We start from the raw sequence: 53056 nt of genomic DNA on the forward strand, positions 1-53056 counted from the left end.
TGGCTTTCCCCTGGGCACGGATCCATTAGGCCGGGACGTGCTCGCGCGGGTGATTATCGGCGGTGAAATCTCGCTAAAAGTTGGGGTTTACTCCGCCCTTGGGGCGGTGGTGATCGGCATCATTATGGGGTTGGTATCCGGCTACTACGGCGGGTTCCTGGATATGATCGTGATGCGCTTTGCCGACGTGCAGCTCGCGCTGCCCTTTATTCTGCTGGCGATTACCTTTATCGCCGTGATTGGTGGCGGGCTAACCAATATGATTATTCTGCTGATTATCTCCCAGTGGGTGCAGTACGCGCGCTTGGTGCGCGGCTCGGTGCTATCGCTGCGCGACCGCGAATTTATTCTGGCGGCCAAAGCGATTGGGGTGAAAGATATTCGTATTCTGTTCCAGCATCTGTTGCCGAATCTGATTGGCCCCGTCATCGTGCTGATGACCCTCAATGTGGCCAATAATATTCTGCTTGAGAGCAGCCTGACCTTTTTAGGCTTGGGCGTGGATCCAGTGATTCCCAGTTGGGGCGGCATGCTGGCGGAAGGGCGTACCTATCTGCAAACGGCGTGGTGGGTTAGTGTGTTCCCTGGCTTGGCTATTCTGTTAACCGTGCTAGGGCTGAACCTGCTGGGTGACTGGCTCCGGGATGCCTTGGATCCCACCGGACGCACCTCCTTATGACCAACGATCCCCGTATCGAGATCTTGTTAGAGCGCTCGTTTCCACGCACCACGCGATCTTTGCTTGATGAGTACGCCACGCCTGCCTATCAAGGCTATCAGTTGGAGGCGTGGGTCTTCGACGATGAAAGCGAACGCCAAGCCACAGAAACGGCCTTCAAGGCTGCTGGTATTAGTGCGCGCCTGCGCAGTGCCTATAAGCCCCTGGTGCACTTCTTTTTAGAGGAGTTCTCGTGGGCGTCGCTGCGGTCGCTGGTAATTGAGTACCCGGTGTTAGCACATGCGCCGCGCCGCTTTCTGCTGGAAGCCTACCCGCTGGCGGCGCTACTTCCGCAAGGTGTAGCGCTATGCTGGGAAGAAGTTGATGCTACGCCTGCCACTATTTCAACCACTATTTCTACACCTCTTCATTATCGCGTTCGTGTGGAGCGTAGCACTGGGGAGCGGGAAACGTATTGGGTTGATGCACCTAACCGTCAACATTTAGATCATGTAGATGAAGCACAGTGCTCACCCTGTGGCTGGCTGCGGCTCACCTCTCCCAATGGCGAGGTAAGCGAGTCAATTGTTGAGACGGACTATGAAGCGCTGTTTCAAGCGGCGATGGCGACGTTATCCTCAACCCAGTGGCAGACAGCATCGCCCTACTTTGAAGAGCTCAACTTTACGGTGCAGTTGCCCTGTAGTGACCGCCGTTTAGCGTTGGACGATGAGCATATCAGCCTTGCCGAGGCGCTCCATGAAGAGCTCTATTTCTCAGCGCTGGAGTATTTTCAGCGCCGCGCAGGTTTGGCGCTGGGGGATCGATCCATTCAGCCGGGGCAGATTGTGCCGGAAGTCTCCTCTCAGGGGGAGCGAGCCTATTTAAACGTCAGCCTACGGCCTTTGGATGCCTCCCAACTGCCGCGGGCCGAGGTCGAACTGGAGAGCGCTCAGCAGGCTATCGGCGTTGAGCAAATAGAGGCGTTATTGGCAGCGCTGGGTGGTCAGGCGTTACAGGCCAATACGCGAGCGGGGAGAGCGGTAGAGGCGCGTTATATCGTCGGCAGTGACCGCGCCGTTATGATCAGTGCGGGGCAGCATGCCAACGAAACCTCCGGCGTGGTGGGGGCGTTGCGTGCTGCGGCGCAGCTTAGCGGTGAGCCTGAGGCCCACTTCGTCATTTCGCCGCTGGAAAATCCTGATGGCTACGCATTGCAAGGCCGGCTCGTCGCCACTCAGCCACGCCATATGCACCACGCGGCGCGCTATACCGCCTTTGGTAATGACCTCCAGAGCCAGCCGCTTGGGCAGCCATTTGAACATGCTATTCGTGAACAGGCATTTGCTTTCAGTAATGCCGGACTGCATATCAATCTGCACGGCTACCCGGCCCATGAGTGGACGCGGCCGTTAAGCGGTTACGTGCCCCGCGGCTTTGAGATGTGGACGATTCCCAAGGGCTTCTTTTTGATCCTGCGCCATCAGCCAGGCTACAAAACAGCCGCCGAGCAGTTGGTGGAAGCCGTTACCCAGCAGCTTGCGCAAGTGCCTGGGCTGGTCGAATTTAATGCCGCGCAAATTGCGTTATTTGAGACTCATGCAGGAGCGTTAACCTTCCCGATGTTGAACGGCTTCCCCTACCTAATCTCGGAAGATGCCAATCAATTAACGCCATTGATGCTGATCACTGAATACCCTGATGAAACCCTAACCGGCGAGCCCTTTGTGCAGGCGCATACCGCGCAAATGGCAACGGTGGTGGCGGCCTATAAGGCCTTTCAAACGCTCTTATTGAATGCTTAATCTCAATGACGGCGAGACTGTCAAAATAGCATCGCACTGATACAATGGATAAATGAACAGTGCTTTCGCGACACCTACTGCCTCCCTTGATGACCCCTTCTATTACTTAACGAACTTCCGCTTCGTTTTGGCCTGGGTGGGGGAGCGCCACGCTGATCTGCTCGCGGCAGACGAGCTCGCTTTTCTTGAACAGTTTGAGAGCTTACCGCAAGCCTCCCAAGCGCTGCTGGTGCGCATGGTGATGCGCAAGGGCGAGCTGTTTCGGCTCAGCAAATTAAGCTACGCCGAGGTTGGCGACAGTGCCAGCGCCATGGCGCCCTTGATGTCGCTAGGTTGGGTCGATAGTGAATCGGTGCTTAGCGTTGATGAGCTGTTTAACCAGCTACGCTTGGCCGAACTGCGCCTGGCGTTGGTAGCGGAGATACGCGCTGCCGGGCTGAGCGCCTCAAGCGCTAAAACCGTGCTCTACGACACGCTGGTGAGCCAGCTCAATGAACCCAAGCGGTTATGCCAGTGGTGGCCCGAGGCAAACGATCCAGTTCTGCGGCTAACAGTCATGGAAACCTGCGACCGCCTGCGCCTGATGTTCTTTGGCAACCTGCGCCAGGACTGGGCCGAGTTCGTGTTAACCGAGCTTGGCCTCCAGCGTTTTGAAAGTGTGCCCTTCACGCCAGAGTCCCGCGCTTTCCAGTCGCGCCATGAAGTGGATACGTATTTAGCGCTCCATCGTCTGCGCCAACGTCTGGACGACAGCGAGCTGCCCGCCGATCTATTCCCTGAAATGCCACCGCCTGCGGATAACCGCTGGCTAGCCACACGGCGCGCGCGGTTACTGCTCCAGTTGGGCCGTGAGGCAGAGCGTAGCGGAGACGCAGCGCTAGCGCTGAGACTGTATCGCGAGTCCGCCAGTAGCGAAGCGCGCATTCGGCAGTTACGTGTGTTGGAGCGCCAAGGCGAACACACCGCGGCCTTTGAGCTGGCGACCCAAGCCCTTAATAGCAGCCCCAACGAAACCGAGCACCAGGCGCTGGCGCGGATTCTGCCCCGCTTACGGCGGCGGCTTAAATTGCCTGCTGAGCCGAGCGACCCCGAACCCACTCATGAGCGCTGGGACTTATCATTGCCTGGGCCGCAGTGGGTCGAACGCGCCGTGGTCGAGGTACTCAGCGAGCCTGGGGCGCCGATCTACTACGTGGAAAATGCGCTGCTGACCGGGCTGTTTGGTTTGCTCTGCTGGACAGCGATTTTTGCTCCATTGCCGGGGGCCTTCTTCCACCCCTTTCACCATGGCCCGGCGGACTTGTACCGTGAGGACTTCGTGGCGCGACGGCGAGACGCCTTCGATGCTTGCCTTGCGCGTCTGGAGGACGGCAGTTACCGCGAAGTGATTCGTTCGACCTGGAGGGAGAAACACGGCCTGGCGTCTCCCTTTGTGCACTGGGCGATCGTCGATGAACCGCTGGTTGAGCTGGCGTTGACGTGCATTCCCGCCGTGCACCTACGCCTGTGTTTTGAGCGGTTGCTGGGGGATCTGAAAGCCAACCGGGCCGGGCTACCGGATTTAATTCAATTTATGCCCGATGCACCCGTTGGCGAGCCACGCTATCGGATGATTGAGGTCAAAGGCCCCGGCGATCGGCTGCAGGATAACCAGCGCCGCTGGCTTACGTTTTTTCACCGCCATGCCATGCCCGTGGCGGTGTGTTACGTGAGCTGGTCGACTGGCGACGAGCCTGAACCATGAGCGCGACCTATCGCGTGGCAGTGCGCGCGCTGTGCGACTTCACTGCTCGGCAGGGGGATCTCGATCACCGCTTTACCCCGGCGCCCAGTGCGCGCGAAGGGATGGAAGGGCATACGCTAGTGACCAGCCGCCGGGGAGAAGACTATCTCGCTGAACTGCCCCTGTCGGGGAAGTTTGAAGGGCTGATAGTTACCGGCCGCGCCGATGGTTTCGACCCCACGGCCAACCGCCTGGAGGAGATCAAAACCCACCGTGGCAGCCTGGAGCGCATGGCGGATAATCAGCGCGCCCTCCACTGGGCGCAGGTAAAAGTCTACGGCGCGTTACTGTGTGCTGAGCGTGCGCTGGAACAGATTACCTTGACGTTGGTTTATCTGGATATTGCCAGCGGCAAAGAGACCCTGATCAGCCAGGAAGCCACTGCCGACGAACTCCAGGCGTTCTTTGCCGATCAGTGCCAACGCTTCCTTGCCTGGGCAGAACAGGAGGCCGTTCACCGTCAGGATCGCGATAGTGGCCTGCAGACCCTGCGTTTTCCCCATGCTGCGTTTCGCCCCGGCCAGCGCGAACTCGCTGAAGATGTTTACAAAGCTGCCAGCACCGGGCGCTGCCTGCTCGCCCAGGCGCCCACCGGTATTGGTAAAACCATGGGCACGCTGTTTCCGATGCTTTCGGCCATGCCCCGCCAGCAGCTTGATAGAATCGTCTTTCTGACCATGAAAACCCCCGGCCGCCGTTTGGCGCTGGATGCCCTGGCTACACTGCGCACTAGTGATGAAACACTTCCTCTGCGGGTGCTGGAACTGGTGGCGCGGGAGAAAGCCTGCGAATACCCAGATCGCGCCTGCCACGGCGAGTCGTGCCCATTGGCCGCCGGCTTTTACGATCGCCTGCCTGCAGCACGCCAAGCGGCGGTGGATCAGGGATGGCTGGATCGCGACGCGCTGCGCGAAGTGGCGTTGGCCCACGATGTTTGCCCCTATTATCTCGGCCAGGAGCTGGCGCGCTGGGCGGATGTGATCGTCGGTGACGTCAATCACTGGTTCGATAGCCACGCCCTGCTGCACGGTTTGGCCCAGGCCAACGATTGGCGAACGGGCGTGCTGGTCGACGAAGCGCATAATCTGATTGAGCGCGCCCGCGGCATGTACAGCGCCGAGCTCGATCAGCAGCGTTTCAACCGGGTTCGCCGTGCTGCGCCCAAAGCGCTCTCCCGGCCCCTGGGTCGTTTGTCCCGCCAATGGCAAGCGGTGATTAAAGAAGCAGGGCTGGAAGAGGAGGGCGACCCCAGGAAACCGGCCTACCGGCTGCTTACGGTATTGCCCGACAAGCTAGTCACCGCTGCCCAACAGGTGGGCGCCGCCATCACTGACCACCTGGGTGAGCACCCCGAAGATGCCAGCCTGGAACTACAGGAATTGTTATTTGAAGCGCTGGCATTCTGCCGCCTGGCGGAGCGCTTTGGTGAGCACTCCCTGTGTGATCTTACCCGCTATGGGCGCGGTCGGGCGGTGTTGGGGTTACGCAATCTGATACCCGCCGATTTTCTGGCCGCACGGTTTAACGCGGCCCACTCAGTGGTGCTGTTTTCGGCGACGTTAAACCCTGCCCACTACTACCGGGATCTGCTGGGCTTGCAGGAAAACACGGTATGGCGGGAAGTGGCATCGCCCTTTACCGCGTGTCAGTTGGAGGTGCGTATACGCACGGATATCTCCACGCGTTTTCGGGATCGGGACGCCTCTATCGATCCTATCGTCGCGGCCATGGCGCAGCAGTATCAGCGCAAATCAGGCCACTATTTAGCGTTCTTCAGCAGCTTTGCTTACCTGGAGGCAGCGCTGGCGCGGTTTCGCGAGGCGCACCCGGAAGTACCCGTTTTCAGCCAAACCCGCGGGATGCCGGAAGCGCAGCGCGAGGAATTTCTGGCGCGCTTTGCACCCGGTGGAGAAGGCATCGGCTTTGCGGTGTTGGGCGGTGCCTTTGCAGAAGGCATCGACCTGCCCGGCGACCGATTGATCGGAGCCTTTATCGCCACCTTGGGACTACCGCCGTTTAACGACTTTAACGAAGCGCTTAAAGCACGACTAACCGCCCGCTTCGGCCAAGGTGACGACTATACCTACCGCATTCCCGGCATGATCAAAGTGGTGCAGGCCGCAGGTCGCGTTATTCGCAGTCCAGAAGATCAAGGGGTTGTGGTATTAATGGATGATCGTTTTGCCCAGGCCAGCGGCTGGTGGGGAGCTTAATAGGCCATCGCTTTTGCTGATGGAGAGCCTGGGTAACGAGCGAATCTGCAGCAAGCTATATTGGCAGCAGATACTGACTGTCCAGTTCTCATGTTGCCACTGCCAAGCGTGGGCACCCCCACCGGGAAGCAGTCGAGAAAGACGAGTGCCTAGTACATGATGGGGCGTTTTACCGCAGAGGCTATCAAGCTTGAACAACGCCTCGTGAAGTGTCCAGGCTCGATAGAACATGCTTAAAGGGGCAGTGGACGCCATTATCTCATGGCGCACATCGGCTTCAGGCAAGCACGCTACCAGTCCGCTTAGCCGGTTTCTGTGTCGGGAACGCACTTGCTCGATATCAATGCCCACTGGCACCGTGGCGATCCCAGCGATAACGCGCAGGCCGCGATGGGAGAGGCACGCCCGCCAGGGGGAGGGAAGCGCGGGATGCCGCGGTGCGCCGCATCCTCTGGGCGTCCACTCATCCACTGGGCAGTGGAAACCGTGTGCTGCCGTGAGCTGCGAGAGCAGTTCTCTTCCCAGCCGTGATAGACAAGCCCCGCTGCTATCAGCGGGAGCTTGTACTAACAACATGTCGAGACGAGGCGTCATTATTAACGCAGGGTGACCACATCGCCGCGTAAGGCGACGCCTGCCATGATGGCCCCGGCATGGCACTCGTATTCAGTATTTGATGCCATCGGCTGACGGTCGTAAAAGCTTTCTATATTGACGACCGCATTGCCACCTTCGGCTTTGATACGATCTTGCAGGCTGATTAGCGCTGATAACATGACCCATTGACAGGCTTCTTCATCAGACTTGTTGAAAGCATTGGTCTTTTTGCTGGTAACGAAGTTGCCATACTCGTTGGCGACCTCGCCGTGCGGGGTATCGGCAAAGAAAAAGCGGATGTCGGGATCGAGCCGTTCCCTGGCTGCAGGCGTATTCATGGCCTCTTCAATCGACAGCATGTGGGTGGTATCCCGTGCATAGCTAGTTGTGCTCAGCAGCAGAGCCCCCAGTAACATAGTGAATAAAATCAATCCTCTGGTCATTTAGCGTTCCTTTTCGCTGGGTTGTAAGCACCTGATACCAGGCACCTTGAGTGGCACGGGGTCGTGCCTTTAGAGCCAACGCCGGAAGATCAACGAAGTGTTGATACCGCCGAAGGCAAAATTATTGCTCATGACATAGTCGCAATCGATATGACGTCCTTGACCGCTTAGGTAGTCGAGTGCTGCACAGGCGTCGTCGAGCTGGTCAAGGTTAGCAGTGCCATGGAACCACCCTTCACGCATCATCTCGATAGCGACCCAGGCCTCCAGTGCGCCACAGGCGCCCAGTGTGTGGCCGGTAAAGCTTTTGAAGGCACTAATCGGGAGTTTTGAGCCGAAAACGGCATGGGTGGCATGACTCTCGGCGATGTCCCCACGGTCGGTGGCAGTACCATGGGCACTGACGTAGCCGATCTGTTCTGGCTGCAAGCCAGCGTCATCGAGCGCCTGGCGAATAGCCTGCTCCATGATGCGGGCGTCGGGCTGAGTAACATGGCGGCCATCGCTGTTGGTGCCAAAGCCCACTAGCTCGGCGTAGATGTTGGCCCCCCGTGCCAGGGCGTGCTCAAGCTCTTCAAGGATCAAGGTGCCAGCACCTTCGCCGATCACCAGACCGTCGCGCTCGGTATCGAAGGGACGTGGGGAGGTGTGTGGCGCATCGTTGCGGGTGCTGGTGGCAAATAGTGTGTCGAAGACAGCTGCTTCAGAGGCCGATAGCTCTTCACAACCACCGGCAATCATCGCTGTCTGGCGCCCGAAGCGAATGGCTTCATAGGCGTAGCCGATGCCCTGGCTACCCGATGTGCAGGCACTCGAGGTGGTATAGATGCGTCCGCGCACACCGAGGAACACACCAATGTTGACCGGCGCGGTATGGGCCATCATGCGGATATAGGAGTTCGCATTAAGCCCATCGGTCGACTTGTTGATTAACATGTTGCCGAAGTCGGCGACGGCGTCGGGCTCTCCCGCTGACGCGCCATAGGCGATCCCCATTTGGCCACTCCCTAAGAGCGTCGAGTCAAGTAGCCCTGCATCCTCTAGTGCCAGTTCGCTGGCACGGGTCGCCATTTGTGCTCCCCGGCCCATGCTGCGCAGTGCACGGCGATGGTAATGCCCGGGTAGTGTGAAGTCGTTGACGGGAGCGCCGAGCCGAGTGTTGAGACCTTCGTAGCTATCCCAGTCATCCATATAGCGAATACCATTTTGTAGTCGCTCGAGGCGTGCACGCATACTTGGCCAGTCATTACCGATCGGTGAGAAACCGGCCATCCCTGTAACCACCACTCTGCGACCGAGCCCATCCTGGCGTAATGTGTTGTTTGGCATCAGCACATTCCTCCATTGACGGCGAAAACCTGCCGCGTGATATAGCCTGCATCGTGCGAGCACAGGAAGCTCACCGTGGCCGCCACTTCTTCACAGGTTCCGGTGCGGCGCATGGGAATCAGCTTGAGTGCTTCTTCATTTACCAATTCATCTGTCATGTCGGTATCGATCAGCCCTGGGGCGACGCAATTGACCGTAATTCGCCGTTTGGCCAGTTCCACCGCCAACGCCTTCATCGCACCGATCAGTCCGGCCTTGGAAGCGCTGTAATTGACTTGGCCACGATTGCCCATCATTCCCGAAACGGAAGACATCACGACGATACGGCCGGGTGCCCGGCGGCGAACCATCGGCATGACCAAGGGTTTAACGACGTTGTAGAAGCCATCGAGATTGGTGTGAATGACGCTATCCCAGTCTTCATCGGAGAGAGCGGGGAAGGCGCCATCGGCGGTAATGCCAGCGTTGCAGACCACTCCATAATAGGCACCATGTGCTTCAATGTCGGTCTCTATGGCATGCCGTGCGGCGGCACGGTCAGCGACATCAAAACATAGCACGCGGGCACTGCGCCCCAGTGCGCGTATATCGTTGGCGACCGCTTCGGCGTCTGCCTGGCGTTGACGGCAGTGCAGCACGATATCAAAGCCATCCCGCGCCAGGCGCAGGGCAATGGCGCTGCCGATGCCGCGGCTTGATCCGGTGACCAGGATGGTATTCGTCATAAGGTGCTCCCTTGTTGAATAACGTCCAGCGCTTGCCGCGTTTCGGGCTGAAAGACGTTGAGTGTAGCGTTGGCGATAGGCTGATTATTAGCGTCAAACAAACGCCCATAAAAAGCGCCCAGGCCATTGTCAGCACGAAAATTGAGTTCAACTTCAATACGTATCGGCTGGTCGAAACTGAAAAACGGTGCCTGGCATTGATAGCGACGAGTGCCGAGCAAAAAGCCGATTTTCGGTTTGTCGCCACCCGCCACGGCCTGAATGCCAGCCCAGGCGGCAATCGCCTGGGCAAGCCACTCCAGTCCTACCCAGCCAGGTATGCCATCGTGGGTGGCAAACAGGTCATCGCGTTGAGGCGTTACGCTGGCATGCAGGTGTTCTTCGCCCACCGCGAGTAGCGTATCCAGTAGGCACATGCCATAACGATGCGGTACGTAAGGGGCGATATCGCAAGGCAAATCAGGTAAGCAGGAGAAGGGTGAATCATTCATTAAAACGTTCCAACAGCAAGGCGATGTTGTTACCACCAAAAGCAAAGGCGTTGCTGACAGCCCGATGGCAGTCGTGTTGGGTTGCCGTGGCGTAATTCAGCGATGGTAGTTGCGGGTCGATCTCACCATCGTGAACCTGGGGTGGAAGACGACCGGCGTTGAGCGTTAACCAGCAGAACGCTGCTTCCAATGCACCGCAGGCACCTAAGGTATGTCCCGTCAACGCCTTTGTTGAGCTACATGGCAGCTTATCGCCGAAGATATGCGCGACCGCAATGGCTTCCATGCTGTCGTTCTGGCGTGTCGCAGTGCCATGTAGGTTGAGGTAATCAATGGCCGTGGCGGGTAGTTGAGCCATCTTCAAGGCGGCTTGAATGGCGCGAATAGCGCCCTGGCCGTCGGGCCGTGGCGCTGAAATATGGTGGGCGTCACTGCTCTCGCCGTAACCACTGAGCTGAATACCGCCGGTTTCGGCGGTGACCAGAAACAGCGCTGCTGCTTCTCCGAGGTTGATGCCATCACGGTTGGCTGAGAAGGGCTGGGAGGGGTGATCGCTGAGCGCCTCAAGAGAGGCGAAGCCATTGACTGTCAAGCCACAAAGGCTATCGGCGCCACCAGCGATAACTGCGTCGCAGATACCGCTCGTCAGCAAGCGTTTGGCACTGGCGAGAGACCGGGCGCTGGAGGTGCAGGCAGTGGACAGTGTGTAGGCTGGCCCCTCAAGGCCTAGCCGCTCGGCGATGAACTTGGCCGGCGAGCCGATTTCATGGCGTTGATAATGGAAATCGCTAGGCCACTTGCCTTCTTTCATTCGCTCTCCCACAGCCATTTCGGTTTCACCGATTCCCGAGGTGCTGGTACCGAGCACCACGCCGATACGCGCTTGGGGGCTGCGTTTGCGAAAGGCGTCGAGTGTCGGTGCCAGCCGCTCTAGTGCAGCGGCCAGCAGTTGGTTGTTGCGCGAGCGGTGCTCCGGTGGTAAATCGCGGGCATCGGGTAATGCAGTGGTTACCCGTCCTAGTGGCAAGGAGCGGCCTGGTGTAAACACGTCGTCATACACCAGCCCACGCCGACCGTTGAACAGGGCGTCGGTGATTGCCGCTAAGTCGTCGCCAATCGAGCAGACCAGTGCTGGCGGCAGCAGGCGGCAGGGTTGCGCCTGAAAGGAAGTCACTGGGCTGAGCATGTGGCTGCCGTCCGGTCGGTGTCATCAAGTCGTGCAATATACAATCGGTAATTAGCCTCAATGTCTTCTATTACCCGACATGAGGCGTCACCACTGATACGAGCGATGACGCGCTGATGGTAGCGAATGGTACGACCCTTTTGATCCTCTTCCAGCGACCAGGCACTGGTGTGGAAGGCTTGGGAAATAGCTGTTGAGGGCCATAGGCTCCAGCTCAAGCGACTGGCGAGCCATTCGGCCGAAAAGGGTGGCTCGAACGAGGCATCGTGAAGAAAGTGGCTCCCATCGTCATCATGTACCAAGGTCAGCAAGCGCTGGCCTTGTGGGCTGAGTATGGCCAGACGCAACGACATGTCGTCGTGGCGCAGCACTCCGATCATTTCATGCCGTTGGTCGTGATGGTAAAACGTCAGGCGTTGCATCTGCGTCTCCATCTCCGGCAACGTTGATAGCCCCGGAAGCGTAGCGACCGGCCGTCCGGCGCAGCCGGCCAGTAGTGTTATAGCGATGATCAGCCATGCCTGACGCACGAAAGGGGGTAACTTCATGGCCATCAACCCTCACCCGTGGCATGGCTCGAAATGTCGCTACAGGCCTCAGCTAAGCTGTGAAGGCGACGGCGACTGGCGGCGACAAATGGGTTCTCTTCATCCCAGGCATAGCCGGCGAGTACCGAACTGATCATTTCGCGTATGCGTGGTATCTGTTGATCGTTAAAGATAATGCGTGGCAGGCGACCATCGTACCAAGCGTCGACAAACTCGCGGAAGGTGGCGATGCCACGGCGTAGTGGTTGTTCAAACTGGCTATCCCAATCGATTTTTTCGCCAGCGAGCTGCCGCTCGACCAGGGGAGCGGCACGCAGGGCTGAGTCCAAGGCAATGGTTACCCCCGAGGAAAACACCGGATCAAGGAATTCGCCCGCATTACCCAAGAGAGCAAAACCGGGGCCGTGCAGTTGCTCGACATCAGCGGAATAACCTTCCAGGCGGCCGATATCGCGTATGGCTTTAGCATTGACCAACAGTTTGTTGAGCCTGGGCTCGGCATGGAGAAAATGCCATAGGCGCTCGTTGTCGTCGACACCGGCGGCTTCCAGCGTTGCTCGGTCGCCCACCACACCGACCGACGCACGCCCTTGGCTGAAAGGAATCAGCCAGTACCAGATGCCCGAATGTTCAGGGTGCAAACCGATCAGAATCTTGTCTCGATCATAGTGCGAACAATCGATATGGTCCTCAATGTGGGTAAACAGCGCACAGCGTGATTCGAGGGTCGAAGGCCGAGCAAGACCGGTGAGACGTGCTAAAACACGCCCATAGCCGCTGGCATCAAGTACGAAGCGGGCTTGTAGCGAGCGTTGCTCGCCATTGGCATCAACCAGTGTAAGGCTGGGTCGATCGTGGTCGGCAACGAAGGCCTCGACTTGTGTTTCAAACTCGACGCTAGCACCTGCTTGACGCGCGCCGTCGATCAGGCGCTGATCGAAATCAGCACGTTCGACCTGCCAGGTGGTGCCGGGGCCAGGGCTGAACTTGTCACGAAAATCGATGGCGGCATAGCGGTCTCTCCAGGTAAAGGCAGCGCCATTCTTAAACTGAAAGTCACCTGTCTGAACGGCGTCGAGCAGGCCGCAAGCCTCAAGATGTACCATGCATTGTGGCAGCAGACTCTCGCCGATGGAAAAGCGCGGAAAGCGCTGGCGCTCGATAACCCGCACATTGATGCCTCGCCGGGCGAGCCAAGCGGCCGCAGCGGCGCCGGAGGGGCCTGCGCCGATGATGGCGACATCGGTAGTGTCTTGCGTCTTCATCTGTTTCGTGGCTCCTGTCGCCATCATGGTGGATTGTAGTGGGAAGAATTGCAGTGGGAAGAATTGTGCCGGGTGTTCGCCCTTGCGAAAGGCACCAGGGCCCACGCCGACGCAAGCCCAACGAGGCAGGTGAGCCCCAGGTAATGCAGTGCCGGAGTAGCGCTGAACGACAATAGGCCGAAGGCCAATAGGCTCGACGCACAGGATAGGCTGATGGCCAGCCAGGCCGCAGGGCTATCTGGGTGTTCCGTGCTAAATATGCCAGCGTCGAGGCCGATACCCAGTACCAGCAGCAGGCCCAGAAGATGGAATAGCGTCAGGCCGATATTGAGCGCGCTGAACAGTGCCAGGGTCGCTAACAGCGCACCCAGCGGGGGCAGCAATACGCGCCAAGCCTGCCCACGATAGCGCCAGCCAAATACCACCGCTAATCCTGCGACGGCGACAGCCAGCCATAGGGCGATCTGATCGCGTAGCCGTGACAAATGGTCGGATAACGTGACCACCCGATCCTGGTAGAGCACATATGCCGGTGCCGCAAGACGCATGAGCGCTTTCTGGGCCATGTTGTCGGCATCGCCCAATACCACCAGCGCCGCCATGTCAGAACGTTGGTCAGTGGCGACGTCGCCTAACCAGAGCGTGCTATCGGCACTTCCTGCGGGGGTTGTAAGCCATGTTTCGATGGTCAATAGCGGCACCGCTCGCAACGGCTGTTGTGCGGCTTCCAGTAAGTCCAGGGGAAGACCAGATTTGGCGATCAGCTCGGGCAGGGCGTTGTCATAGGCTTGGTGCACTCGCTCCAGGTTGGCTTGCTGGGTCGAAGGGGAGGGTACCGCTTGGGCAAGATGACGGTACTGGCTCAAGTGCCCTTGGGTCTTCAGCTCTGCCAGCGTAGCCTCCAAGGCTTCCAGTCGTTCCAATAGCTCGGCTTCATGCTTGGCGGTGACGATCAGGTAACGACTGCCCGTGGGACTTGCCAATAGGCCCTGTACACGTTGCTGCTCAGCAATCAGCGCGGTGGGTGAAGGGTTGAGCTGACGCAGGTCGTCATTGGTTGTCAGCCGTGTGGCGACGATGACCACCGCCAGGATGCCAAGCAGGGCCAGCAGCCCCCAACGCAAGGGCGCTCGGGGCGGTAGCCGCAGGTGATCCAGCCGGGCTGCAATACGTGCCGTCGCGGCATGGGGACGAGGAGTGAACCACGGTAGCCAAAGGCGCACGGTCAACCAGGCGCCGACCAAGCCCAGCGCCGCGAAAGTCGCCATTTGGCGTAGCCCCGGCAGTGGGGTCGCAAGTTGGACAAGATAGGCGACCAGGCTGGATATCAGGCCTAGCAACAGCCCTGGCCAAAGCCGTGCCAGTGGTTGTTCGGGCGCTAATTGGCGGGCGCACTGGAAATGCAGGGCGTAATCTATCGCGATACCGATCAAGCTGGCGCCGAATGCCAGCGTCAGCAGGTTGAGCGTACCAAACAGCACCCAGGTCAGTGGCAGCGCAAACAGCATGCCACAAGCGACCGGTAGCCATAAACTGGCCAGCATCGAACCACGCCGAAACGTGACCCATAGTAGTAAGCCGATACCCAGCAGCGAGCCCAGGCCGATAGTGGAGATTTCTCGCTTGGCCTGATCGGCGCCGGCAGCAGCATGAAATACCAGACCACTGCGTAACAGCTCGGCCTGGGGGTGACCCTCGCCGAAGCGCGACAGCGCTGCCATAAGGCGTTGCTGCATGGCCATGTCGTAGGGGCTGGCTGATAGCTGGCCGCTGACGACGAACCAGTGCTTGTCGCCGTCGCTGACGGCCGGTAGGCCGTCGATCAATCGTATGGGGCCAGCAAGCCGCTGGTTCAGCCAGGCATCCAGTAGACCGAAGGGATCGCGGCGAGGATCCGCTTCGCTTCCCAGCGTAAACAGTTGCCTTAGGCCGCGCTGTACCCAGGCCCCATCACTGGCATCCGCCAGTGATGGGGTCAGCAGACGATAACGGTACGCCGCCAAGTCGCTGCTGGGGCGCTGCAAGCTGTCATCGTCGAAAGCCTTGACGCTTGCCGAATCTGTTAGCCGGGTTTTGAGTTCGGCGACCAGCCTGGCTGGGGACTCACCCCGAACCAGCAGCACGAAGCGGTCCTCAAAGGTGTGGGTTAAGCGCTGTTCGGCTTGCTCAAGCAAAGCCCCCTGGTGGGTTTCCGGCAATAGTGCAGTGATGCGCGTATCCAGTGGTGCCCCTCTGCCTAGCAAACCCGCCAGCAGAATGGCGCAGCCCAGCAACAGCCCGGCCCAACCGATAGCGGCTAGACGTTCTATTCTGCTCGGGTGCGTTGCCTTGCTCACAGTGAACGGTCACCCTCTTCGAGGCTGGCGCAATCCACTGTTGCCAGAGTCAGGTTGAGGCGGTCATCGTTGGTGAACATCAGCTCGACGTGCTCCACTTGCTGGTTGCCTTGAACGAGCAGTTGCGAAAGCCGTTCGGCGATGTGTACTTCACTGGGCGTCAGTTTGGCTTGCCAGTCGTCCAGCGCACCGCTGAGCTCGATGGTGAAGTGTGATTCCAGGCGCTGCCAGTTGCCTGACAGAAGACCACCAAGCACCGGTGCGACCACTTGAAACCCCATGGGCAGTTCGTCGTTGTCCTCGCTCATAACCACACGATCTCGCACGGGGGATGTCGTCTGCCAAACCAGGCCGTTTGCTTGCTGTTCAAAGTACCCACGGCTATCCAGCTGGGCATCAAGATCGGCCAGCCAGCGCGACTGATCGAAGCGGCCGCACTGCGGGGCGTGGGCAGCTAGACGTTCGGCGAGGGCGTCACCATCAAGGCCATCACCATTGAGGGCCGCCCACGTAGCGGGACTGACCATCAGGCTAAGGGCGACATAAACAGCGACATAAACAGCTACATAAACAATCGAGTGGCGAATAGAGCGTGTCACTGATTAGCCTCCTGCCAGGCGAGAAGACGTTCGACCAGAACGGGCGGCGACTCCAGGCGCATTTCGCGATCCTCAATCCCGACAGCGACCTGTACGCTCCAGGCTCGCGTCAGGCGTTTGCGCGTCTGTGCATCGCGGATGGTGTAGTCGATCTTGAGGCGATTCTCCCATTCGCTAAGGCGCGCTTCGATGGCGATACGCTGGGCGAATAGCGCCGGAGCGGCGTAGCGTAGGCGTAGATCAATGACCGGCCAGGCGTACCCCGAGTCCTGCATTTGCGGGTAGTTGTAGTCAATGGCATCAAGCAGTTCGCAGCGGGCTATTTCCAGATAGCGCACATAGTGGCCATGCCAAGCCACCTGCATCATGTCGATATCATGGAAGGGGATTGTTAGCTCGGTCTCGCAACTGGGTAATGGGCGGTCGTTAGGCGTCATATAGGCTCCAGTGACGTTGGCGAATCAGGTCACAGAGTGTGCGCAGTTCGTGCTCCAGTGCGCGGTCCTCGCCGAGAGCGGGAAAGGTCTGCCGACAGTCATCGAGAAATCCTGCCAGGCGCTTGGGTAGTGGAGGGGCATCGGCGAGTTGACCGCGCAGTTCGACGGCCTGGCAGGCAGCATGCAGGGTAGAGGCAGTCACCTGTTCGACCAGTGTTAGCACACGCAGTGCATCACGCGCGGCGATGGTGCCCATGCTGACCTTGTCCTGGTTGTGGCATTCAGTGGAGCGCGAGAACACGCTGGCCGGCATGGTCAACTTTAGTGCCTCTGCGGTCCATGCCGAGGCGCCGATCTGTACGGCCTTGTAGCCATGGTTGAGGCTGGCCCGCGCGGGTGTGGCACCACTCAGGTTGCTGGGCAGGCCGTGATTGAAGCGAGCGTCGACCAGCAGCGCCAGTTGGCGATCGAGCAGATCAGCCAAGTTGGCACAGGCTTGCTTGAGGCTATCCATCACGAAAGCGACATGCCCACCGTAGAAGTGGCCGCCGTGCATCACTTTGCCTTGTTCGGCGTCGATTAACGGGTTGTCATTGGCGCTGTTGAGTTCGTTCTCAAGAAACTGGCGCCACCAAGGTAAGGCATCCTCCACCACGCCGATTACGTGCGGGGCGCAGCGGGTTGAGTATCGATCCTGGAGGCGAGGCGAGTTGCGCGGTGTTTTGGCTGCGTGAAGATCTTCGCGTAGTCGCGCGGCGACTTTATTTTGTCCCGGGTGGGGTTTGGCGGCGAACAGTTCAGCATCGAAGTGATAGGGATTACCGTCCAGTGCATGTACGGATAGGGCTGTAATACGGGTGGCCAGCTGCGCTAAATAGACAGTGCGGGCGAAGGCGAACACACTCAGTGCCGTCATTACAGCGGTGCCGTTCATTAATGCCAAGCCTTCCTTAGGCTTTAGGCGATAGGGTACGAGGCCGTGCTCGGCGAAGACCTCGGCGGTGGGACGCCGCTGGCCGCCATAAAACACGTCGCGCTCACCGCATAGGACAGCAGCTAAATAAGACAGTGGCGTCAGATCGCCGCTGGCTCCGACGGATCCTTCCTCAGGAATAACCGGGATCACATCATGCTCTAGCAACCAGGTCAGGCGTTCGAGGAGCTCGACACTGACCCCCGAAACGCCGCGGCATAGCGAGACTAGGCGTACCATGATCACTGCTCGTGCGGCTTCCACCGACAACGCCTCGCCCAAGCCACAGCCGTGGAAGGTATATAGCTGGCGCGGTAGTTGTTCCAGATCGGACGCGGAGACCTCACGGGTGCAGGAATCGCCATAGCCGGTGGTGACGCCGTAGATGACTCCCTCTTCCTCGAGTAGGCGTTCAAGGAAGGCGTTGCCGCGTGCAATGCGTTCACGGAAGTCCGGGGCCGTTGATAGGGTGACGCGACGGCGACCTTCAGCGACGGCCAGTACCTCCTCGAGGCTGACAATCGAACCATCCAGGATGAGAGGTTCGCTGGTGATAGAACCCGCCGCCGGGTCATGGAGTATCGTCATGAAGGTATCCAGTGTCGTTGTTCCAGAACGGATAAAAATTGAACCATTGCAGAGGGTGTCGCCGAACACGCTCGGCTAGATGATTGGCATGGTTCTGCATGGCGTCGGCAATCCATGTTTCGCGCTGGCGGCGTGGCAGTTCCTGGGTATCGCCGAGGCATTCAAAGTCGATTCGAAAGTTAGCGCCATCGCGCACGCAGGCCAGCGCATATAGCGGGCAACGGAGCAGCGTGGCCAGGCGGAAAGGGCCCTCGGGGAATCTTGCTTGACCGCCGAGAAAATCAAGCGTCTGCGTGCGCTGCCCTGACAGAGGAAAGCGGTCAGCCGCGATGACCACATAGCCGCCGGCGTTAATGCGCTCTGCCAAGGTCTGGGCGGTGGCAGGGGTGACCTCGCTGACTTCGAGTACCTGGGGGCGGGCTTTACCCGTGACACGCTCAAGCAGTGCATTGAACTTGCGGGCATTGCGCGTATGCATCATCACCGTCAAATCGAGTTTCGCGTGTCTCTCAGCGAGGGCATTGACCACATCGAGATTGCCATGATGGGCGACCAGAATTAATCCACCCCGACCGCCGTCGATGGCGGCACTGAAGTGCTCAATCCCAGTACCGACCAAACGTTCGTCGGTGATATTTCCGCACCACGCCTCTACCTTGTCCATCAGGGCTTCGCCAAAGGCCAGGAAGTGGCGATAGCTGTGCCACCATCGGGCCAAAATGCGCTGCTCAAGCTGGGGGTAGAGGCGCTGCAGGAAGGCTTGTGACGAGCGTCTTGCCGTGGCATGTATCAGGAAATACCACAGCATGACTGGCCATAACGCCAGCCGAAAGGGCCAGCGCCCCAAATGGCGCTGTATCACCACCATCAGGAACATGCCCGCTACCGTGCCACGCTCGCCTATCCGCGCCCAATGATGGCTCATCGGCTCACCTCGTGTTGCCTTCGCCAGCGTCGCGCCAGCAAGCGCGGTAGGCGTAGCAGCATGCCAAAGAACAGGCGGGTGTGCATAAGAGAGATTTGGCGGTTGTCACGCCACACGGCGAAATGACTCACTCCGTCGCGCGGGTAGTGTACGCGTACCGGGCGATGCGCCATATCACCCCCCGCCCAATGCCAGCGCACTAACACTTCCGTATCAAAGGTCATGCGGTTGCCGCAGCTATACTGGGCCAGTAGTCGGTTGAGCGCCGCGACCGGATAAAGTCTGACGCCACACATCGAGTCGCGGATATCCAGCGACAAGGTGTTGATCCATACCCAGATATGGGTCGCATAACGGCCGTAAAAACGTACTCTTGGCACGCTGGCATCATAGCGGGGATAGCCAACCACCAGCGTATCGGGTGCCGTATCCAGTTCGGCGAGAAAAGCGGGCAGGTCATCGATGCCATGCTGGCCGTCGGCATCAACCTGAAGGGCATGGGTGTAACCCAGATGCTGGGCTTGCTTGAGCCCAGCACGTACCGCGGCCCCCTTGCCCTGGTTGATATCCAGGCGCAGCAGGTGATGGCCGTTTGCGGCCAGGCGGTCAAGCTCGCTCGCGCACTCATGGTCACTACCGTCATCCACCAGTAGCAGGGGTATCTCCAATACAGCGAGCTCATCGCATAGCGGGCTGATCGTCGCTGGGTGGTTATAAACGGGGATCAAGATGCAAGGATGTGGGTCAGCCATGTTTACCCCCGTGGCTGGCTTGCAGGCGAATTTGACCGGCGCAATGGCGACCTTCATGAGATTCTATGGTAAAGGCGATACCGTCGTCGCGGCGCGTCAACTGCAAAGTGAAGCGTGCGCCGGGTTGTAAAACCCGCTGAAATTTTAAGCGCTCGATGCCCTGAAATTCTCCCAGCTCAGCGAAGCAGTCGTTGGCGCACTCGATGGCCCACTGCACCATCACGACACCCGGCACCAACGGATATTCGTCGAAGTGTCCTTCGAGAAAAATCAATCGCTCCGGTACTTCCAGGGTCAATAGACAAGAGTCAGCACCTGGTCGCTGCTCACCCAGCCAGCGCGGTATCTTGTGGTTATCGAGATCGGCAAACAGGCGATTGATCAGAGCGCGATCCAGCTTGCCCTGGGCATTGCTCGGCAGTGCATCGACAAAGCGCCAGTAGCGAGGAATGGCGATGGGTTCAAGGTGGTGCGAGAGATGGGCTCGCATACGTTGCACTAAGTCATGACGAGTATCGTGCTGGTGCGGAATGAACGCATCGTAGAGGGCGACCACGACCCCCATTCGGCCATCGGTTCGACCGAGATCGACGCAGCGTGCCTCTATTACTTCTTCCGCTGCGGCGAGGACGCGTTCAACATGATTCAGCGAGACTCGTTTACCGGCAATTTTGACCAGACGATCAGCGCGCCCCAGCAACTCAAAGCCGCCTTCTGTCGGTACCACCCGGTCCGGCTGGTGCCACCAGCGTTGTGGCGTTTCCAGAAACGGCGACCGCAGGCTTAGGTAATCGTCCGAAAATGCTAGCTCTACTCCTGGCAAGGCCTGCCAGACGGTACCCTGCGTTTGGCGCCGCTGGGCAATTCCGCCGCTCTCGGTGCTGCCATAGATCTCGATCACAGGCGCCTGGAGTAGACGCTCGGTGTGCTGGGCATGTTCCAACGCCAGGGGCGCGCCAGACGAGAATACGCGCGTGGGGCGGGGTGTCTCGCTCCACGGTAGGTGCTCCGGTAGGCGTGATAATTGGGCAGGGGAACTCACGATCACTGGCTTCAAACCGGCCGCGCCGGCCTCTTGCAGGCGTGCGAAAAGGCCTTCCGGATAACGACACTCATCGCCACAGAAGGGGGTGCCGGTGCATAAGGGGTGCAATACCCCGGTGAGCAAGCCATAGATATGCTGATGGCTGACCTGAGAGATGACACCGCTATCAGCTAATGGCCATAGCTTGGCATGCGCCGTCAATTCCGCATCCAACTGGTTGAAACGCTTGGTCAGATGAACGGGCTCGCCGGTGGAGCCGGACGTATACAGGACGACTGCCGTAGCCGTTGGGTCAAGTGCCTCGGGATGTGCGAATGGTGTAATGCTTTCAAGCTCACCGGGATCGTCGGGCAGCGTACCATCAACCTTTTCAAGGAGCAGGGCCAAGGTTTCTGGGCGATTGTCAGCGGGTAATACCGCGACCCGGCCACTTTCCCATAGTGCCGCCAAGGCTGCGCAGAACTCCAGAGGTTGGTGATGGCAGAGTAGCCAGTGGCCGCTGGGTTTGTCCGCTAACCAAAGACGCCAGGCGTCGATGCGCTGAACGAGCGACACTGTTTTGATCCAGTGATCCGGGAGTGCGTGATGGTTCGCGATCGCGTTACGCCAGGGCAACCGAGTAAGCGGGATGAAGGTCACGACAGACTCCTCCGCAGCCGGTGGCGTAGCAGCCATTCACCGACAAACATCAAGGCGATCAGCCCATAGCTGATGACGCCGTTGTATAACGACCAGGTGGCCAGGTCAGCGTACAGCGCCGTCCAGCCAGCGATGGCCCCGTTGAAGACAAAGAAGCCGCACCATGCCCAGGTGACGCGCCGGGTATAGCGCACTCCGGCGGGGGGCAGGTCAGGCTCGCGCAGGCGTGCTAAACGTTCCACGACCGGAATGCCCCGCCACAGGCTGGATAGAAAGATGGTCAGCATGATGGCATTGACGGCGACGGGGTAGGCACGCATACCAAGCTCGGCGTGCCCCAGGCCGCCTAAAGCTAGCAACACTATCGCCACCATGATGGCGAGGTAGCGAGCCTGGGGCATTCTCCAGGCGAGCAGTGCGGCACCGACGACTAAAAGTGGCCAGCTGCCTACGTGGTCGTGCAGGACGAATACCAATATCGGCCAGATCAACGCCAGTAACATGCTTGCTTGTTTCGGCATCTCTTATCGTTGCATCAATTGTTCGACGACATTGACGACATCATCGATGGTACGCACTGACTTAAAGTCATCGGGTTTGATACGTCGCCCCGTGAACTGCTTGAGTTCAACAACCAAATCCACCGCATCAATGCTGTCGATGTCGAGGTCTTCGTAGAGGCGCGCTTTGGGTTGAACGTCATCGGCACTGAGGTCAAATAACTCGACCAGTGTTTTGCGGATATGCGCCAGTATCTGTTCGTGGTTACTGTCAGCGGTTTCAATTGTCACGACGGGCCTCCACCAGTGCCTGTAGGCTTGCCAGGCTAGCAAAATGACGACGGGTTTCCTCGGCTTCGGAGTCCAGCTTGATGCCGTACTGCTTTTGAAGTGCCAAGCCGAGTTCGAGGGCATCAATGGAGTCGAGCCCGAGGCCTTCGCCAAATAAAGGGGCGTTAGGGTCGATATCGCTAGGATTGATATCTTCAAGCTCTAGCGTGTCAATGATCAGGCGCTTGAGCTCAAGCGTCAGATTGCAGGTTTCGCTCATGATGAAAGTGATCCAATTCCCGGTTGAAGTGATCGCTCAGCCGTTGTGTTAGTTGTCTAGCGAGCTGCCCGGTCGGCTGTTGGCTATCTGATGTAACGGGCAAATCGTCGAGTACGTGAAGCTCCATCCTGACTTTGGTGGCTGGGATGTGATACCAAGGTTCACCTTTGGTCAGTGTTGTTGGCGTGCAGCGTATCAGTACTGGTGTGATCGCTGTCTCTGTGCGTAATGCAATGTTTGCCCCACCGCGTCGGAATTTGATCGGACGTTGCGGGCTGGTACGGGTGCCTTCGGGAAACAGGATTAGCGAATTCCCTTTCCGTAGGCTCTCACGTGCTGCGTCGAGTACTGCTTCGGGGGTGTCGTTGGTGATATAACCTGCCGCATGAATTGGCCCCCGCGTAAAAAGGTTGCGAGCCAGCCGACCCTTAACAATGCAATTGGCATGGGGCGTATGAGCCAATAGGAAAACGACATCGATCAGTGACGGATGGTTGGCTATCACTAATAACCCAGGACGCATTAGCCGTTCCTTGTTGCCTAGGCGGTAATCGAGGACTCCAAGGCCCTGCATCATCTTGATAAAAGCTAAGAAGCAACACTGGATAAGGCGCCGTGCTAAATAATGGCGCCGCTCGGTGTCACGCACACAGAGGCTCAGCAACGGGGCAACCACTAAACCAATAAAAAGGCCACCGACTCCGAAGGCTGTGAAAGAAAGAGCGGTGCCCAATCCGCGGTACCATCTATGTATATTCATTCCTGCCTCAACTGCCAGCGACTCCTGCCATCCAGGAAGGGAGCATCTCCATTAAGCCAGTTCATTACTGTGATAGGCGTTGGGTAAGCACAATGCGTTGGCTTTGTAGCTGTTAGTTGTCGTCCCTGGTTCAGCGTTAATCGCATGCCAACAACGCATGCCGTACCGGGATGCTCAGTACACCCTTGATAAGCAGAGGGCAAAGGGCTTTCTGAGAAAGCGGCAATAACGGCAGGATATCCTTCCATGAGATATCCGAATGACTCGTAAAGTAGCGCGTCAAACTCATCGCCACAGGCGCCTAGCGCCTGTAAAGGCCGGTGATGAGACTGAGAGATGGAGTGAACACCCAAAATTGCATTATGCACCGACATTGAAAAACGGGTTGGGGAGACAGGGTTGCCGCCTTGCAAGTTTTCAAGCATCGCCAACGTATCGGCAGTGCCCCCATGTCGTGAGGCATGCACTAAGGGCAAACCGGCCTCTGGATCCAATTCTCGAAGGATGTCGCAGGTGGCCCGGCCCGTGTCATCAAGACGCCGTCGCAGCATGGCCGGCATCCCTTTGCCCAACTGAGCCGAGATTCGCCAGCTTGGTTTGCTGGTGGTAATCGCCCCTTCAGGAAGCCAACCCCGCCAATCTTCGAGATATAGGGAAAAAGACACAGTTCTAACGACCCACCCAAAAAAGTCGGCCACTTTAACTTAATTGAGGGGGCTATGAAAGCAGACTTAGTTAGCATGATCAAAGTGGTGCAGGCCGCAGGTCGCGTTATTCGCAGTCCAGAAGATCAAGGGGTTGTGGTATTAATGGATGATCGTTTTGCCCAGGCCAGCGCTATTGCCACGCTGGTGGACGCTGGGAGATATCCACCCCTAACTTAGGATCCTAACGCGAACCATGACAGATCTACTCTGGTACCAGTATGCGCTGATTGGGCTAATTTTTGCCTGGAGCGGTTTTGTGCGAACCAGCTTGGGCTTTGGCGGTGCCGTGCTGGCACTGCCTTTCCTGCTTTTGGTCGTCAACGAGCCACTGGTATTCTTGCCGATTATTGCCATTCACCTGCTGATTTTCTCCAGTTGGATCGCCTGGAGTGGGCATCGCCAGCTACAGCAAGCGGGCGTGGGCACCACATCGCCAGAGAGTAATATCGATTGGGGTTATTTAACCAAGGCCTTGAAAATCATGATCATCCCCAAGCTGATTGGGGTAGTGGGGCTGTTAACGCTGCCCGCACAAGTCATGACCAGTATCATTTTCGGCATTGTGATCATCTATGCCATTGGCTATGTATTGAATAAGCCGTTCAAAAGCAAGAACAAGTACGTGGACTACGTGCTGCTGGCGCTTGGTGGGTATGTCAGCGGTACGTCGCTGATTGGCGCGCCGTTGATTGTGGCGGTATTCGCCACTCACGTCGCCAAAGAGCAACTGCGGGATACCATGTTTGTGCTGTGGTTTATCCTGGTGATGATCAAGATGGTCTCGTTCCTGATTGCAGGCGTGGATCTTCAGTTAATTCACCAGCTGTGGCTGCTGCCCTGTGCCTTTATCGGCCATTTGGTGGGCGAGAAAGCCCATCGCTATATGCTCAAAGCGAACACCGGGCTGTTCTTTCGTGTGCTGGGCGCGGTGCTGATTCTTGTCAGTGTCGTGGGGTTGATTCACCCGCCCGCGTAAGTGCTGATGCTCAAAGCTGGCTGTCGGCCTTTAGCGTCGTCTTGCCTAGAATGATCAGGATAACGGCCAGCAGGCCGCACACGACTGCCATGCCGGTAAACACGTTACGCAACGACTCCAGCCAGATCACCGCCGGGGCGACCACCACCGGGGAGATAAACTGGCCAAAAAAGAAGGTCGAGGTAAAACCGCCAAATACCCGGCCCCGTACTCGCTGAGGAGTGATCCGCATCAGCCACGTGGTGGTATTGGGCATGAAGGCGCCAAGGCCAAATCCGGAGATCGCCGCACCCACGATTGCCATGGCGTAACTCTGGGTGAAGCCCACCACCAAAAAACCGGCTGCCGCCAGGAAAAAGCCGAGCACATAGATTGTCATCACCGACAGGAACGGCTTGTAGTAACCATAGCAAAACGCCACGATGCTGGCCGTCAGGGCTGCCATCGAGAGCGCCACGCCGATCGCTACGCCGCTGACTTGACCCTGCTGGGAAAGCAGAAAGGGCAGCTGCGCGGGAAACATATAAAACATGGTCATGCTGATCATGGCGATCAGGTAAGCAAGACAGGTACGTCCGTAGTCCACCGTTACCGGCGCATCGCTTGTATCGCGGCTGGCACCATCACTGGATTGAGGCTCTTGGAGAATCGCCCAGGCATAGGGAAGCAGCAGCACACCAGTCATATAGAGTAAAAACGGGCCGCGCCAACTCCAGTCGGAAAGTAGCCCGCCTAGGTTAATAAAGATTACCCCGCCCAGCGCCATGCAGCTGCTTTGCAGCCCCAAAAAACGGGCGCGTTCGGAGCTGTCAAAATAATCCCCCACCAGCGTGGTACTGATACTGAGAATACCGGCTACCGCAATCCCCATCAGTGCGCGGGAGCTTAATAGCAGATCCACGCGATCAATGAAAAAGCCCGCGCCCCCCGCAAAACCGTAGATGCCCAGCATCATCAGCAGCAATTTCTTGCGCCCAAACCGGTCAGCAAGATAACCCATCAGTGGACTGAACAGCGTAATCATCAGCGCAGGCAGGGTCAGAATCAGCTGGATCACTACCTGGGGCTGGTCGGGAAAATGGCGGCTGATGCCCGGCAGTGCAGGCGCGATAATTGCCCCCGACATCACGGTCATGGTGCTGGCAAACAGTAGTACGGCCTTAATATGCGTTAATTGGCTAATAGTCTTGTCCATATCAAGAGGAGGGGAGAGAGTGAAGAGCACAAACGCTAATCGTAGCATGTTTGTTAGCGTGCTATGTTTGTGTTTTTTACCTTCTACTTCTCAAGCAGTCAGGTTCGGCTACGAACCGTTAAGCGCTATGGGAAGAGCCGACGGGGTAGCGGTTATCTTCATATTTCTTGATGAGCAAGGAGAGTGCCTCAAGCGCATTAGCCTCTGGAGTACCAGCATCTGCGGCCCATAGCTCTTCTAGGCGAGCAAATGCACGATCAGGATCGGCATCGTTATGGATAGGCTGGATATTCATCATACAGTCTCCGCATTTACTTGGTCGTACTGTTGATGTGTGCCAACAAATCTAATCCAAGCAATCTGCTGCGCTTATTCTATGAACCCAGGCCGAAAGCTATTTTTCTTAGCCGTCACCCTAATCCGTATACATCTTCATCAACTCATACCAATTCGTCGTATAGCGCGGGCTTCGATTCGCGCAGCACAGATGCCAGGGGGCATTCTTTTCCGGTAGCCCTAGGCTTACCGTTCCCTTCCCCATCTTTTCGTTTAACGCATCCATGGCGACCATGAGCTTCTAGCTGAATTGGCGTTTTTATTACGTTTGCGGTGTGCCCGTTAGGCTGAGCTGTTGGCGGTTCTCGTCAGTCAGGTCGATCTCTTGTAGCCGTACTTGGGCCGATAGATCTTGCGCAGTTTAAAGGGGGAGGCAGGCTAGGTGTTGGGCGGTGCAGGTGAGATATTACATTGCGTAACGTTAAATTACTTGTTTGCAACTTAGCCAAACTTTGCCATATTGAAGGTGTCGCCTAATAGCACGCGTTGCGAGAACGCTTCGCCAGAATAATGCGGCAATAAAAACCCTCGGCTATTTGGAGTAGCCGGGGGTTTTGTTTTGCTTGGGTTATGCGCCTTTGCGTGCTCTGGCCAGTTCGGCCATGGCGACGCGGGACAGAAAGCCCGAGCGGGTTTTGTCGCCGGGGTGGCTGGCCACAAAGTCGTCAATTTGCTTAACCAGTAAATCAGGTAATGTGACGTTGATCTTGTGGCTTTTGCCCAGATAGGGGGTCAGGTCGATATCCACCACCGCCCAGATCCAGCCGGCGTATTCAGGGTTGTCCATGTGGTGCTCAATAGACGTTGCTTCGGGAATGGGGTCGCCATAGTCCACGGCTACTTCCAGCCATCCTTCGATCGCTGCTTTCACATTGGCTAACGCCTCTTCAAAGGTGTCACCCGCTGAAAAGCAGCCGTTAAGATCGGGTACTACGACGCCATAGGCGTGCTGTTCGTCGCCGCGCTCAATTGCAATGGGAAACAACATACGTTGATCTCCTTTATGGGGGGCAGCAGTGGCCAACCTCATAAGAGGCCGGCGCTTTTTCTGATTGCTCTTACCAAGCCCGTTTTCAAATCCTTTTTAGGATGTGGCACGGTGACCGTGCCGGGCTTGGTAGGGTGCCTGAAGTGGTGGTGGCTGCCGTTGACTCTGACCAACTCCCAGCCATCTTTCTTCAGTTCTTTTATCAGTGTTCTGCTATCCACCTCCTGCCCCTGTGCTGTTAATTATTGGGGTTACTATAACCCCAAGTTTAAAAAGGGGCAACTTCTATAACCCTGATAACCCCAGTTTACTCAATGGGTGGTTCCGTCGATTATCCGGTGATTGTCGGTGTAAGAGATCTTTTACAAATCTTGTCGGCAATGGCTTACATCAATGGGGGCTTGAGGAGCTGGCTATGACGCTTGGATGCGCGAGCTGGAAGGAGCCAGCTTTCTGTAAGGAGACGGATACTAAAGACCATCGGCCATTGGATGGCCGGGGATTATGTTTTTAAAACAGGGCATTGGGAAAATGAAGCGGCTGAATTGCTTAAACAGAAAGTTCGTGTTCGATAGCGGTGGTTACAAACTGATTAAGGCTTTGTCCTTTGGTCGTGGCGGCGTGTTTGTGCAGTTCTTCCGGTAGACGCACCTGAAACTTGCCAGAGTAGGACTTGGTGGGTTTAATGCCGCGCTTTTGGCATTCATCCAGAAAAATACGCAGCGAGATTTTGCCTTCGTCGCGTAGCCTGGCAACGCTATCGGCGTAGAAGTCGGCCCCGCCGCTTAGCTCAATGCATTCGCCACGGAACATTTCAATGTCGGGGTCGTACTGGATGACGGCGCGATAGCCGTCAATGATCATGATGTTATTCATGGCGTCTCTCCGTTCTCTTCTAACCATTTGCGTATGCTGGCCACAGCGCCCTTATCGGTATCCGGTGATGGGTGCGGGCGATGAAAAACACGCACTTCATCAAACAATACAACGGCTAATGCGGTCAAAGAACCGTCCTTGACGCGCTGGCTCTGCGAGCGGATTCGGATTTCAAACCAGGCGTAGTGACCACCGTTCGAGTCTTGGCGTAGGCGATAGGTAAATCGGGTTAGCTTTTGCGATGTATTAGCCATTTGCTGCTAGCCCCTAATGTTTCTGCTTGGAACCTATTTGGAACCTGGAGCTACTGCAAATAAAAAAACGGCCACTTGCTATATTAGCTAAGTGGCCGTTTTTTCTAGAATTTTTGGTCGGAATAGCAGGATTCGAACCTACGACCTCTGCCTCCCGAAGGCCTGTGGATAAGATAACTCGATATATCCCCAGAAACTTGTGGGTAAGTATATATTATTTAAATCAATGGCTTATTTGGTGTTTTTCATTTCGACTTGTTGCTGGCGTTGACCCCCTTTATCCTCATCTTGCTACCTATTTGCTACCTAGTTTTTCGACTGATCGGAGTATGGAGTGGGCAAGAGCACTGAGAAAGCTAAGCTGACCGCGCGTTTTTTATTAGAGCTTAGTAAATCACCGCCTGGCAATGATGTTTTTGATACCGAGCTGGCAGGCTTTCATGTTCGCCACGGCCAGCGGGGGTTGTCGTTTCGTCTTTATTATCGGACTAAGACGGGCAACCAACGCATGCTCACCATTGGCAAATACGGTGTCTTCACCGCTACTCAAGCGCGAGAAACCGCGCGCGAGGCTTTGGCTGTCGTTGCCCAAGGTGGCGATCCGCGCGCGGTGATTGAAGAGACGAAAGCGGAAGCGCAACACCAGCAGCAACAAACGCTTAGATCTTACTTGCGGACTGATTATGCTGATCACCAGAAGCGCCGCAAGGATGGCGACGCCACCCTACGACGTATCGAAAATAGCTTTACCGATTGGCTTGATAAGCCGATGGAAACCCTCGGCCTGGCTGACGTTGAGCGCTGGCAATCTCAAAAAGAGGCGGGAGCCTCGGATGCAGACCCACCGGTAAAACCTCAGGCTTACCAAACCCTGAAACGCTCCTATGGCGCACTGCAAACACTGCTGAATCACGCGGCTAAGCGCGGCGTCATTACTCAAAACCCGCTAAAAGATATCAAACTCCAAAAGCCAGCGCTTACGGACGATCAGCTCGAAGCGGACGAGGGGCGCCGTTACCTGGAAGCTAGTGAGCGTGAAGCCTTTTTTGCTGGTCTGGACGCCTACCAAGAGGAAAAGCGGGCGCAACGCAGAAGCAGCCGGGCACATGGTAAGCGGTATTTACCCGACCTGGATGGGGTGGCCTATGTCGATCATGCCGCTCCGTGGCTACTGCTCATGTATTACACCGGGTTTCGACCAGGTGATTTATTTGGTCTTCGTTGGCCGCATGTGAGTTTCGAGTTTAAGAGCGTTCGCAAAATCATCGAAAAAACCGCGCACCAATCCCCCGAGCCGCAAACTTTCCCGCTTTCAGATCCTGCCATGGAAGTGCTGGAAACGTGGTGGGAGCAGCAAGGGAAGCCCAGCAGCGGCTATGTTTTTTCATCACCCGTTACGGGCAAGCGGCTGGGCAAAGATGCAATGCGGAAGCCGTGGAAGCGGGTGCGTCAGTTGGCAGGGCTTAATGATGGAATGGTGCTTTATACGCTTCGCCATAACTTTGCGAGTCAGTTGGTCATGGCGGGAGTGGATCTTCTCACGGTGAGCAAACTGATGGCTCACTCGGATATTCAGACGACGATCAAATACTATGCCCACCTCCAGCCCGACCATAAGCGTAATGCGGTACAGCTTTTTGCTCAGATCGGGCAGGGGAAAGAGGTCATAGGCAAAGAGTTACGAAGCGATGGAAGTAGCGGTGCGCATTGACGCTTCAGCGGTGCTTGAATAGCTCTCGCTTGATTCCAGCCAGGCGTATACGTCAGATAAGCGATAGCGCACATGGTGGCCACGCTTAACGAATCGTGGCCCAGGCCTACCGAGTAGGATGCCGGTGCTGCGTGCTTTTCGCGCCGTCGCGGGCATTGCCGGAATTAGCCGGGGAAACACCACCACATCCGGCAGCTCAATCTTCGTCAGATCTACCCCTGCCTTTGCGCGGGCCAAAGCATCGGCTAGCTCTTTATCGATATCACGTTGGTCGTTAATACTCATTGGTTCTTTTCTCCCTTCTGTTTAGCCCGCCAGCGGTTGAAGCGGTTGCGAATGATGCGAAACGTTTGGCGCGCGGCTGGGTTGCTGTCTAGCTCGGCGCGGCTGTTGATTTGGCAGGCCGCGATTAACCAATCCCGGGCGTCCTGTTCGTTGTGGGTACCGTCGGGTAGGGCGCTTACATCAATGCCAAACTTGGCCCGGCGGCGGCGATCCAAGTAGAGCTGGAAGGCTTGATCCTGGCAGAGCATGGCGGCTTGTCTCGCCACGGTGCCGCCTTTGGGTGGCGCGTGATTTTTCTCCATGCTTCCCCCTAAAACTCGAACCGCTGTGCGATGCCCTTGGGCACCGCTTTTGCTTGAGTGCGGATCTCGATCACCTCAACGCGGGGCTTGAAGTGGCTAATGGTGCTCACGCCTAGTTGGAAAGCGGCGCCCAGGCCAAAACCTGCAGCGAGCAAGGTAATGGCCAAACGATGGTTGACGGGTATTAGGTTTTTCATCGCTTACCGTCCTTGCTTGTTTTTCAGTTCACGAATGCCCTGGCACTCGATACAGGTGGTGGCCCAGGGCGCGGCTTTGCGTCGCTGGGTTGGGATCTCGTATCCGCAATCAACGCATTCATCGTTGGCGGCCTGGGTGGCGAGCGTGGCGCGGCGTGCCAGCGTGGCCTCCAGGCTTTGTTGGATGGTGACCGCGGCGCGGTCGGCGTTATCTGCCATCGTTCTTCCTTCGGTTAGCAAAGTTCGGGCGGGAAGTACTCTTCCTGCTGGGTAGGTTTGGACGGAGCGAAGAGTCTTCGCGCCGCTTCTATGGCTTCCTGGCCTTCGCGGAAGGCGTCTTCCGCTTCGGCCCGGTAAATTTCTGAGCGCTTCCACTCTTCGAGACGTTCGCGCTGGGCTTTTTTCTCTTCAGGGGATGGCTCGCGGGGCTGAATATCGGGCCCCTGCGTACAGTTAGTGACACGAGTCCAAGGGGACGCGGCTTCGCCGCCTCCCGAACCCCCCTGGTGCCGCTGCGACTTGCCGCGCACTTGCCAGCGGTAGAAGCGGGTCAGGTATTCGTGTTCGTTACCGCGGCCGTCTGAAACGACGATGCCGAAGGTGCCCAGCTTGCTTTCGCCGTGGCGGCCTTTGGCCTCGATGCCTTCGCGCACCTCGCCGGTGGCGTGGCTAAACTCTGCGCGTTCTAAATCCACGCGGGGCATCGTCCAGGGTTTCACGGGGCGCTGTTTGCGGGGCAGGTTGGGGCCGCCCATTAGGCGTAAGAATTGATCCCACTGGCCTGCGTTGGCTGCCTTGCGGATCTGTTCCAAACGGCCGGCAATGCGTTTGTCAGGGCGGGTGGCTTGCTCCCAGCTCTCCAGCTCATCGATGTGCTTTTCGTTCAGGCGGCGCACTTCCCGCCACACGGTCACGCTGGGCAGGCCGACGAATTGGAACTGACGGATGCCCCACACCGCTGCCCACGACTCAATGCGCGGCGCGACGCTGGTTAGCTCATGGCCATAGCGGTCTTTGTCATCGTTTTGCACGCCATCACGGACGAACTGCTCGCCGTTGATGTTCTTGCTGATGTACTTGGCCACGTAGCCCGCGGCGGTACCGCGCTTGTAGTCGATCTTTTCCACCTTGAAGCGGGCAGTGGTCTTGTTGCCGCGACGGTCAAACAGCTCTTCGTAGGTATCCGCTTCCGCGTGATCTCTCATGATGACGTTGATGCGCTTGGTGTCTTCGCGCTTCATCCACAGCAATAGGTGCCAGTGCGGGGTGCCATCGTGGTTGGGCTCCACCACACGAATGCCATAGATGCCTAGGTTTTCGCGGGCGAGGGCGGCACGGATGCGTGCCCATACTTTCTGTAAGTAGGCCTGCGCATCGCGGGGTGTGCTGCCGTCGTACTTCGGGTTTCGGGCGCTATTGCTGAATAGCACTGGGTGGAAACGGCTGGGCGCGGTGATGGTGTAGAACATGCCCACGTGGCCCAATCGGCGGGACTCCGCTTCGGTGTCGCTGATGCGCAGCATCAATTCCGCCCGGCGGTGGTCGGGGTTCGATAAGCCCAGCTCAGCGAGCTCGGCCAGGGTATAGACCTGGCCTTCCTGGTTGATGGCTTCCAGCGCTTCGAGCAGGGCGCGGTTGCGGTTCTTCTGTGCGCGGCGGCGGTCGAGCGTGACGTTGCTGCAGTAGATGCCTGCGCGTTTGTGCACACGATGTGCTTCCCGCTGTACCTGTTCCAACCGGCGGCCGCCCAGGCGGCGCAGCTGCCGACGCCACCAAATAGGGTCGGTAAGCTTGGCCAGCTGCACGGCGCTTTTCAGCTTGAGGCTGGGTGGGTTGATGCCGTGCAGGCGCGCACGGTGGCGGGCTTTGACGAGCGCCATTTCATTGACGACGGATAGGCTCATGACCGGCGCACGGTGCCAGTTGAACACTGCCATCAATGGAATGACGCCCAGCGGCGGGCTTAACGGGTTGCGGGAATCCGCGATTTGCAGGGCGACTTCCCGCGCTTGGCCGGAAAGGGTGCGCGCCTTGGGCGTTTTCAGGTTGAGCGGCGGCGGCAGCAAGCCCAGGCGCAGGCGGCGATTATGCTCGGCGATACCCCCGATCAGCTTGCTGCGTTCGCGCTCGATGGCCGTGGCTTGGGCGTCGGCGTGGTTGATGACCGCTTCATCGTCGTGGGTGACGTTCAGTCCGTGCAGCACCAGATTCTTTTCGACGCTGTCCAGCCAGCGGCAGCCCTGCTGCAAGCCTTCAATGGTGGTGGGCGCGCGTTTGACCTGCCCATTAAAGCCGCGCTCCAGATCCTGGGCGATGGCAGGGAAACGGCGGTAAACGCTGGCCGGGTCTATGAGCTCCCGGGTGTTGCGCGCTAACCAGCGGTTAGCGGCGGCGTGGCCGTGGCGTTTGGAAACGTGCACATAGCCACCCGCCAGCTTTTCCGCCAGCGAGGGCAGGCGCGCAAAGTGGCCCTTTAAGTACAGGTAGCAGTCTTTGGTGCCAGAGCTGTGGCCAAAGGCGAGTTCAAGCGCGCTCATGCGGGCACCATCGCTTGATCGGAGCCTTGGGCCTGCCGTGCGGGCAGTTGGGCGGCCGCAATGTCGACGCGGTAGTCATCCAGCACGCTTTCGATCTGAGTGAGCTGGCAGCCGAAGTGATGGGCTTCGCGCTTTAGCTCCTCGGCGGCCATGCGGTTGCCTGCCTGTTCCAGCTGCTTGGCCAGATAGTCGAAACGCGCCTTCACCACGTAAAGGTTGTGCATGGTGCTGGTAAGGTTCATGCCACCCCCTTTTCGATCAAGCTTAGCCAGTGCAGCACGGCCTTGGTGTTGCCTTCCGCCAGTGCCTGGCGGGCGTGGCTAGCCAGTTCGCAGCTGGGGTGCTGGGAACGGTTGCGCAGTTGATCTTTCAGGCCGCTGGCGTAGTCACTCATGCGGTGGATGGCGGCACGCACGGCGGCGCGTTCTGGCTTGGCTAGCTGGCTGATTTGTTGGGTGGCATCCGCGGTTAGCCCGGCGCTTTTCAGCACAAGGCGGCGTTCCGGAAAGGGGAGATCCGCCCAGACGCTGATCAAGTCTTGATCCGCCGCGCGGCTGTGCAGTTCGGCGCGAAGTTCACCAAAGCCCGCCCGGTCTGAATGAACGCGGGGCGGTGCTTTGCGTGTGGGGAGTGGGGTCACGTTGGCCATGGTGGGCACCTTAGTGTTCAAGAACGACGGGGCGGCGGGTATCGGCATCGACCACTTGGGCTAGGCCAGCATCGCGGGCCTGCTGGATCATGCGGTCGAGGTCGCGGGCGGTGAACACCACCGGGCAGCCGTTGCGGTTACGCAACACCACCACATGGGCAGTGCTGGCATTTAGGTCGATGGTTGAATCCAGATTGACGCTATCCAGATCCGCGAAGGCTTGAATGGCGGCCACTTCGGCGGTGGCTTCCGCGATGCCGTAGTCGTGAACCAGGGTGCCAATGGTGATGCGCAGCGCTTCGGCGCGGCTATCCCAGCGGTTTTGCCAGAGCACTTCGGTGGCGATATCGAAGGGAGTTTTTGCAGCGTTAATGGGTGCGACGTTCATGTTGTGGTTCCTTCTTGGTTTGATCTTCGATACCCAGACGCATCTGGCCTTGTTTCTCCAAACGGTTGTGCCGCTTGAACCAAGGTGAGTACGGAAGATCTACTTTTGGGTTTGGCCTGAAACTGGGGGCCAGCACATGCTTTAACGAAAGGTCGGCTGTGGTACGGAAGCCACAACCAAATACGTTGCTACAGTGCAGGTAGAGCACCCGGAAGATGGGTAGATGCGTCTTCGAAGTTCGCACCCACATATGTGATCCGCAGTGAGGGCAATCGAACCGAAGTCGACTGTCCTGGTGTTCTACGCCTTCTGTTTCTTCTCCTTCGAGGTATTCCCCTTCGATGGAGCCCTGTTTCACATCTGTTTTTTCAGTCACTCGGCCCCCTTATTTCGTAAAGGGCGCGGCCTCTTCCAGTGAGGCTGGCCGTGCCCTTGCGTAGTCGTCGGCGGGCGAGCCACTCCGCTGCTTGATCGAGCGTTTCAAGCCCTTGCTGTTGCCGCACTGCCTCCAGCTGGGTGTCCAGCTCCTCATCCAGTGCTAAGCGAAACTCATGGGGCATTTTGGGTGCTCCTTTTGGGCCTTTTTTGTGCCTGCTTTTACGACGCACGTTGGCCCATACTGGTATTCACGATGTCGCTAACGCCGAGTGTTTCGAGCGCTTCTTTCAGCACCAATTGGCGCAGCAAGGTGGCTTTCGACATGCCGGTGTAGTCGACCAGGGCGTCAATCAACTTGGCTTCGTAGTCGTCCAAATTGATGGCGGCATAGCGTTGACGGATGCGACGGGTGTCTTGGTGCATGACGGCGTTCCTTATGCAGAAGCACGAACAACGGGTTAATCGGCGGAAAGGGTTTCTTGGTCGTATTGGGCGATGCCGCGCAGCATGAGCATGCGAGCGGTGGCCGACATCGAACGCATCTCCAGCTGGGTAATGCGTTCGAGGCTTCCTCGCTCGGCTTCGGTGAGGTAGGTCATGATTGGCGAATTACACCCTTTGGGCGCATAAATCGGCTTTGGGGCAATGGTGTTAGCGGTGGCCATGGGTTAGGCTTCCTTAGTGGAGTAAAAGACTTTTAAAGGGTCGAATTAGCGCAGCGGCTTGCCGCTGTTGGCCTGGGTAGTAATGGTTTTGTGAGTAACAGGTGTGGCCATGGCAGTGGCTTCCTTTTATTCAGTTTGGAACGGAGTAGTTATGGAGCATCGTTACCTTGAGGGCGTGGCAGTGCCGCGTTTTGACCACACGCTGACCGAAGCCCTGCTGGAAGACGCGGCCCGCGATGATGGCGGTGCCCCCAAGCGCCTGGGTATCGAAAACGGCGCGAGGAAGGTGTATCGGGTGTTCACCGTGTATGGCCAAGCCGAGCTTGAAGCGGCCATGGAGGAGCTAGCGTTGATGGACTTCACCGCTGTTCTCCACGCGAGTCACAACTCATCGCCTGCGGATGAATGGGATCTCCGTTTTCGCCCTGATCCCAGCATGAAGCACAGCTAGCTCTGCTCCGAGCCTTGAGGGCCTGACGTTCAAGAAGTGCCAGCTGTTCCTTGCGACGTCGGCGCAGTTCGGCCCAGGAGCAGGGCGTGGAATGCGAGGGCTCATCCTTGGATGATCCCGCCCTATTGAGCAAGCCCAGCCCGATGTGCAGCGCTGATGCAAGCTCGTCGGCAATGCTTTCGAGCGAGCCGTGATTGACGCGATGCTTCGCCAGATCGCCAATGGCTTCCGCAAGTACGCGATTGGCCAAAGCAGTTTGAGATGGTGATAGCGGTGGTATAGCAACAAGTGTGGCCATGGCAGTGGCTCCCTTGTGGTGTGTTGTGAAGTAAAAGACATGAATAGAATGGTTCATAAAAATGAACCTGTCAATAAGGATGGTTCACAAAAATGATCATTGGCGAGCGCCTGAAAGAAGAACGTGAACGGATTGGGCTTAGCCAAACTGCTTTGGCGCAGATTGGTGGTGTCGGTAAAACGACTCAGATTAAATACGAAAAAGGCGCCAGTAACCCCGATTCTTCCTACTTGTCGGCAGTTGCTGACGAGGGGATTGATATCTTTTATGTGCTCAAAGGCCAGCGTTCAGAAACAGTAACCGCCCAATCTTTTGGGGTCCCGTTAAGTGAACCATCGCCTGGTTTTTCACCAGTGAAGATGTACGACATTGAAGCGGCCGCCGGGGCAGGGCGTAGCTTTGAAGGCGAGCCGATTAAAACCACGCTGTATTTTTCCAGCGACGAACTGGCCGAGCAGGGGCTAGACCCTGCCCAGGTAGTGGGCATTAAAGTGCGTGGAGATTCGATGGACGGCACCTTGGCCGATGGGGACTGGGTGTTAGTGGATCGCAGTAACCGTGACCCTAAACAGGAAGGTGTGTTTTTGCTACTGGTTAGCGGCGAGCGACGGATTAAGCGGGTGCAGCGTCTGGCGGGCGGGGCGTTGTACTTGATAAGCGACAATGAGCATTACCAGCCGGAAATGATCAAGCCACAGGATATGCATGATGTGGAGATTCTAGGGCGGTGTGAGATTCGGATTGGGCGGGTTGTTTAATCTTTTATTAAAACTGGGTGCGATTATGTTTGAAGTATTTGACAATTGTTACGATAAAGTTATTAAGAGTCATTATTTAACAGCATCTATAAATTATAAGGACGCAATCGCCGGGTTATATCCGGCGATTGATCGGCTAGAAATACAGCGTGATAAACAAAATCAAAAATTTTACTCAAGGCTTTACGATGATATAAAAATTGGGTGCGTTATGCCTCCAATTACTATAGCTCTTATTGATGAAAATGTTTCTCTAGATGAGGAACTTAGTGTTGAAGGTTTAAGAAAGTATGTTAACGATAAGCTTGACGAGTTTTTTGTACTTGACGGAATACAGCGATTAAACACCCTGAATAGGGTTAAGCAAGATATGGGGGAAGAGTTCTCTAAAATTGATAACAGAAAGTTATATGTAAACATTATAATTTGCAGTACTTATGACTTGCTGCTTTACAGAATGATTACGCTTAATAATGGTCAAAAGCCAATGAGCGCACGGCATCAAATAGAAGTTATAGCAGGAAATATATTCGATTTTGATGAGGTTGACTTGCCTGTGCAAGCTGAAAAAAGAGAGGCAGGTAAAAGAAGGCGGCACGGTGTATTTAGGAAATCAGATATCATAAAAGGTTATTTGGCTTTTTTGAGCTCTAGCGTCAACATTGATAATAATAAGATAATAGAAAGCAAAATGGACGAGATTATTGCAAGGAAAGTTGTTGGTTCTGGAATAACAGAAGTCAAGTATAGCTTTTACGATGTAGTAGACTTAGTTTCACGTTTTTCTGAAGAAGTGCCTGAATTAAAAAAATGGTTTCAAAATGAAAATAATTTTGTAGGATTCTGCTCTGGGATCAGAGACTCTTTTGACGTGGTATCTGTAACTTCTGGAATAGAGCTCTTAGATAGAGTAAGAGTTTTTGATCAGGCATTTGATAACTTGCAGGTATCTAGGATTAAAGTTGGATATGCTAGAAGACTATGTGCTGAGCTTTTCTTTTCTAAGTTCAATGATAATAGAGACCTAGATGACTTAGATTTTACTCATGAATTTTCTTCGGTGATTTAATATGTCTAGTTATGTTCTCAATGATATATGTGAGTTTTCCGAAATAGATATACATGAACATAGTTTTGCTAATTTTAATCCAGGAGATAGCTCAAGATTAAAAGTTTCTACTTCGCCAGAGTATATTGTTTTTAGAGCTTTTTTAGGAGGTATTAGTTTTGTAAAGGCAGATGAGGAGAGAGTCGATTTTGATAAAAATTATTATCTTATAGAGCCACAGGTTCAGTCGTTAGATAGTGCTATTTTTTGGGAAGAGGTAGAAAATGTTTTATCTCCGCTAGCGTTCGATGAGCCAATGTTTCTAGGTTCATTTGAAGGGCGTTACCTTGAGAATAAAAAATTCTATGAAAGTTTTTTACTTGAAGTTTCATACTCTATTTCTGCAAGTAAAAAAAATAATTTTGTTGAAAGCTTTTTGCATCTTTATAGAGCGCTAGAGCATATGTGCTATGCTTTGCCGCTTTTATATTTAAAGCGTGCGGATGGATATGAAAAGACATATGATGAATTCAAATCTTTTTTTGGTGATGAGAAAAAACAATCAGAATTAGGTTTTGGAAAAAAATTTATAAAAAAAATAATGGATACTAACGTATATTCTGCTAATTTTAGGCTGGATTTTTCACAGCAACCAGAGCAGCATTTTAAGGCATTAAGAAAAATATTCCATAATGATGATGATTTTGTTTTCGATGATGATTTGATGTATGTCGATGTTTGTTTCGGTAGAATATACGATTTGATTGTTAAGGTTCGGAATATGTATTTTCATTATCTTTATTCTAAGAATTATTCTTTAGGTGGTAATGAGATAGTTTTGCCAAATAAATTTTTTGAAACTTTTGCTGATGTAGGTTTATGCTTTTTAGCAAATTTCTATTTAATAGCGTTTACTAGTAAGTACGAATGAGCACCTGATTACTTAAGATGTTAATTTTAAGGTGTATCGGTAAGCTATTAATTTGGATTGTTTATCTATGATAAAAATTGCCTTATCGTTTAGCCGCTCCCCTTCCGCTTAAGTTTTCTTCAACTATTCTCAATTCGTCGTATAGCGCGGGCTTCGGCTCGCGCAGCATGCGTGCCATGAGGCATTCTTTTCCGGCATCCCTAGCCACGACTTTCCATAACCCTTGTTATTTGCTGATGATTTATACAGTATTATACAAATGGGAAGCGACAGGTAAACACTAAGAGTCGTCGCTTAATGTGGAGCAAGCACAGGGCAACAGCATGCGAGTAAATTACTTGGGGCCAGCAGTGGTGGGCGTGGAGCACCCGGCAGTGGCCGAAATGGATAGCCGAAAATTTCCCCCCAGCTGCTTTCTGGTGGAGATTAGCGAGGACGCACGCCCAGGCGGGCCGTGGATGGAGGGCGATGTGCTGGTGGTGGATGAGGCGCGTTCGTTTGGTCATGCCGATTTGGTAGTGGCGGAGGTGGAGGGCGAGTACCGGTTATTCAAAGCCCACCGTGTGGGCAGCCGCTGCCGATTGTTGCCCACCGCCGGTGGGCAGGGGTGTTTTATCACCGCTAAGCAGTACCGAGGGGTGGTGGTGAGGCAGGCTAGGTGTTGGGCGGTATAGGTTATTTCTTACAAACAGATGGCAAAATGCTTACATTAATTGTTCTGCATGTTTGGCATAGTGGTGTGGTCGCCTAATAGCACGCGTGGCGGAAACGCTTCGTCAGAAGATTGCGGCAATAAAAACCCCCGGCTATTTGGAGTGGCCGGGGGTTTTGTTTGGCTAGGTTTTGCGCTGGCGTGGTGGAGAGCCGGGCCATTCGTTAAATACATCGTTGCCCGTAATAAGCGCTGGCACTCCATTGAGCGCTTCATGGGCATGACGAATGCCGCACTCCCATATCACCAGCACCCGCCAGCCTAGTTCAATCAGTTCCTTTTGCTGGCGATAGTCCCTGCTTACATTACCTTCCAGCTTGTTACGCCAGAACTCTTTTCGGGTGGCTGGTGAAGTCGCATAAAAGCACCCTCTGTGGCGATGCCAGAAACAGCCGTGTACAAAGATCACCAGGCGGTAGCGAGGCAGCACAAGGTCGGGCTTGCCGGGAAGGTCGGTTCGATGAAGTCGAAAGCGGAATCCCTGGCCGTGCAGGTAGCTCCGCACGGCCATTTCGGGTTTGGTGTTTTTGCCCTGGATGCGGCTCATGCAGTAGGTGCGTTGGGGCCGAGTCAGGACATCCTTCGAACGAGGGGGTATAGGCTACTCCGGTTCGTCAAATTCCTGATAATCAATAATAATTTCCTGTCCCCATTCAAGTATTGATGGGTGTACAGAGAAACTATCTATGCTTACGCCCGTCAGCGGGTGACTTTCCTGAGCTGTTCTCATCCAGTGAGCAATATGCCTTGAGAAACCTTTCATCGGAGCAGATATTTTGAGTTTGGCATAGCCTTCTTTTACATCATAAAGCCTATAAATTCTGTACTCATAATCTGAGTAAAACATCTCTTCCGCTTCTGCAGTAGATATGTGTATTGGATTTTTGAAGTCGCCAGCTGTTGATTTGGCGTCAACTAACTGCTTATCGGCGTTGATAGTCAGTTCAAAATCAAATGGCGCAATTGCATTTACATTTGCAACCCACTCGTAGTTGTCGATTCCCTGTCCTACTTGGTCAGCAAAATATTGATCCAGTAGAAACTCCCCAAGACGACCGACATTTTCTGCGGCTTTTTTGGCTTTGCGCAACTCTTCATAAGATACGCTGCGTGCGCGGCGGCGTTTCCTGAGTTTTCGGATTCCCGCGGTGCCGCCCAGGGCAGCATCTTCCAGATCCTGAGTTTCCAGCAAGTCCCGGAACGGATGATCAGGTGAAATAAGGTTTTGAACTTGATCATCAATCTCGGTCAGTTCTTCGAGTTCAAGCTCTTTCATACTTAAGGTTGGGTACAAGCTGCTTAATACACTATGCAGGCCAGTGTCCTCAGGGTGACCTGCCGCTACTAGTGTCATTTGCATCTGACTGGGCCATGCTGCACCCGTAAACTCCATAATGGCGTAGTCGCCTGCAGACAGTACCTGATAGCGTTCATCTCCATCAGGTGTCGGAATAAGCTTGCCGTTGAGCCGCCAGTTTTTGTACGTCCCACCTTTGATGATTTTTTGGGGTAATACCTGTGGTGATGAGCTACCTGGGCCCTGAATCGTCAGGTTAACAATAAAGGGTTGCCAATCGTTTTCTTCAGCAACTGCCGTCAGATTTGGATAAAACTGTTTTTCCAAAACGTTCCGGTTAAGGTTGATTGACTTCTGGTTACCTGCATCTCCTTTGCGGAAATGGCATTCAAAAATGGTCAGGTCAGATAACGTCAACTTCTTCAATGCGATTTTGCGCGACATGAACTGCATTCCCTGTTAGTTGTTGCCTGATGGTTTCAGCCAGTGCCTTTGCCATTAGTGGGGGTACGGCATTGCCAATCTGGCGAAAAGCGGGGTTCATTGGCCCTGTGAAAGTAAAACCATCAGGGAAAGACTGCAAGCGAGCCGCCTCTCTAACGGAAATGGTTCGAGCCTGCTGGCTGTCGTAATGAATATGCGAATAGCTGTCTTTGCCCAGGTGAGCCATTAGCGTTCTGGCTGGCTTATCGGCTTCCATCTTGCGCCATTTGTTGGGGAATTTATTAGGGTCATAGGGCGGTATAAAGCTTTTCTTTTCAGCCTCAAATCGCTCTGTGCCTTCCAATGGGCGAAAGCCTTCCTTCTTTTGAATCTCTGCCAAGCGCTCTTCAAACATTTCATTGGCCAGGGTATGTGCCTGCGGGTATTGGTCGCCGGGCTTCATGCGCGCGAAAATCTTATAGTCGCGGGGCAGGTAACGAATAACATGGTCATGAACGCCATCGCCAGACTCAAAGCCTTCCCAGTTACGCATGATGCGCTGGAATTCGTTCAAGCGATTGTTTGCCGGGTAGCACTGAAGTATGTCGAAACGGCGCGGCCCTTTCTTGAGCTTCTGCTCTGAATCATCGGTAATTTTGGGCAGGTCGGAGAGTGCCTGTTCAGCCGTTACCGCGGGCTTTAAGCCTGCCTGCTCGGGTTCTGGTGGGTCGATAAAAAAGCGAGTTTCTTCATCCAACAGATCTCGCTTGATAGTCTTCATGGCCACCTGACGCGACCCATGATAACCACGTGGCAGGTCAATCCAGTGCGTTGGGCTGGGAAACCAGTCTGTGCATTGGAGCTCTTTGCGATAGGCCACCAGGAACATCCGTTCACGCATTTCGGGTACACCATAAAATACTGCGTTGAGCATGGTGTATCGTGCTTCATAACCTAAATCACGCAGAGCTTCACATACTTCCTCTGCAATGTTATGACCACCGAAATTCAGCACGTCGGGTACGTTTTCCATCAGGATGGCCACGGGATGAAGTGCGGTTACATACTGCAGGTAACGTAGATACAAGTTGCCACGCGGATCATTCAGGTACGCTTCCGGGTGCTCTGCTACTTCGCGGAGTTTTGCTCTACCTACACGAGCAAATGCCTGACAGGGCGGGCCGCCTACAATGACATCAACCTGTTCTTCTGGAATGCCTTCTATTCCCAGTTCATTCAGTAAATCAAATGGCTCGGTGGTCGTGATGTCTCTGGCTTTTGCATGGACTGCACGCATCTCTTCAGGGAGATGCCCATGAAAGTTCATCGCATGTGAACGCGCTGCTGCAGGGTCAAATTCTACAGCGCCGATATTTTGAAACCCGGCCGCATGAAACCCTAATGAAATTCCGCCACATCCGGCGAACAGATCAAGCACCCGGGGGGCATTGCCTGCTCGAATGCGTTCAATTTTTTGCTGGATCACACGGCACATAAAGACTTTCCCAATTCGATTGCCCGGCACATGCCAAAAAACTGAAACAGAAATTTTCTGTTCCTGTGATGTGTGTACCGGAAGATGAGCAATCTTACCACTGGAGTAACGTACAGCCCATTATTTACCTGTGAGACAACTATCCCCGCGTCTCCATCCTAATACTGCAGGTATACCCCCGCTCCGTGAAATTGTGCGTCACTTCATCAATGATCCAGGGCGTGGCGTCGATTTCTGGCTTGTAGCCCTGTGCGGTGACCGGGGTTTCGGGGTAGATGTCGGCGCGGCCTTCGGCTAGTTCCAGGGTGAGTTCGGAGTGCTTGCGCTGTAGGCGCTTGAGTTCGGCGCTGGCTTCTTCAATGGCGTGGGCCTCACTTGCGTAGGTGTGGCGCAGGCGCTTGGTGTTGTCGCTGCTACCCACCAGCACTTCTTTTCTCTCGGCACTTTCCAGGTCGCTCCAATAAGCCAGCACGCCGGTGAACTCTTCACGGTCAGCGATGAGATAGCGGTGGGTGTCGCCTACGCCGCGCTTAAGCGTGAGCATAGGAATGGGGGTGCCGCCTGCGGTCACGCCACCGTTCATGGGCATAAACAGTAAGTTGCCGTTTTTAGCCATGCATAGGGCGTCATAGCGTTCTGCCAGGCGGTGCAAAAAGTGCAGGTCGCTTTCGTCGGTTTGGTCGATGTGGTCGATAAAGATGCCCGCCAGCGCATTGGCGATGTTCGGGGCCAAGCCTAGTCGGCCAGCAGCGGTGGCCACGATCTCTTCGAGGGTTTTCTCGTGGTAGCTTTCGCAGCGCTTGGCGGGGTTCTCTTTGCGCAGGTCGGCGCTGCGGGCGCGGATGGTGAGCACGTCCGGTGCGCCTGAGTGTTCGACTTCATCCACGGTAAAGCTACCGCGATCCACCAGGGCTTCACCTTCCCAGCCGAGCGCCACGGTCAGGATCTTGCCGCGCGGGGGGATGGCGAGGCGGCCGTCGTGGTCTTCCAGCGTCATGGTGAGTTCGTCGGTGGTGGTGCCGCGCCGGTCGGTGATAGTGAGGCTTTGCAGGCGGCCGGTGGCTGCCATGCCACCGATTGAATAGGCGGGGCGTCGCGCGGGAATCATTACACGAGCCTCGGCACGGCGCGCATGGCCATGCCTGCCAGCGGGCCGAGCATGGCCAGCAGGTTGCCGTTATCGTCTTCTACCCGGTGCAGCACCATATCAAAGTCAATTTGCTGGGCGGCGCCGTCGCGCATCAATGCGACCTTGCGCTCCTTTAGGCTTTCCATGACAAAAAAGCCGTAGTTTTTGCCGGTGCCTTCGATCAATGGCCAGGCGTGGCCTTGGCTGGCCATGTCGCGCAGCTGATCCAGGTGGGGCTGGCCACCGGTGAACTGGGGGTGAAGGGTGCCGGTGAGCGTGAAGGTGTCTTCCCCTGGGCCAAGAAACTGCCGGGCGGGCAGTAAGCCGACCCGGCCTTGGGCTTCCTGCCGCCATCGGGTTTGGCGTTGCAGCTCTTGATAGGCGGCGGTGTCGAGGGCGAACACGAACATGCCGTAAATCATCATCATGGTGATATTCCTCGCTGCTCTTTAATCAATGTCGTGGAAAGCGCTGCGGTGGGTTGCCTGGGCGCGGCGTTCTGCATCGCGCAGGGCGCGCTGTACTTCGGCGTTTACCAGCCTTGCCAGTGTTTGTTCATCCATGCCCGGGGCGGCGTGGATCTCGATGTTGATGCCGCCGTGAATCACCAGCCCGCCGCTGGGCTGGCTGGCGTGGCTTTGTAGCGGCGGCCGGGCGTCGATCTGTATGCCGCTGGTGTCGATGCGTAGCGGGTCGAATTGGGGGAGTTCTGGCCATTCGATGCGAAGGGCATCAAGCGTGGGCATTTCCGGCTTGGCCAGCTCGCTATAGAGCGTGGGCAGCTCGGGGCGCTGGATCTCCATCGCGCCCAGCTCGGGTAACGTGGGCAGCGTTGGCCGCTCGATGCGTAGCGCATCAAGCGTGGGCATTTCGGGTGTGGCCACCTCGCTATGGAGCGTGGGCAGCTCTGGGCGTTGGATTTCTAATGCGCCCAGCTGGGGTAACGTAGGCCGCTCCACTTCCAGGGCGATAGCGGGCGATGCCACCCCTGCGCCCAGCATTAGCCCGGCGGCGGCATTGCGCAGGTGGGTGGCGATGCTGCGCACTTGTTTAACGGGGCCATCGGCGTCGGCTTCAATTCCGTTGGCCAGGCCTTGGGAGACGTAGCTACCAATGGTGGCAAACACGCGACTGGGGGAGTGGATATCCAGCCAGCCGCGTACCGTGCTGGTAACGTCGTTGGCCAGATTGGCGGCGCTTTCCGTCGCACGATTGGCACCATCGCGTATCCCTTGCCCTAAACCGGCGGCCGTATCCTTTCCAAGTTGGATAGCACGATTGGCACCGCTGCTGAGTGAATCCAGCGCGCTACCCATGGCGTCCTGTACCCAGCCTGCGATATTGCCCGCCATGCCCATCACCTGGTCGCGCAGGGCGCCGATCATGCTGCCGATGCCGTTGATCATGCCTTCGACGATATTGACGCCGAAGCCTTCAAACACGCGGCTGGGGGAGTTAATGCCCAGCACGCCTTTGAACCAGTTGGCCACGCTGGAGGCGATGTTGGTCATGCGTTCGCGTAGGGCGGTGAGCTTTTCAGTCAGCCCGCCGAGCAGGCCGTCGATAATAAAGCCGCCCAGGCTGCGGAAATTTTCCGGCACTGAAATGCCCAGGCTTTCGAGGGTATTGGTGAAGGCGCTATACAACAGCCCAAGCGGTGACCAGTTGATGAGCAGGCGCGACACGCCGCCGATGCCGTCACCAAAGGCGGCGTTAACCGTTGACCATACGCTATCCGCTGATTGACGCACCCAGCCCATGGCGCTGTTCATGCCGTTGGATAAGCCGCCGATCATCTTGCTACCCAGCTCGGCCAGTGACCCGGGCAGCTCAATACCCAGGCGGCCTAACGCGGAGGAAATACCGCTATAGAGCAAGCCAAGCGGTGACCAGTTGACCAGCAGGCGGGTAACGCCGCCGATGCCGTCACCAAAGGCGTCCTTCACCTGCTGCCATAGGCCCAGGAAAAAGCCTTTGATGGGTTCCCAGTATTTGTAAATCACCAGCGCGGTGGCGGCGATGGCCAGGATGGCCCAGCCAATCGGGTTGGTGGCGAGGAATACCGCCGTTGCTTTGAGTGCGCCGAGTAGGCCGACGGTTAGCGCTTTGCCTACGGCAAACAGGGCAGCACCTGCGGTTTTTAACACCGGGGCTAGCACGCCTGCTTGGATGCCCAGGGTGGACATGGCGAAGCGGGCGAACAGCAGTGGGGAAAGAATGCTGGCAAACGTCATGGTGACAGCGCCGCCGATGGTTGCCAGGGCGATCATGGCCGCGGCCACTTTGGCGATGGTGCCCGCCAGCTCGGGGTTGGCTTTGATCCAGTCACCGACACCGCGGGTAATCTTGGTGATGGTTTGCACCAGGTCGCGCAGGGGGCCGTCGTTGGTGTCGGTGATACTGATGCCGACTTCTTCCCAGGCGCTGCGCAGGTTCTTTAAATCGCCGCCGATGTTGTCGGCCATGACTTCGGCCATACGGGCGTTTTCGCCCATGTTGTCGCCCAGGGCATTGATGATGTCATCCAGCTGGCCACTGCCCATGGCGTCGACCAGTTCTGCCATGCCGGAGCCCGCTTCTACGCCGAAGATATCCTGCATGATGGCTTTGCGTTCGACGTTGCCCAGATCCGCCGTGGCCTGGCTGATATCACGCAGAATATCGGGCATGGCGCGCATATTGCCGTTGGCGTCGGATATTTGGAGCCCAATGTTTTCAATCGCGGCCGCGCCCTTGGCGGCGGGGTTGGTGAGCCGGTTCATCATGGCGCGCATGGTGGTACCGGCCTGGCTACCCTGGATGCCGATGTTGCCGAGAATGCCCGACATGGCGGCGGCTTGTTCCATGGTGAGTTTGAGGTCTTCGGCGCCGCCCAGGTACTTCATGGTTTCGCCGAGCATTTCCAGGTTAACGTTGGCGCGGCTGGCGGTACCGGAGAGGATATCCCCGACGCGGGCCATGGCGCCTTCCGCTTCCATATCGACCTTGAACGCCCCGGCGATGTTGGAGGCAATATCCGCCGCGCGGGCCAGCTCGGTATTATTGGCCAGCGATAGCGCGAGCACGTCTTTCATTGAGGCCTGAATGGCCCCGGCGCTCATACCTGCGCGCAGTAGGAACTCTTGGCCTGCACCCACTTCGGTTGCGCTGAAGGCGGTGGTTGACCCTAAGTTGCGGGATTGCTGGCGTAGCCCCTGGTAGCGTTCGTCGTCGGCATCGAAGCGGCCAACGGCCTGTAGGGTGCTCATCTGTTCCGCCCAGGCAACGCCAGGCGTTAACAGGCGAGAGGCGGCGTAGCCTTGGGCGATACCGGTGCCGAACATGCCCATGCCCACCCCTTGGGCGCGGGCGACGTTGGCCATGCCATTCTGGTAGCGGTCGCGGGCCTGGGTTAAGCGGCGCTGGCGTTCGGCGACTTCAGATAAGTGGCGCTTTTGTTCCTGCAGCGCGGTGTTTAAGCGTTCCTCTTTGGTGCGCAGCTCCCGGGCGCTGCGGCCGAGGTTGTCGGTACTGATGCCCGCTTCATCCAGCCGGGTTTTTAAGCCCCGCACCCGCTCGGTTTGGGTGGCGTGGTTCTGGGTGAGGCGCTTGATCTCTTCGCCTGCGTGACGGGTTCGGTTGCGGTATTCCCGCATCGCGCGGGCGGAGCGGTCGAACTCGGTTTGGTGGCCCTGTAGGCGAACGCGGGCGCGTTCCAGCGAGGCGGTCAGCTGGTCGCTGGGCTGCTTGGTTTTGAGTAGTTCGCGGGCGAGGCGGTCGTATTCCCGGCGGGCAACGGTCAGGCCAGATTTAATACCGGCGTGGGCTTCGCGCTGCTTATCGAGTGCCTGGGTGTACTGCTGGTTGCGCGTGCGGGCGTCGCGCATTGCGCGGGTATTGGTGCGCAGGGCGGCGTTGGCTTTGCGGTAGCTGGTGAGGTCGCTTTGTTGCCGCTGCAGGTCTTTTAACTGGTCGCGGGTTTCGCGCATGGCTTGGGCGGTTTGCCCGGCACCTTGGCGCATTCGCTTTAGGGGGCCGGTGACGCGATCTACCGCGTTCAACATGACTTGCAGGCGTAGATTACGCGACATCGGCTTTTTTCCTATTTGGTGCGTTTACCGGGCTTGCTGCCTTCGTGGCGTTTGCGGGCGCGTTCGCGCCACTGCATGAGTTCTTCGAGTTCCATGTTGTCCATGGCGCTGGGTTCCCAGTGGAACACCATGGCGAGATCCGCCATGGCGTCTTCCACGAACTCGGGAAGGGCTCTTTTTTGAAGGGCTAGGCCTCGGTTTCCTTGAATTTCTTTGGGATCAAAAAACCGTTGAGCGCCGTGCCGAGCTGAATAAGGTCGACGATATCGAGCGTTTTCACCTCGGCTTCGGTGAGCGATGGCGTAGTGATGCGGGGCAACACTTTATGCAGGGCGGTAACTTCGAAGTTCATGATGTCTACCAAGCTGACGCCACGCATACCGCCGGACATGGGTTTACGCACGGTGATCTCTTTAACCAACGTTTTGCCACGCTGCAGCGGGGTTTCCAGTGGCACTACTTCGGTCGGCACGCCTGGGGCGGTGGCGGTGGTTTGCTCTTCGTTTTTCTCAACTGCTTGGGTGTCGATGCTTTGGCTTTCGGTCTTATCGGTCATGATGGGTTCCTAAGAGTTGGGTATGGCCACCGGGGTGGCCGTGGGTGGAAAGTGGCCGGGCTGTTTACACCTGAAGGGCGGCGCGGCGCTCTGCCAAGCGATCCTTGCCACGTACTTTGAAGATGAAACCAGGAACGTCGCGCTCGATGACCTCTTCGCCATCGACGATTAATTTGAAGTACGAAAGGGTGGTGGTGACGCTGATCTGGTTGTTGTCGCCCTTTGATGCGTCACCCATGTTGATGGTCTTGTGGCGGCCGCGCATGACGATCTCGACCGGGATAATCTCGCCGTCTTCGTCGGATTCGTAAGAGCCGGTCATACGCAGCATGGCGGCGTCGTGGATGGGGCTGCCGTAGCTTTCGTAGATATCGACAATCATGCCGCCGGCCGTCCATTCGAATTCCTGCAGTTCGTTGCCCTGGTCGACTTCGATCGGGCCTTCCATACCGCCGCCTTCGTACTCGACCATGCGGCGGGCCAACTCGGGCAGGGTGAGTTCGGGGATTTGGCCCTGCCAGTTGTTGCCGTCGCCGAACAGGTTGAAGTCTTTAAGGATATGGGGGAGTGCCATGGTCAGTTGCTCCTGTTAGGCGTTGATGCGGTCGGCAAAATCGACCAGATAGCGGTCGGTAATGCGCTGCTGCAGCATGAGGTTTTCCAGTGGCGGCACCGGCGTGTAGTCGTAGTCGATGTAGAGCTTGCCGCTCTTCAGCACTTCCTTACTGTTCAGCTCAGGGTCGAACCAGGCTTCACCGCCGAGGATGTAGCCTTTGCGGGTAAGCTCGCGGAACTTGGCGTTGATGCCTTCGATAATGTCGCGCACCAGGCTAGGGTGCATGGGCTTATCTACCGCCCACAAATGCGCTTCCGCGATGGTGTCGGCGAGGACTTGCGCGGTGCGGGTGTATGATTCAAACGCGAACAGTGGGTCTTCGGTGCAGGTGCGGGAGCCCCAGAAACGGAAGCCGCTTTTGTTGATGAGGGTGGTGACCTCGGCGGCGTTGAGATACCCGGCATCGGTGGCAGGATCTTGGAGATCCCAAAACACATCGTGGGTAATGCCGGTAACGCTATTCACTGGCATGTTCGAGAGGGTTTTGTGCCAGCCGATTTCGTTATCCAACCGGGCGCGGTGGCCGAGCGCCTTGGCAACGGCGGAGAGCGGGCGGGATTCCTGGGCGTTCACATCGAAGTTCTGGAAGTTGGGCCAGATCACCATGGCTTCCCGTTCGCCGAAGTTCTCCCGGTACATCACCGCTTCTTCTTTGGTTTCGCAGCCGTAAGCAGATACGTAAGCGAAGGCCCGCAGCTTGATGGCCACACTGATCAGGGCGGTGGCGACGTTTTCGTTATCCAGATCCGGCACGCCGAGAATGCGCGGTTTCACACCAAAGCGCTGCTCGGCGGCCAGCAGTGCCTGGATGCCGGTCTTTTGCCCGGTGGGCGTGACGCTGCCAATCACGTTGGCGGTGATTTCGCCTTCGTCTTGGCCTTCTGCCACGCGCACCACCACACACAGGGCGCGGGTTTCTTCCACAATGGCGCGCAGCGAGCGGGCCAGGGTGCCGGTGGTACCGGCATCGCCAATGGCGCGGTAAATATCGGTGACCAGCACCGGCGTATCGAGGGGGAAGCGTTCGGCGTCCGCCTCCGGGCCAGTGGCCACCAGCCCGATAACGGCGGTGGCCACGGTGCGGATGGGGCGGGTGCCTTCGTTGATTTCGACGACGCGGACGCCGTGATGGTAATCCTGGGCCATGCTTGTCTCCTGCGCAGGTTCAAGCGGGTACGGTTGAGGTGTGCTGCTATGGTGGGCAGGCTTCGCGCGGGAGGGTAGTGGCGGGCGTTGTGCGGGAGGTGGGGGACAGTGCAGAATAACTGCGAAAACTTAAATTAGACTGGGAGGCCAGGTGAAAAATAAACACTATCGATGGGTGCTGGGATGTGTAGCATTTTTCTTAATGCTATTACCCCTGGTCTTATATACTCGTCAATTTGGCAGCATGGCTTGGCCACCTAAATTTTCAAACTCGACTGATGATTGGGCAAATTTCGGTACCTACTTATCCGGTACTGTAGGAGTGTTTGCGGTAGTAGGAACTTTAGGAAGCGTTTTAATAACATTGAAACAGCAAAATAAAATGCTTGAACATCAAGAACAGGAACGTTTGAAAAACGAAGCTTATAGCATTAGCACTATAGTGTTTCCTAAGGTTAGAAAAAGATTAGATGATCATTTTGAAATGAATATAGCAAAATTTTTTCATAAGTATGGTTTTGGCGTTAGTGGTGACTTGATTGAATACTATACCGATAATCAATTAGAGAGTCTTTTTAATGACTATGAGATTCATATAGGCTTTGAAACGTTTGAGAAAATCTTTCCAAGTAAAGAGATAAAAGGAAGGGAAGGGATTAAAGCAGCATTCTTGCTACAAATTGTTGAATCAAATTTTAAAATAGTCGAAAAGTGTATTGAGCGCGCACCTGAGTTATCTAGCTATCTGTATGATGAGAAGTTAAAAAAAGCATTCGGCTGTTATTTAGCTTATGAAAGAGGTTGTACAGGTGGAAAAAACACTGAGTTTGCAAAGAAGTGTAGAATTGCTGGGTTTCCTATTATTGTCGGAGACAATTATGGAATTGAAAAGATGTGGTACGAGCTGGGGAAGAGAGTAGTTAAGCCCGCTAAGTAGCGGGCTTCATCCAGGTTAGGCGCTTAAACCTCCGGTGGTCGGTAGCGGTTAAGCTGCTCGATGGCTTGCTGAGCGGCGGCCTCTGCGGCTTCGATGGTGTAGGCGCGTTGGTTACTATCAAAACAAGTTGACTAACCATAATTTACCTTTAAGGTTTCCCGGCAAACTAAACCTCAAAACTAAAAAATGATGCTGCAAGGGGAACACATGAAGTGCTTGAAAATTATCGGGTTGTTGGCTGGGTTAGCGCTGTTGCACGGCTGTGCGGCCGTACCTGAGTCTCATAAGCTGGCCTATGAACCGCAGCCGGATGTTACCCCTGTTGAGGGTGCTTCGCAGGTCGCGGTCAATGTTGTGGTTGAGGATGCGCGTGAGGATCAACGCCGTATCAGTCATAAACGACACAGCTGGGGCTTTCCGATGGCGTCGATTCATAGTGAGGAGCCAGTAGAAGAAGCCGTGAAAGCTGCCATCGAGCAGGAGTTGTTAGCCAGAGGGTTTGGGTTAGACGGTGATGCTTCTGTCATTATTCAAGGCGATATCACCGAGCTGTACTCGAACTTACACCTGATAGACACCTTCTTTACAGGCAAGGCGGTAGGTAAGTCTACGATTCAGCTAGAGGTGATGTCAGAAGCCGATGAGGTGCTGTTCAGCAGAGAAATATCCGTTGCCCCTGAATATAAAGGCCTGATGTACCAGTCTGCGTCTAACCTAGCCAGGCCTGTAGAATTGGCGATTGAAGAAACGCTGGATGAGCTGTTTGATGATCCGCTGTTTATGGATGCTTTGCTAAGCGATAGCCATGTCAGTGGCGTTAGGTAACGTATCGTTCTAGCTCCGAAGTGTGAAGCCCGCCAACATTGGCGGGCTTCATTCGTTTAGGGCAGGTGTTACGCTTCTGGTGGTCGGTAGCGGTTGAGCTGCTCGATGGCTTGCTGGGCCGATTCCTCGGCGGCTTCAATAGTGTCGGCGCGTTGCACGGCTGCTTTACCGCTTAGACGTAGGTTACGGATATCGCGCAGGGCGGTTTCCCATTGCTCGGCGGTGGCGACGATCTCTTGGGCGGCCGCTTCGGCACTGACCTCAAACATGGCCATGTGGTCGCTGACGCTGGAGGGGATGGCCGTTTCATCTTTGCCGCCTGCTAACCAATCGCTGGCTTCCTGCTTGGCCAGCAGGTACTCCTGATCGATATAGCTACCGGGGCTGACGAAGGCGGCGCGGGCGTTGCCAGCGGCAGTGTCGATTTCATCATTTAATTGGGCGTTTACGGCATTTAACAGCTCATCTAATGGGAGCTTGTTAAAGTTATCGATGGCGTCATAGTTTAAAACATGAGTGCCACTAATAATCTGGCTTTTAATAATCATAGTTTTGATTCCTTATTAAACGACGATGCTTTCCGCTGACTGAGCCGCGTTGTAGCCTAAAATTTGCGGCAGTGTAGAACCACTAAAGCCCTCTGCCGTTAGATTTCCAAGACGGAAAGATAGCGTGAAATTGCGCGTTATAATGGGCACCGGCACAGAGGAATCGCCTGAAATTGTGAAAAGGTCGGTAAAGATACCCACTGCCCCTGAATAGCCGGTTACTAG

The 53056-nt window shown here is 56.1% G+C and carries 64 protein-coding genes and 1 pseudogene (2 of these 65 only partly in view); 14 read left to right on the top strand and 51 right to left on the bottom strand.

Going from position 1 to position 53056, the window contains the following annotated elements; genetic code table 11:
* The 4 genes in view from RO22_RS17630 to RO22_RS17645 are tightly spaced (at most 52 nt apart) and all read left to right on the top strand, a layout consistent with a single transcriptional unit that may run on beyond the window.
* Positions 1–679, top strand: the 3' portion of a protein-coding gene (locus tag RO22_RS17630; RefSeq protein ID WP_009287872.1) for an ABC transporter permease. The gene continues 176 nt to the left of window position 1, outside the view; only the last 679 of its 855 coding nucleotides appear in the window; the start codon falls outside the window, past its left edge; it ends in the stop codon at positions 677–679.
* Positions 676–2463 (top strand): peptidase M14, encoded by a 1788-nt coding sequence (locus RO22_RS17635; protein ID WP_084625421.1) that lies wholly within the window; start codon positions 676–678, stop codon positions 2461–2463. Before RO22_RS17630 ends, RO22_RS17635 begins: the two co-directional genes overlap by 4 nt.
* A 52-nt stretch (positions 2464–2515) precedes the next feature.
* Positions 2516–4207: a VRR-NUC domain-containing protein gene (locus RO22_RS17640; RefSeq protein ID WP_041158923.1), complete on the top strand. Its 1692-nt coding sequence runs from the start codon at positions 2516–2518 to the stop codon at positions 4205–4207.
* Positions 4204–6459, top strand: coding sequence for an ATP-dependent DNA helicase (locus RO22_RS17645; protein ID WP_041158924.1), 2256 nt, complete (start codon positions 4204–4206; stop codon positions 6457–6459). Before RO22_RS17640 ends, RO22_RS17645 begins: the two co-directional genes overlap by 4 nt.
* Here the strand turns inward: RO22_RS17645 and RO22_RS24245 are convergent.
* The 20 genes from RO22_RS24245 to RO22_RS24250 form a co-directional block, all read right to left on the bottom strand.
* Complete coding sequence (locus RO22_RS24245; RefSeq protein WP_235270526.1) at positions 6412–7053, bottom strand: 4'-phosphopantetheinyl transferase superfamily protein; 642 nt, start codon at positions 7051–7053, stop codon at positions 6412–6414. The genes RO22_RS17645 and RO22_RS24245 overlap by 48 nt on opposite strands.
* A 2-nt stretch (positions 7054–7055) precedes the next feature.
* The gene (locus tag RO22_RS17650) at positions 7056–7499 is read right to left on the bottom strand and encodes a hypothetical protein (protein WP_041158925.1); all 444 of its coding nucleotides are present in this window, start codon (positions 7497–7499) and stop codon (positions 7056–7058) included.
* A gap of 69 nt (positions 7500–7568) precedes the next feature.
* Positions 7569–8828, bottom strand: a complete 1260-nt coding sequence (locus RO22_RS17655; protein WP_039859926.1) for a beta-ketoacyl-ACP synthase — start codon at positions 8826–8828, stop codon at positions 7569–7571.
* Positions 8828–9553 (bottom strand): 3-oxoacyl-ACP reductase FabG, encoded by a 726-nt coding sequence (gene fabG / locus RO22_RS17660; protein WP_039859927.1) that lies wholly within the window; start codon positions 9551–9553, stop codon positions 8828–8830. The genes RO22_RS17655 and fabG overlap by 1 nt, the downstream gene beginning before the upstream one ends.
* Complete coding sequence (locus RO22_RS17665) at positions 9550–10044, bottom strand: hotdog family protein (RefSeq protein ID WP_052475670.1); 495 nt, start codon at positions 10042–10044, stop codon at positions 9550–9552. Before RO22_RS17665 ends, fabG begins: the two co-directional genes overlap by 4 nt.
* On the bottom strand, positions 10037–11230 hold the full coding sequence (locus RO22_RS17670; protein ID WP_051052116.1) for a beta-ketoacyl-ACP synthase: 1194 nt from the start codon (positions 11228–11230) through the stop codon (positions 10037–10039). The genes RO22_RS17665 and RO22_RS17670 overlap by 8 nt, the downstream gene beginning before the upstream one ends.
* Positions 11215–11778: a DUF3261 domain-containing protein gene (locus RO22_RS17675; RefSeq protein ID WP_230805012.1), complete on the bottom strand. Its 564-nt coding sequence runs from the start codon at positions 11776–11778 to the stop codon at positions 11215–11217. Before RO22_RS17675 ends, RO22_RS17670 begins: the two co-directional genes overlap by 16 nt.
* Positions 11779–11783: 5 nt before the next feature.
* Entirely contained in the window at positions 11784–13043 is a 1260-nt protein-coding gene (locus tag RO22_RS17680) for an NAD(P)/FAD-dependent oxidoreductase (RefSeq protein WP_041158927.1), read from the bottom strand.
* Positions 13044–13066: 23 nt separating this feature from the next.
* Positions 13067–15379 (bottom strand): MMPL family transporter, encoded by a 2313-nt coding sequence (locus RO22_RS17685; protein ID WP_041158928.1) that lies wholly within the window; start codon positions 15377–15379, stop codon positions 13067–13069.
* Positions 15376–15978, bottom strand: a complete 603-nt coding sequence (locus RO22_RS17690; RefSeq protein WP_041158929.1) for a LolA-related protein — start codon at positions 15976–15978, stop codon at positions 15376–15378. The genes RO22_RS17685 and RO22_RS17690 overlap by 4 nt, the downstream gene beginning before the upstream one ends.
* Positions 15975–16415, bottom strand: coding sequence for an acyl-CoA thioesterase (locus RO22_RS17695; RefSeq protein WP_039859936.1), 441 nt, complete (start codon positions 16413–16415; stop codon positions 15975–15977). The genes RO22_RS17690 and RO22_RS17695 overlap by 4 nt, the downstream gene beginning before the upstream one ends.
* Complete coding sequence (gene hutH / locus RO22_RS17700) at positions 16405–17976, bottom strand: histidine ammonia-lyase (RefSeq protein WP_041158930.1); 1572 nt, start codon at positions 17974–17976, stop codon at positions 16405–16407. The genes RO22_RS17695 and hutH overlap by 11 nt, the downstream gene beginning before the upstream one ends.
* Positions 17960–18901 (bottom strand): glycosyl transferase, encoded by a 942-nt coding sequence (locus RO22_RS17705; protein WP_041158931.1) that lies wholly within the window; start codon positions 18899–18901, stop codon positions 17960–17962. Before RO22_RS17705 ends, hutH begins: the two co-directional genes overlap by 17 nt.
* Entirely contained in the window at positions 18898–19653 is a 756-nt protein-coding gene (locus RO22_RS17710; protein WP_039859942.1) for a glycosyltransferase family 2 protein, read from the bottom strand. The genes RO22_RS17705 and RO22_RS17710 overlap by 4 nt, the downstream gene beginning before the upstream one ends.
* Positions 19646–21337 carry an AMP-binding protein gene (locus tag RO22_RS17715; protein ID WP_041158932.1) on the bottom strand — a complete coding sequence of 564 codons (1692 nt, stop codon included), beginning with the start codon at positions 21335–21337 and terminating at the stop codon, positions 19646–19648. Before RO22_RS17715 ends, RO22_RS17710 begins: the two co-directional genes overlap by 8 nt.
* Complete coding sequence (locus RO22_RS17720; protein WP_039859947.1) at positions 21334–21858, bottom strand: hypothetical protein; 525 nt, start codon at positions 21856–21858, stop codon at positions 21334–21336. Before RO22_RS17720 ends, RO22_RS17715 begins: the two co-directional genes overlap by 4 nt.
* Positions 21859–21861: 3 nt before the next feature.
* Positions 21862–22128: an acyl carrier protein gene (locus RO22_RS25075; protein WP_085947160.1), complete on the bottom strand. Its 267-nt coding sequence runs from the start codon at positions 22126–22128 to the stop codon at positions 21862–21864.
* Positions 22118–22387: a phosphopantetheine-binding protein gene (locus tag RO22_RS17730; RefSeq protein WP_039859949.1), complete on the bottom strand. Its 270-nt coding sequence runs from the start codon at positions 22385–22387 to the stop codon at positions 22118–22120. The genes RO22_RS25075 and RO22_RS17730 overlap by 11 nt, the downstream gene beginning before the upstream one ends.
* Positions 22359–23147 carry a lysophospholipid acyltransferase family protein gene (locus tag RO22_RS17735; protein WP_039859951.1) on the bottom strand — a complete coding sequence of 263 codons (789 nt, stop codon included), beginning with the start codon at positions 23145–23147 and terminating at the stop codon, positions 22359–22361. Before RO22_RS17735 ends, RO22_RS17730 begins: the two co-directional genes overlap by 29 nt.
* Positions 23144–23812, bottom strand: a complete 669-nt coding sequence (locus tag RO22_RS24250; protein WP_235270527.1) for a beta-ketoacyl synthase chain length factor — start codon at positions 23810–23812, stop codon at positions 23144–23146. The genes RO22_RS17735 and RO22_RS24250 overlap by 4 nt, the downstream gene beginning before the upstream one ends.
* 75 nt (positions 23813–23887) lie before the next feature.
* Here RO22_RS24250 and RO22_RS24255 point away from each other — a divergent pair.
* Together RO22_RS24255 and RO22_RS17740 are read left to right on the top strand one after the other, a co-directional pair.
* A pseudogene (locus tag RO22_RS24255) lies at positions 23888–24026 on the top strand (helicase C-terminal domain-containing protein); the annotation flags it as partial.
* A 21-nt stretch (positions 24027–24047) separates the two neighbouring features.
* Positions 24048–24830: a sulfite exporter TauE/SafE family protein gene (locus tag RO22_RS17740; RefSeq protein WP_009287879.1), complete on the top strand. Its 783-nt coding sequence runs from the start codon at positions 24048–24050 to the stop codon at positions 24828–24830.
* 10 nt (positions 24831–24840) lie between these two features.
* Here RO22_RS17740 and RO22_RS17745 read toward each other — a convergent pair whose 3' ends face one another.
* The 7 genes from RO22_RS17745 to RO22_RS24900 all read right to left on the bottom strand — a co-directional run bounded on the left by RO22_RS17745 (position 24841) and on the right by RO22_RS24900 (position 28479).
* Complete coding sequence (locus RO22_RS17745; RefSeq protein WP_009287880.1) at positions 24841–26073, bottom strand: MFS transporter; 1233 nt, start codon at positions 26071–26073, stop codon at positions 24841–24843.
* A gap of 70 nt (positions 26074–26143) precedes the next feature.
* Complete coding sequence (locus RO22_RS17750; protein WP_200890264.1) at positions 26144–26323, bottom strand: hypothetical protein; 180 nt, start codon at positions 26321–26323, stop codon at positions 26144–26146.
* A gap of 117 nt (positions 26324–26440) precedes the next feature.
* Positions 26441–26596: a DUF4113 domain-containing protein gene (locus tag RO22_RS25375; RefSeq protein WP_084625439.1), complete on the bottom strand. Its 156-nt coding sequence runs from the start codon at positions 26594–26596 to the stop codon at positions 26441–26443.
* A gap of 333 nt (positions 26597–26929) precedes the next feature.
* Positions 26930–27349 (bottom strand): type II toxin-antitoxin system HicB family antitoxin, encoded by a 420-nt coding sequence (locus RO22_RS17755; RefSeq protein ID WP_022520765.1) that lies wholly within the window; start codon positions 27347–27349, stop codon positions 26930–26932.
* Between the two features lie 38 nt (positions 27350–27387).
* Positions 27388–27570: a type II toxin-antitoxin system HicA family toxin gene (locus RO22_RS24265; RefSeq protein ID WP_084625441.1), complete on the bottom strand. Its 183-nt coding sequence runs from the start codon at positions 27568–27570 to the stop codon at positions 27388–27390.
* Between the two features lie 328 nt (positions 27571–27898).
* On the bottom strand, positions 27899–28225 hold the full coding sequence (locus tag RO22_RS17760) for a type II toxin-antitoxin system HicB family antitoxin (protein WP_039859955.1): 327 nt from the start codon (positions 28223–28225) through the stop codon (positions 27899–27901).
* On the bottom strand, positions 28222–28479 hold the full coding sequence (locus RO22_RS24900) for a type II toxin-antitoxin system HicA family toxin (protein WP_200890265.1): 258 nt from the start codon (positions 28477–28479) through the stop codon (positions 28222–28224). Before RO22_RS24900 ends, RO22_RS17760 begins: the two co-directional genes overlap by 4 nt.
* Positions 28480–28813: 334 nt before the next feature.
* On the opposite strand from RO22_RS24900, the gene RO22_RS17775 reads away from it, so the two are divergent.
* On the top strand, positions 28814–30190 hold the full coding sequence (locus RO22_RS17775; protein WP_041158933.1) for a site-specific integrase: 1377 nt from the start codon (positions 28814–28816) through the stop codon (positions 30188–30190).
* Here the strand turns inward: RO22_RS17775 and RO22_RS17780 are convergent.
* Genes RO22_RS17780 through RO22_RS17830 form a run of 12 tightly spaced genes read right to left on the bottom strand, consistent with a single transcriptional unit; the run spans position 30158 to position 35591 of the window.
* Positions 30158–30475, bottom strand: a complete 318-nt coding sequence (locus tag RO22_RS17780; RefSeq protein WP_041158934.1) for a hypothetical protein — start codon at positions 30473–30475, stop codon at positions 30158–30160. The two genes, RO22_RS17775 and RO22_RS17780, sit on opposite strands and share 33 nt — an antisense overlap.
* Positions 30472–30777 (bottom strand): hypothetical protein, encoded by a 306-nt coding sequence (locus RO22_RS17785; protein WP_052475671.1) that lies wholly within the window; start codon positions 30775–30777, stop codon positions 30472–30474. Before RO22_RS17785 ends, RO22_RS17780 begins: the two co-directional genes overlap by 4 nt.
* Before the next feature lie 8 nt (positions 30778–30785).
* Positions 30786–30974: a hypothetical protein gene (locus RO22_RS17790; RefSeq protein ID WP_041158935.1), complete on the bottom strand. Its 189-nt coding sequence runs from the start codon at positions 30972–30974 to the stop codon at positions 30786–30788.
* A 3-nt stretch (positions 30975–30977) separates the two neighbouring features.
* Positions 30978–31193 carry a TraR/DksA C4-type zinc finger protein gene (locus RO22_RS17795; RefSeq protein WP_041158936.1) on the bottom strand — a complete coding sequence of 72 codons (216 nt, stop codon included), beginning with the start codon at positions 31191–31193 and terminating at the stop codon, positions 30978–30980.
* Between the two features lie 14 nt (positions 31194–31207).
* Positions 31208–33511 (bottom strand): replication endonuclease, encoded by a 2304-nt coding sequence (locus RO22_RS23875; RefSeq protein WP_052475672.1) that lies wholly within the window; start codon positions 33509–33511, stop codon positions 31208–31210.
* The gene (locus tag RO22_RS17805) at positions 33508–33753 is read right to left on the bottom strand and encodes a hypothetical protein (protein ID WP_041158937.1); all 246 of its coding nucleotides are present in this window, start codon (positions 33751–33753) and stop codon (positions 33508–33510) included. Before RO22_RS17805 ends, RO22_RS23875 begins: the two co-directional genes overlap by 4 nt.
* Positions 33750–34160, bottom strand: a complete 411-nt coding sequence (locus tag RO22_RS17810; protein WP_041158938.1) for a hypothetical protein — start codon at positions 34158–34160, stop codon at positions 33750–33752. Before RO22_RS17810 ends, RO22_RS17805 begins: the two co-directional genes overlap by 4 nt.
* Before the next feature lie 10 nt (positions 34161–34170).
* Entirely contained in the window at positions 34171–34548 is a 378-nt protein-coding gene (locus tag RO22_RS17815) for a hypothetical protein (protein ID WP_041158939.1), read from the bottom strand.
* Positions 34529–34924, bottom strand: a complete 396-nt coding sequence (locus RO22_RS24270; RefSeq protein WP_084625443.1) for an ogr/Delta-like zinc finger family protein — start codon at positions 34922–34924, stop codon at positions 34529–34531. Before RO22_RS24270 ends, RO22_RS17815 begins: the two co-directional genes overlap by 20 nt.
* Entirely contained in the window at positions 34917–35108 is a 192-nt protein-coding gene (locus tag RO22_RS17820) for a hypothetical protein (RefSeq protein WP_041158940.1), read from the bottom strand. The genes RO22_RS24270 and RO22_RS17820 overlap by 8 nt, the downstream gene beginning before the upstream one ends.
* 37 nt (positions 35109–35145) lie before the next feature.
* On the bottom strand, positions 35146–35349 hold the full coding sequence (locus RO22_RS17825) for a hypothetical protein (RefSeq protein WP_041158941.1): 204 nt from the start codon (positions 35347–35349) through the stop codon (positions 35146–35148).
* 35 nt (positions 35350–35384) lie between these two features.
* Positions 35385–35591, bottom strand: coding sequence for a hypothetical protein (locus RO22_RS17830; RefSeq protein WP_041158942.1), 207 nt, complete (start codon positions 35589–35591; stop codon positions 35385–35387).
* Positions 35592–35742: 151 nt separating this feature from the next.
* Between RO22_RS17830 and RO22_RS17835 the strand changes: the two genes are divergently transcribed.
* From RO22_RS17835 to RO22_RS17855, 5 genes are all read left to right on the top strand, one after another.
* Positions 35743–36042, top strand: a complete 300-nt coding sequence (locus RO22_RS17835) for a hypothetical protein (protein ID WP_041158943.1) — start codon at positions 35743–35745, stop codon at positions 36040–36042.
* A gap of 390 nt (positions 36043–36432) precedes the next feature.
* The gene (locus RO22_RS23880) at positions 36433–37098 is read left to right on the top strand and encodes an XRE family transcriptional regulator (RefSeq protein WP_052475673.1); all 666 of its coding nucleotides are present in this window, start codon (positions 36433–36435) and stop codon (positions 37096–37098) included.
* A gap of 25 nt (positions 37099–37123) precedes the next feature.
* Positions 37124–38167, top strand: a complete 1044-nt coding sequence (locus RO22_RS17845; protein WP_041158944.1) for a hypothetical protein — start codon at positions 37124–37126, stop codon at positions 38165–38167.
* 1 nt (position 38168) lies between these two features.
* Positions 38169–39077 carry a hypothetical protein gene (locus RO22_RS17850; RefSeq protein WP_041158945.1) on the top strand — a complete coding sequence of 303 codons (909 nt, stop codon included), beginning with the start codon at positions 38169–38171 and terminating at the stop codon, positions 39075–39077.
* Positions 39078–39400: 323 nt separating this feature from the next.
* A complete protein-coding gene (locus RO22_RS17855) occupies positions 39401–39751 on the top strand; it encodes a hypothetical protein (RefSeq protein WP_152618917.1) in 351 nt (116 codons plus the stop codon).
* Between the two features lie 162 nt (positions 39752–39913).
* Here the strand turns inward: RO22_RS17855 and RO22_RS17860 are convergent, their stop codons facing one another.
* The 10 genes from RO22_RS17860 to RO22_RS17900 form a co-directional block, all read right to left on the bottom strand.
* Positions 39914–40387: a very short patch repair endonuclease gene (locus RO22_RS17860; protein WP_268747816.1), complete on the bottom strand. Its 474-nt coding sequence runs from the start codon at positions 40385–40387 to the stop codon at positions 39914–39916.
* Positions 40388–40390: 3 nt separating this feature from the next.
* Positions 40391–41530: a hypothetical protein gene (locus tag RO22_RS17865; protein ID WP_041158948.1), complete on the bottom strand. Its 1140-nt coding sequence runs from the start codon at positions 41528–41530 to the stop codon at positions 40391–40393.
* Complete coding sequence (locus RO22_RS17870) at positions 41490–42995, bottom strand: DNA cytosine methyltransferase (protein ID WP_200890266.1); 1506 nt, start codon at positions 42993–42995, stop codon at positions 41490–41492. The genes RO22_RS17865 and RO22_RS17870 overlap by 41 nt, the downstream gene beginning before the upstream one ends.
* 148 nt (positions 42996–43143) lie before the next feature.
* Positions 43144–44112, bottom strand: coding sequence for a contractile injection system protein, VgrG/Pvc8 family (locus RO22_RS17875; protein WP_052475675.1), 969 nt, complete (start codon positions 44110–44112; stop codon positions 43144–43146).
* Positions 44112–44561: a phage tail protein gene (locus RO22_RS17880; RefSeq protein ID WP_041158950.1), complete on the bottom strand. Its 450-nt coding sequence runs from the start codon at positions 44559–44561 to the stop codon at positions 44112–44114. The genes RO22_RS17875 and RO22_RS17880 overlap by 1 nt, the downstream gene beginning before the upstream one ends.
* Positions 44562–44582: 21 nt before the next feature.
* A complete protein-coding gene (locus tag RO22_RS17885) occupies positions 44583–48203 on the bottom strand; it encodes a phage tail tape measure protein (RefSeq protein ID WP_041158951.1) in 3621 nt (1206 codons plus the stop codon).
* A gap of 11 nt (positions 48204–48214) precedes the next feature.
* Entirely contained in the window at positions 48215–48349 is a 135-nt protein-coding gene (locus RO22_RS24275) for a GpE family phage tail protein (RefSeq protein WP_084625444.1), read from the bottom strand.
* A gap of 41 nt (positions 48350–48390) precedes the next feature.
* On the bottom strand, positions 48391–48759 hold the full coding sequence (locus RO22_RS17890; protein WP_084625448.1) for a phage tail assembly protein: 369 nt from the start codon (positions 48757–48759) through the stop codon (positions 48391–48393).
* A 64-nt stretch (positions 48760–48823) separates the two neighbouring features.
* The gene (locus tag RO22_RS17895; RefSeq protein ID WP_041158952.1) at positions 48824–49333 is read right to left on the bottom strand and encodes a phage major tail tube protein; all 510 of its coding nucleotides are present in this window, start codon (positions 49331–49333) and stop codon (positions 48824–48826) included.
* A gap of 15 nt (positions 49334–49348) precedes the next feature.
* A complete protein-coding gene (locus tag RO22_RS17900) occupies positions 49349–50521 on the bottom strand; it encodes a phage tail sheath protein (protein ID WP_041158953.1) in 1173 nt (390 codons plus the stop codon).
* A gap of 151 nt (positions 50522–50672) precedes the next feature.
* Here RO22_RS17900 and RO22_RS17905 point away from each other — a divergent pair, with 151 nt between their 5' ends.
* Positions 50673–51458 (top strand): hypothetical protein, encoded by a 786-nt coding sequence (locus tag RO22_RS17905; RefSeq protein WP_152618918.1) that lies wholly within the window; start codon positions 50673–50675, stop codon positions 51456–51458.
* A 207-nt stretch (positions 51459–51665) separates the two neighbouring features.
* Positions 51666–52283 carry a YajG family lipoprotein gene (locus RO22_RS17910; RefSeq protein ID WP_041158955.1) on the top strand — a complete coding sequence of 206 codons (618 nt, stop codon included), beginning with the start codon at positions 51666–51668 and terminating at the stop codon, positions 52281–52283.
* Positions 52284–52351: 68 nt separating this feature from the next.
* Here RO22_RS17910 and RO22_RS17915 read toward each other — a convergent pair whose 3' ends face one another.
* Together RO22_RS17915 and RO22_RS17920 are read right to left on the bottom strand one after the other, a co-directional pair.
* Entirely contained in the window at positions 52352–52831 is a 480-nt protein-coding gene (locus RO22_RS17915) for a hypothetical protein (RefSeq protein ID WP_041158956.1), read from the bottom strand.
* Positions 52832–52846: 15 nt separating this feature from the next.
* Positions 52847–53056 carry the 3' portion of a hypothetical protein gene (locus tag RO22_RS17920; protein ID WP_041158957.1) on the bottom strand. The gene runs 660 nt beyond the window's last position, so 210 of the gene's 870 nt are visible here — the last part of the coding sequence; its start codon lies beyond the right edge, outside the window; it ends in the stop codon at positions 52847–52849.

This window comes from Halomonas sp. KHS3 (genome assembly GCF_000830495.1).
GTDB lineage: Bacteria > Pseudomonadota > Gammaproteobacteria > Pseudomonadales > Halomonadaceae > Vreelandella > Vreelandella titanicae.

Bases quoted from the DNA above. Each gene is read 5' to 3' on its own strand.
- RO22_RS17635 (WP_084625421.1), top strand. From the start codon at position 676: ATGACCAACGATCCCCGTATCGAGATCTTGTTAGAGCGCTCGTTTCCA.
- RO22_RS17640 (WP_041158923.1), top strand. From the start codon at position 2,516: ATGAACAGTGCTTTCGCGACACCTACTGCCTCCCTTGATGACCCCTTC.
- RO22_RS17645 (WP_041158924.1), top strand. From the start codon at position 4,204: ATGAGCGCGACCTATCGCGTGGCAGTGCGCGCGCTGTGCGACTTCACT.
- RO22_RS24245 (WP_235270526.1), bottom strand. From the start codon at position 7,053: ATGACGCCTCGTCTCGACATGTTGTTAGTACAAGCTCCCGCTGATAGC.
- RO22_RS17650 (WP_041158925.1), bottom strand. From the start codon at position 7,499: ATGACCAGAGGATTGATTTTATTCACTATGTTACTGGGGGCTCTGCTG.
- RO22_RS17655 (WP_039859926.1), bottom strand. From the start codon at position 8,828: ATGCCAAACAACACATTACGCCAGGATGGGCTCGGTCGCAGAGTGGTG.
- fabG (WP_039859927.1), bottom strand. From the start codon at position 9,553: ATGACGAATACCATCCTGGTCACCGGATCAAGCCGCGGCATCGGCAGC.
- RO22_RS17665 (WP_052475670.1), bottom strand. From the start codon at position 10,044: ATGAATGATTCACCCTTCTCCTGCTTACCTGATTTGCCTTGCGATATC.
- RO22_RS17670 (WP_051052116.1), bottom strand. From the start codon at position 11,230: ATGCTCAGCCCAGTGACTTCCTTTCAGGCGCAACCCTGCCGCCTGCTG.
- RO22_RS17675 (WP_230805012.1), bottom strand. From the start codon at position 11,778: ATGAAGTTACCCCCTTTCGTGCGTCAGGCATGGCTGATCATCGCTATA.
- RO22_RS17680 (WP_041158927.1), bottom strand. From the start codon at position 13,043: ATGAAGACGCAAGACACTACCGATGTCGCCATCATCGGCGCAGGCCCC.
- RO22_RS17695 (WP_039859936.1), bottom strand. From the start codon at position 16,415: ATGACGCCTAACGACCGCCCATTACCCAGTTGCGAGACCGAGCTAACA.
- hutH (WP_041158930.1), bottom strand. From the start codon at position 17,976: ATGACGATACTCCATGACCCGGCGGCGGGTTCTATCACCAGCGAACCT.
- RO22_RS17705 (WP_041158931.1), bottom strand. From the start codon at position 18,901: ATGAGCCATCATTGGGCGCGGATAGGCGAGCGTGGCACGGTAGCGGGC.
- RO22_RS17710 (WP_039859942.1), bottom strand. From the start codon at position 19,653: ATGGCTGACCCACATCCTTGCATCTTGATCCCCGTTTATAACCACCCA.
- RO22_RS17720 (WP_039859947.1), bottom strand. From the start codon at position 21,858: ATGCCGAAACAAGCAAGCATGTTACTGGCGTTGATCTGGCCGATATTG.
- RO22_RS17730 (WP_039859949.1), bottom strand. From the start codon at position 22,387: ATGAGCGAAACCTGCAATCTGACGCTTGAGCTCAAGCGCCTGATCATT.
- RO22_RS17735 (WP_039859951.1), bottom strand. From the start codon at position 23,147: ATGAATATACATAGATGGTACCGCGGATTGGGCACCGCTCTTTCTTTC.
- RO22_RS17740 (WP_009287879.1), top strand. From the start codon at position 24,048: ATGACAGATCTACTCTGGTACCAGTATGCGCTGATTGGGCTAATTTTT.
- RO22_RS17745 (WP_009287880.1), bottom strand. From the start codon at position 26,073: ATGCTACGATTAGCGTTTGTGCTCTTCACTCTCTCCCCTCCTCTTGAT.
- RO22_RS17750 (WP_200890264.1), bottom strand. From the start codon at position 26,323: ATGATGAATATCCAGCCTATCCATAACGATGCCGATCCTGATCGTGCA.
- RO22_RS25375 (WP_084625439.1), bottom strand. From the start codon at position 26,596: ATGGTCGCCATGGATGCGTTAAACGAAAAGATGGGGAAGGGAACGGTA.
- RO22_RS17755 (WP_022520765.1), bottom strand. From the start codon at position 27,349: ATGTTGTTTCCCATTGCAATTGAGCGCGGCGACGAACAGCACGCCTAT.
- RO22_RS17760 (WP_039859955.1), bottom strand. From the start codon at position 28,225: ATGAATAACATCATGATCATTGACGGCTATCGCGCCGTCATCCAGTAC.
- RO22_RS24900 (WP_200890265.1), bottom strand. From the start codon at position 28,479: ATGGCTAATACATCGCAAAAGCTAACCCGATTTACCTATCGCCTACGC.
- RO22_RS17780 (WP_041158934.1), bottom strand. From the start codon at position 30,475: ATGAGTATTAACGACCAACGTGATATCGATAAAGAGCTAGCCGATGCT.
- RO22_RS17785 (WP_052475671.1), bottom strand. From the start codon at position 30,777: ATGGAGAAAAATCACGCGCCACCCAAAGGCGGCACCGTGGCGAGACAA.
- RO22_RS17790 (WP_041158935.1), bottom strand. From the start codon at position 30,974: ATGAAAAACCTAATACCCGTCAACCATCGTTTGGCCATTACCTTGCTC.
- RO22_RS17795 (WP_041158936.1), bottom strand. From the start codon at position 31,193: ATGGCAGATAACGCCGACCGCGCCGCGGTCACCATCCAACAAAGCCTG.
- RO22_RS23875 (WP_052475672.1), bottom strand. From the start codon at position 33,511: ATGAGCGCGCTTGAACTCGCCTTTGGCCACAGCTCTGGCACCAAAGAC.
- RO22_RS17805 (WP_041158937.1), bottom strand. From the start codon at position 33,753: ATGAACCTTACCAGCACCATGCACAACCTTTACGTGGTGAAGGCGCGT.
- RO22_RS17810 (WP_041158938.1), bottom strand. From the start codon at position 34,160: ATGGCCAACGTGACCCCACTCCCCACACGCAAAGCACCGCCCCGCGTT.
- RO22_RS17815 (WP_041158939.1), bottom strand. From the start codon at position 34,548: ATGAACGTCGCACCCATTAACGCTGCAAAAACTCCCTTCGATATCGCC.
- RO22_RS17820 (WP_041158940.1), bottom strand. From the start codon at position 35,108: ATGCCCCATGAGTTTCGCTTAGCACTGGATGAGGAGCTGGACACCCAG.
- RO22_RS17825 (WP_041158941.1), bottom strand. From the start codon at position 35,349: ATGCACCAAGACACCCGTCGCATCCGTCAACGCTATGCCGCCATCAAT.
- RO22_RS17830 (WP_041158942.1), bottom strand. From the start codon at position 35,591: ATGGCCACCGCTAACACCATTGCCCCAAAGCCGATTTATGCGCCCAAA.
- RO22_RS17835 (WP_041158943.1), top strand. From the start codon at position 35,743: ATGGAGCATCGTTACCTTGAGGGCGTGGCAGTGCCGCGTTTTGACCAC.
- RO22_RS23880 (WP_052475673.1), top strand. From the start codon at position 36,433: ATGATCATTGGCGAGCGCCTGAAAGAAGAACGTGAACGGATTGGGCTT.
- RO22_RS17845 (WP_041158944.1), top strand. From the start codon at position 37,124: ATGTTTGAAGTATTTGACAATTGTTACGATAAAGTTATTAAGAGTCAT.
- RO22_RS17850 (WP_041158945.1), top strand. From the start codon at position 38,169: ATGTCTAGTTATGTTCTCAATGATATATGTGAGTTTTCCGAAATAGAT.
- RO22_RS17855 (WP_152618917.1), top strand. From the start codon at position 39,401: ATGCGAGTAAATTACTTGGGGCCAGCAGTGGTGGGCGTGGAGCACCCG.
- RO22_RS17865 (WP_041158948.1), bottom strand. From the start codon at position 41,530: ATGTCGCGCAAAATCGCATTGAAGAAGTTGACGTTATCTGACCTGACC.
- RO22_RS17875 (WP_052475675.1), bottom strand. From the start codon at position 44,112: ATGATTCCCGCGCGACGCCCCGCCTATTCAATCGGTGGCATGGCAGCC.
- RO22_RS17880 (WP_041158950.1), bottom strand. From the start codon at position 44,561: ATGATGATGATTTACGGCATGTTCGTGTTCGCCCTCGACACCGCCGCC.
- RO22_RS17885 (WP_041158951.1), bottom strand. From the start codon at position 48,203: ATGTCGCGTAATCTACGCCTGCAAGTCATGTTGAACGCGGTAGATCGC.
- RO22_RS24275 (WP_084625444.1), bottom strand. From the start codon at position 48,349: ATGGCGGATCTCGCCATGGTGTTCCACTGGGAACCCAGCGCCATGGAC.
- RO22_RS17890 (WP_084625448.1), bottom strand. From the start codon at position 48,759: ATGACCGATAAGACCGAAAGCCAAAGCATCGACACCCAAGCAGTTGAG.
- RO22_RS17895 (WP_041158952.1), bottom strand. From the start codon at position 49,333: ATGGCACTCCCCCATATCCTTAAAGACTTCAACCTGTTCGGCGACGGC.
- RO22_RS17900 (WP_041158953.1), bottom strand. From the start codon at position 50,521: ATGGCCCAGGATTACCATCACGGCGTCCGCGTCGTCGAAATCAACGAA.
- RO22_RS17910 (WP_041158955.1), top strand. From the start codon at position 51,666: ATGAAGTGCTTGAAAATTATCGGGTTGTTGGCTGGGTTAGCGCTGTTG.
- RO22_RS17915 (WP_041158956.1), bottom strand. From the start codon at position 52,831: ATGATTATTAAAAGCCAGATTATTAGTGGCACTCATGTTTTAAACTAT.